Source organism: Flavobacterium micromati (genome assembly GCF_900129585.1).
Classification (GTDB): domain Bacteria; phylum Bacteroidota; class Bacteroidia; order Flavobacteriales; family Flavobacteriaceae; genus Flavobacterium; species Flavobacterium micromati.
The window spans coordinates 1-57,671 of sequence record NZ_FQWF01000014.1; the positions used below are offsets into that span (position 1 = coordinate 1).

At 33.5% G+C, this 57,671-nt stretch carries 53 protein-coding genes, 1 tRNA gene and 2 pseudogenes (1 of these 56 running past the window's edge); 25 read left to right on the forward strand and 31 right to left on the reverse strand.

What is annotated here, in order from left to right; genetic code table 11:
- Positions 1–213: pseudogene (locus BUB42_RS16600) on the forward strand (hypothetical protein); the annotation flags it as partial.
- Positions 214–415: 202 nt separating this feature from the next.
- Here BUB42_RS16600 and BUB42_RS14260 read toward each other — a convergent pair.
- The 4 genes from BUB42_RS14260 to BUB42_RS14275 all read right to left on the reverse strand — a co-directional run bounded on the left by BUB42_RS14260 (position 416) and on the right by BUB42_RS14275 (position 5,342).
- Positions 416–817 carry a hypothetical protein gene (locus tag BUB42_RS14260; protein ID WP_073021572.1) on the reverse strand — a complete coding sequence of 134 codons (402 nt, stop codon included), beginning with the start codon at positions 815–817 and terminating at the stop codon, positions 416–418.
- 29 nt (positions 818–846) lie between these two features.
- Complete coding sequence (locus BUB42_RS14265; RefSeq protein WP_073021574.1) at positions 847–2,718, reverse strand: M1 family metallopeptidase; 1,872 nt, start codon at positions 2,716–2,718, stop codon at positions 847–849.
- 63 nt (positions 2,719–2,781) lie between these two features.
- A complete protein-coding gene (locus BUB42_RS14270; RefSeq protein ID WP_073021576.1) occupies positions 2,782–4,407 on the reverse strand; it encodes a S8 family peptidase in 1,626 nt (541 codons plus the stop codon).
- A 74-nt stretch (positions 4,408–4,481) separates the two neighbouring features.
- The gene (locus BUB42_RS14275; protein WP_073021690.1) at positions 4,482–5,342 is read right to left on the reverse strand and encodes an MBL fold metallo-hydrolase; all 861 of its coding nucleotides are present in this window, start codon (positions 5,340–5,342) and stop codon (positions 4,482–4,484) included.
- Between the two features lie 169 nt (positions 5,343–5,511).
- On the opposite strand from BUB42_RS14275, the gene BUB42_RS14280 reads away from it, so the two are divergent.
- The 6 genes from BUB42_RS14280 to sufD are packed head-to-tail and all read left to right on the forward strand — an operon-like array spanning position 5,512 to position 9,929.
- A complete protein-coding gene (locus tag BUB42_RS14280) occupies positions 5,512–5,841 on the forward strand; it encodes a HesB/IscA family protein (RefSeq protein ID WP_072989305.1) in 330 nt (109 codons plus the stop codon).
- Positions 5,842–5,896: 55 nt separating this feature from the next.
- Positions 5,897–7,345, forward strand: coding sequence for a Fe-S cluster assembly protein SufB (gene sufB, locus BUB42_RS14285; protein WP_073021578.1), 1,449 nt, complete (start codon positions 5,897–5,899; stop codon positions 7,343–7,345).
- 32 nt (positions 7,346–7,377) lie between these two features.
- A complete protein-coding gene (locus BUB42_RS14290) occupies positions 7,378–7,584 on the forward strand; it encodes a DUF2683 family protein (protein WP_073021580.1) in 207 nt (68 codons plus the stop codon).
- The gene (locus tag BUB42_RS14295; RefSeq protein WP_073021582.1) at positions 7,575–7,847 is read left to right on the forward strand and encodes a Txe/YoeB family addiction module toxin; all 273 of its coding nucleotides are present in this window, start codon (positions 7,575–7,577) and stop codon (positions 7,845–7,847) included. Before BUB42_RS14290 ends, BUB42_RS14295 begins: the two co-directional genes overlap by 10 nt.
- Before the next feature lie 11 nt (positions 7,848–7,858).
- Complete coding sequence (gene sufC / locus BUB42_RS14300) at positions 7,859–8,611, forward strand: Fe-S cluster assembly ATPase SufC (RefSeq protein ID WP_073021584.1); 753 nt, start codon at positions 7,859–7,861, stop codon at positions 8,609–8,611.
- Between the two features lies 1 nt (position 8,612).
- Positions 8,613–9,929: a Fe-S cluster assembly protein SufD gene (gene sufD / locus BUB42_RS14305; RefSeq protein WP_073021585.1), complete on the forward strand. Its 1,317-nt coding sequence runs from the start codon at positions 8,613–8,615 to the stop codon at positions 9,927–9,929.
- Positions 9,930–10,015: 86 nt separating this feature from the next.
- Here sufD and BUB42_RS14310 read toward each other — a convergent pair whose 3' ends face one another.
- Positions 10,016–11,362, reverse strand: a complete 1,347-nt coding sequence (locus BUB42_RS14310; protein ID WP_073021587.1) for a serine hydrolase domain-containing protein — start codon at positions 11,360–11,362, stop codon at positions 10,016–10,018.
- Positions 11,363–11,594: 232 nt separating this feature from the next.
- On the opposite strand from BUB42_RS14310, the gene BUB42_RS14315 reads away from it, so the two are divergent.
- The 7 genes from BUB42_RS14315 (at position 11,595) to BUB42_RS14345 (ending at position 16,676) form a co-directional block, all read left to right on the forward strand.
- Positions 11,595–12,809, forward strand: a complete 1,215-nt coding sequence (locus tag BUB42_RS14315) for an aminotransferase class V-fold PLP-dependent enzyme (RefSeq protein ID WP_073021589.1) — start codon at positions 11,595–11,597, stop codon at positions 12,807–12,809.
- A gap of 9 nt (positions 12,810–12,818) precedes the next feature.
- Positions 12,819–13,250, forward strand: a complete 432-nt coding sequence (locus tag BUB42_RS14320) for a hypothetical protein (RefSeq protein WP_073021591.1) — start codon at positions 12,819–12,821, stop codon at positions 13,248–13,250.
- 26 nt (positions 13,251–13,276) lie between these two features.
- Complete coding sequence (locus tag BUB42_RS14325) at positions 13,277–13,696, forward strand: SufE family protein (protein ID WP_073021592.1); 420 nt, start codon at positions 13,277–13,279, stop codon at positions 13,694–13,696.
- A gap of 182 nt (positions 13,697–13,878) precedes the next feature.
- The gene (locus BUB42_RS14330) at positions 13,879–14,202 is read left to right on the forward strand and encodes an SUF system Fe-S cluster assembly protein (RefSeq protein ID WP_073021594.1); all 324 of its coding nucleotides are present in this window, start codon (positions 13,879–13,881) and stop codon (positions 14,200–14,202) included.
- Between the two features lie 85 nt (positions 14,203–14,287).
- Positions 14,288–14,794 carry a DUF2480 family protein gene (locus tag BUB42_RS14335; protein ID WP_073021596.1) on the forward strand — a complete coding sequence of 169 codons (507 nt, stop codon included), beginning with the start codon at positions 14,288–14,290 and terminating at the stop codon, positions 14,792–14,794.
- A 263-nt stretch (positions 14,795–15,057) separates the two neighbouring features.
- Entirely contained in the window at positions 15,058–15,240 is a 183-nt protein-coding gene (locus BUB42_RS14340) for a DUF3078 domain-containing protein (protein ID WP_073021598.1), read from the forward strand.
- A 326-nt stretch (positions 15,241–15,566) separates the two neighbouring features.
- Positions 15,567–16,676: an NAD(P)-dependent alcohol dehydrogenase gene (locus BUB42_RS14345; protein WP_073021600.1), complete on the forward strand. Its 1,110-nt coding sequence runs from the start codon at positions 15,567–15,569 to the stop codon at positions 16,674–16,676.
- Positions 16,677–17,133: 457 nt separating this feature from the next.
- Here the strand turns inward: BUB42_RS14345 and BUB42_RS14350 are convergent, their stop codons facing one another.
- From BUB42_RS14350 to BUB42_RS14375, 6 genes are all read right to left on the reverse strand, one after another.
- Positions 17,134–17,625 carry a DoxX family protein gene (locus tag BUB42_RS14350; protein WP_073021602.1) on the reverse strand — a complete coding sequence of 164 codons (492 nt, stop codon included), beginning with the start codon at positions 17,623–17,625 and terminating at the stop codon, positions 17,134–17,136.
- 969 nt (positions 17,626–18,594) lie between these two features.
- Positions 18,595–19,497 carry an alpha/beta hydrolase family protein gene (locus BUB42_RS14355; RefSeq protein ID WP_073021604.1) on the reverse strand — a complete coding sequence of 301 codons (903 nt, stop codon included), beginning with the start codon at positions 19,495–19,497 and terminating at the stop codon, positions 18,595–18,597.
- A 342-nt stretch (positions 19,498–19,839) separates the two neighbouring features.
- Complete coding sequence (locus BUB42_RS14360) at positions 19,840–20,151, reverse strand: helix-turn-helix domain-containing protein (protein ID WP_073021606.1); 312 nt, start codon at positions 20,149–20,151, stop codon at positions 19,840–19,842.
- A gap of 4 nt (positions 20,152–20,155) precedes the next feature.
- A complete protein-coding gene (locus tag BUB42_RS14365) occupies positions 20,156–20,494 on the reverse strand; it encodes a type II toxin-antitoxin system RelE/ParE family toxin (RefSeq protein WP_073021607.1) in 339 nt (112 codons plus the stop codon).
- 421 nt (positions 20,495–20,915) lie between these two features.
- Positions 20,916–21,215 (reverse strand): type II toxin-antitoxin system RelE/ParE family toxin, encoded by a 300-nt coding sequence (locus tag BUB42_RS14370; RefSeq protein ID WP_073021608.1) that lies wholly within the window; start codon positions 21,213–21,215, stop codon positions 20,916–20,918.
- On the reverse strand, positions 21,215–21,460 hold the full coding sequence (locus BUB42_RS14375) for a type II toxin-antitoxin system ParD family antitoxin (RefSeq protein WP_073021610.1): 246 nt from the start codon (positions 21,458–21,460) through the stop codon (positions 21,215–21,217). The genes BUB42_RS14370 and BUB42_RS14375 overlap by 1 nt, the downstream gene beginning before the upstream one ends.
- Before the next feature lie 651 nt (positions 21,461–22,111).
- Here BUB42_RS14375 and BUB42_RS17015 point away from each other — a divergent pair.
- Positions 22,112–22,309, forward strand: a pseudogene (locus tag BUB42_RS17015) (IS91 family transposase); the annotation flags it as partial.
- Between the two features lie 272 nt (positions 22,310–22,581).
- Here the strand turns inward: BUB42_RS17015 and BUB42_RS14385 are convergent.
- From BUB42_RS14385 to BUB42_RS14440, 12 genes are all read right to left on the reverse strand, one after another.
- On the reverse strand, positions 22,582–23,322 hold the full coding sequence (locus BUB42_RS14385; protein WP_073021612.1) for a DUF3667 domain-containing protein: 741 nt from the start codon (positions 23,320–23,322) through the stop codon (positions 22,582–22,584).
- A gap of 2 nt (positions 23,323–23,324) precedes the next feature.
- Complete coding sequence (locus tag BUB42_RS14390) at positions 23,325–23,576, reverse strand: hypothetical protein (RefSeq protein WP_073021614.1); 252 nt, start codon at positions 23,574–23,576, stop codon at positions 23,325–23,327.
- A 491-nt stretch (positions 23,577–24,067) separates the two neighbouring features.
- A complete protein-coding gene (locus tag BUB42_RS14395) occupies positions 24,068–24,379 on the reverse strand; it encodes a helix-turn-helix domain-containing protein (protein WP_073021616.1) in 312 nt (103 codons plus the stop codon).
- A gap of 4 nt (positions 24,380–24,383) precedes the next feature.
- Positions 24,384–24,722: a type II toxin-antitoxin system RelE/ParE family toxin gene (locus BUB42_RS14400; RefSeq protein ID WP_073021618.1), complete on the reverse strand. Its 339-nt coding sequence runs from the start codon at positions 24,720–24,722 to the stop codon at positions 24,384–24,386.
- A gap of 303 nt (positions 24,723–25,025) precedes the next feature.
- Positions 25,026–25,226, reverse strand: coding sequence for a DUF3761 domain-containing protein (locus BUB42_RS14405; protein WP_073021620.1), 201 nt, complete (start codon positions 25,224–25,226; stop codon positions 25,026–25,028).
- 5 nt (positions 25,227–25,231) lie between these two features.
- The gene (locus BUB42_RS14410) at positions 25,232–26,311 is read right to left on the reverse strand and encodes a S1 family peptidase (protein WP_073021622.1); all 1,080 of its coding nucleotides are present in this window, start codon (positions 26,309–26,311) and stop codon (positions 25,232–25,234) included.
- Between the two features lie 45 nt (positions 26,312–26,356).
- Positions 26,357–26,770 (reverse strand): hypothetical protein, encoded by a 414-nt coding sequence (locus BUB42_RS14415; RefSeq protein ID WP_073021623.1) that lies wholly within the window; start codon positions 26,768–26,770, stop codon positions 26,357–26,359.
- Between the two features lie 419 nt (positions 26,771–27,189).
- Positions 27,190–27,927, reverse strand: a complete 738-nt coding sequence (locus BUB42_RS14420; protein ID WP_073021625.1) for a toll/interleukin-1 receptor domain-containing protein — start codon at positions 27,925–27,927, stop codon at positions 27,190–27,192.
- Between the two features lie 388 nt (positions 27,928–28,315).
- Positions 28,316–29,566 (reverse strand): GTPase HflX, encoded by a 1,251-nt coding sequence (gene hflX / locus BUB42_RS14425; protein ID WP_073021627.1) that lies wholly within the window; start codon positions 29,564–29,566, stop codon positions 28,316–28,318.
- A gap of 493 nt (positions 29,567–30,059) precedes the next feature.
- Positions 30,060–31,175 (reverse strand): Gfo/Idh/MocA family protein, encoded by a 1,116-nt coding sequence (locus BUB42_RS14430; RefSeq protein ID WP_073021628.1) that lies wholly within the window; start codon positions 31,173–31,175, stop codon positions 30,060–30,062.
- 90 nt (positions 31,176–31,265) lie between these two features.
- Positions 31,266–31,742: a hypothetical protein gene (locus BUB42_RS14435; RefSeq protein ID WP_211517690.1), complete on the reverse strand. Its 477-nt coding sequence runs from the start codon at positions 31,740–31,742 to the stop codon at positions 31,266–31,268.
- A gap of 86 nt (positions 31,743–31,828) precedes the next feature.
- On the reverse strand, positions 31,829–32,878 hold the full coding sequence (locus tag BUB42_RS14440) for a glycoside hydrolase family 130 protein (RefSeq protein ID WP_073021630.1): 1,050 nt from the start codon (positions 32,876–32,878) through the stop codon (positions 31,829–31,831).
- A 481-nt stretch (positions 32,879–33,359) separates the two neighbouring features.
- On the opposite strand from BUB42_RS14440, the gene BUB42_RS14445 reads away from it, so the two are divergent.
- The gene (locus tag BUB42_RS14445) at positions 33,360–35,474 is read left to right on the forward strand and encodes a glycoside hydrolase family 97 protein (RefSeq protein ID WP_073021692.1); all 2,115 of its coding nucleotides are present in this window, start codon (positions 33,360–33,362) and stop codon (positions 35,472–35,474) included.
- 436 nt (positions 35,475–35,910) lie between these two features.
- Here BUB42_RS14445 and BUB42_RS14450 read toward each other — a convergent pair whose 3' ends face one another.
- From BUB42_RS14450 to BUB42_RS14485, 8 genes are all read right to left on the reverse strand, one after another.
- Positions 35,911–36,777, reverse strand: a complete 867-nt coding sequence (locus BUB42_RS14450) for a hypothetical protein (RefSeq protein ID WP_073021631.1) — start codon at positions 36,775–36,777, stop codon at positions 35,911–35,913.
- Between the two features lie 197 nt (positions 36,778–36,974).
- Positions 36,975–37,430, reverse strand: a complete 456-nt coding sequence (locus BUB42_RS14455) for an FKBP-type peptidyl-prolyl cis-trans isomerase (protein WP_073021633.1) — start codon at positions 37,428–37,430, stop codon at positions 36,975–36,977.
- Between the two features lie 205 nt (positions 37,431–37,635).
- On the reverse strand, positions 37,636–38,808 hold the full coding sequence (locus tag BUB42_RS14460; protein ID WP_073021634.1) for an MFS transporter: 1,173 nt from the start codon (positions 38,806–38,808) through the stop codon (positions 37,636–37,638).
- A 255-nt stretch (positions 38,809–39,063) separates the two neighbouring features.
- On the reverse strand, positions 39,064–40,419 hold the full coding sequence (locus tag BUB42_RS14465; RefSeq protein WP_073021694.1) for a DUF5689 domain-containing protein: 1,356 nt from the start codon (positions 40,417–40,419) through the stop codon (positions 39,064–39,066).
- A gap of 10 nt (positions 40,420–40,429) precedes the next feature.
- Positions 40,430–43,267 (reverse strand): carboxypeptidase-like regulatory domain-containing protein, encoded by a 2,838-nt coding sequence (locus BUB42_RS14470; RefSeq protein WP_073021636.1) that lies wholly within the window; start codon positions 43,265–43,267, stop codon positions 40,430–40,432.
- 486 nt (positions 43,268–43,753) lie between these two features.
- Positions 43,754–44,965, reverse strand: a complete 1,212-nt coding sequence (locus BUB42_RS14475) for an MFS transporter (protein WP_073021638.1) — start codon at positions 44,963–44,965, stop codon at positions 43,754–43,756.
- A 178-nt stretch (positions 44,966–45,143) separates the two neighbouring features.
- The gene (locus tag BUB42_RS14480; RefSeq protein WP_073021639.1) at positions 45,144–46,184 is read right to left on the reverse strand and encodes a Gfo/Idh/MocA family oxidoreductase; all 1,041 of its coding nucleotides are present in this window, start codon (positions 46,182–46,184) and stop codon (positions 45,144–45,146) included.
- Between the two features lie 266 nt (positions 46,185–46,450).
- Positions 46,451–47,518, reverse strand: a complete 1,068-nt coding sequence (locus BUB42_RS14485; protein ID WP_073021641.1) for an NADH:flavin oxidoreductase/NADH oxidase — start codon at positions 47,516–47,518, stop codon at positions 46,451–46,453.
- Between the two features lie 189 nt (positions 47,519–47,707).
- Here BUB42_RS14485 and rseP point away from each other — a divergent pair, with 189 nt between their 5' ends.
- From rseP to BUB42_RS14530, 9 genes are all read left to right on the forward strand, one after another.
- Positions 47,708–49,051: an RIP metalloprotease RseP gene (gene rseP, locus BUB42_RS14490; protein ID WP_073021643.1), complete on the forward strand. Its 1,344-nt coding sequence runs from the start codon at positions 47,708–47,710 to the stop codon at positions 49,049–49,051.
- A gap of 103 nt (positions 49,052–49,154) precedes the next feature.
- Positions 49,155–49,228: transfer RNA gene (locus BUB42_RS14495), tRNA-Asn, on the forward strand.
- A gap of 65 nt (positions 49,229–49,293) precedes the next feature.
- Positions 49,294–50,997, forward strand: coding sequence for a type I restriction-modification system subunit M (locus BUB42_RS14500; RefSeq protein WP_244533939.1), 1,704 nt, complete (start codon positions 49,294–49,296; stop codon positions 50,995–50,997).
- Entirely contained in the window at positions 50,990–52,147 is a 1,158-nt protein-coding gene (locus tag BUB42_RS14505; RefSeq protein WP_073021645.1) for a restriction endonuclease subunit S, read from the forward strand. The genes BUB42_RS14500 and BUB42_RS14505 overlap by 8 nt, the downstream gene beginning before the upstream one ends.
- A gap of 86 nt (positions 52,148–52,233) precedes the next feature.
- Complete coding sequence (locus BUB42_RS14510) at positions 52,234–52,689, forward strand: excisionase family DNA-binding protein (RefSeq protein WP_073021646.1); 456 nt, start codon at positions 52,234–52,236, stop codon at positions 52,687–52,689.
- On the forward strand, positions 52,679–53,035 hold the full coding sequence (locus tag BUB42_RS16605) for a PIN domain-containing protein (RefSeq protein ID WP_211517691.1): 357 nt from the start codon (positions 52,679–52,681) through the stop codon (positions 53,033–53,035). Before BUB42_RS14510 ends, BUB42_RS16605 begins: the two co-directional genes overlap by 11 nt.
- Positions 53,036–53,255: 220 nt before the next feature.
- Complete coding sequence (locus BUB42_RS14520; RefSeq protein ID WP_073021648.1) at positions 53,256–56,693, forward strand: DEAD/DEAH box helicase family protein; 3,438 nt, start codon at positions 53,256–53,258, stop codon at positions 56,691–56,693.
- Positions 56,694–56,932: 239 nt separating this feature from the next.
- Entirely contained in the window at positions 56,933–57,361 is a 429-nt protein-coding gene (locus BUB42_RS14525) for a hypothetical protein (protein ID WP_073021650.1), read from the forward strand.
- A 2-nt stretch (positions 57,362–57,363) separates the two neighbouring features.
- Positions 57,364–57,671, forward strand: partial view of a helix-turn-helix domain-containing protein gene (locus BUB42_RS14530; RefSeq protein WP_073021652.1) — the 5' portion only. The gene runs 106 nt beyond the window's last position; only the first 308 of its 414 coding nucleotides appear in the window; the start codon lies at positions 57,364–57,366; the stop codon falls past the right edge of the window.

Sequence of the window (57,671 nt, forward strand, 5' to 3'; positions counted from 1 at the left end):
TACTTTTTTGGTTTAAATGAGTATGGGTATGTGTTTGAAGACTTTTATATTTCACAGCCTATGTATTATCAAAACAAGGAATATCTCATTTTTACCTTTTTTCATGGAAGCGTATTTCCACCTTTAGAATATGCCACGAGGATTATTATTTATAAAAAGAAAAATGGCAAATGGGTTCAAACTCATATAGCTGTGCCTAAATGGATTAGTTGAAATTAAGTTTTACGATCACTGACAATATGCGGTTGGGAAACCATGTAAAAAATCAGTAAATATGAAACACATAAATAAAATAGTATTGTCACTGCCTTTTTTCATCTTGTCTTGTACTAGCGATGATTAAATAAATGATTAAAATAGATATTCTATTACCATAAAAAAAGGGCGCAAAATAATTTTTTGCGCCCTTTTTATTTTAAAGCTGAATACCTGCTTTGCTTAATAATTTCTTTAATTTCTTAAAATCAGCATCTGTTTTGACCTCGATCAAATCCCGCGTCTTTCCATTGCTCAATTCTAAAAAGTATTTTTTACGTCCTAAAAAAATGCGTTCGTTCAATCCTTTTATTTGATCAATTGGTATATTTTCCAAGGTTGACTTTTTAACTATAAATTTATAAAGTACAATCATAGAAACAGCCCCTAAAAACATCCAAATTACTTTTACAAATCCAAAATTCACAGTACTTAAATCATATAAATTTAAAATGGAGTTCCCTAAGTTTAAAAACATTAAAAACTTGATCAGAAAAACATAACTTTTAAGTCCATCTCTTATTTCGATAGATCTATCAGACTCATTATAGGTAATATTCATAATTGGGCATTTGAAATTTACGAAGGGATTTATTGTTTATAAACATTATTCTCCGGTTTTACATCCGCCATCAATCCGCTTGGATCGATGGTGATTTTCTTGATAGCATTTTTAGGCTTTGCAATTGAAAATTCTGTTGTTGGAAATGCCCAAGCCCAGTCAGACAAAACTGTTCTTTTTACCGCTGGATTAGTATTTTCTTTTTTAAAACTCATCATTCGCAACGGAATATAAAAACTTTCCATTGTTCCATCAGTATATTCTACTAATAAATCTATTGGCATTGGCATTCTACCTAATCTTTCTAAAGTTATTGTTGTTTGATTTGCATTTTCTTTAACTTCTTTAATTCCGTAATCAATTGTATTTGTGGTTTGCGTCCAATCCATTAAATACCAATCTAAATTTGCGCCTGAAACTCTTTCTGCTGATCTTTTAATATCATTTGGAGTAGGATGCTTGAACTGAAAGTCTTTGTAATATTTCTTTAACGTTTTTAATAGATTTTCTTTTCCTATCAAATAAATCAGCTGCGTCAAGAAAAGCTCGCCTTTGCTATAGGAAGTTATACTGTAAACTCTATTTTCATCAAAACGATCCGCATGCGTGGCCTGAGGCAATTCTTTACCTGAATTTACCATAGAGAAATATCCTCTGTAAGCATTTAGGAAAGGATTTTCCACTTTTGAATCTGAAATTTCATTCGTCCCGTAATCATCTAAAAAAGAGGTAAACCCTTCGTCCATCCAGCCATGTTTTGATTCATTTGAAGCTAACACATGTTGGAACCATGAGTGTGCCAGTTCATGAGCCGTAACTCCCACCAATCCCTCAAAACTTCCCTGACCCAAAATCAAAGTACACATTGCGTATTCCATTCCACCATCGCCTCCTTGAATTACCGAATATTGCTTGTATGGATAATTACCAACTGTTTCATTAAAAATTTTCATCAACTCCACCGTTTTCGGCTGTAAATTTTTCCAGTTTTCTATAAATTTTGGATTATTCTTATATAGAAAATGCAAGTCAACACCGTTAGGTCCTTTTACAACATCGTGAATATAATCCTTATCAGCTGCCCAAGTAAAATCATGTACCATAGGTGCGTTAAAATGCCAAGTCAACGTTTTAGTTTTCTTTGGAGTAGTAACAACAACTCCTGAATCCTGATAGCCGTGTCCTATTTCATTTTTATTTTGCAAATAACCAGTACCTCCTAAAACAAAATCTTTGTCAATGGTAATTTTCACATCAAAGTTAGACCAAACTCCGTGAAATTCTCTGGCAATGTAAGGATCGGCATGCCAACCTTCAAAATCAAATTCGGCTATTTTAGGATACCATTGCGCCATTGATAAAGCAACACCTTCAGCATTGTTTCGGCCAGATCGACGAATTTGAACTGGAACTTGTCCGTCAAAATCTAAAGTAAAAGTAGTTTTTGAATTGGGCAAAATTGGCTTAGCCAAAGTTACTTCTAAAATAGTTCCAACCGTTTTTGTCACAGCAGCAACGCCATCTTGCATAAAATTAGAAATTCGTAAATAACCAATTTCGTTAGGTGCCAAATTTTTAATTCGGCTTTCTTTGATTTCTTTGTCTCCAACTTTTACCTTAGTTACCATTCTAGCATCTGGATCTTTTATACTTTGAATTCTAGCATCCATTTCGCTTCCAGGCTGAAACGCATTATTGAATAAATGGTAGTATACTTTGTTGAGTGTGTCTTGCGAATTATTGGTGTAAACCAATTCTTGCTTGCCTTTATATTGGTAATTTTTAACATCCATAGCCACTTCCATTTTGTAATCAGCGTGTTGTTGCCAGTAAGTAGTGCTTTGTGCTATCAAGCTTCCAAAACTTAAAGTAAGAAAAGAGAGTAAAAGTATTTTTTTCATGTTTGAGTTAAAATAAAAATGGAAGGACAAAATTATCCCTCCATTTAGTGTATTTATAAATTTTTATTTTTTAGACATTTTTTCAGCCATTATCAGCGCATTGTAAGCGTTAACGATTTTTCCTGATTTAGATAAAGTTGAAAAAGATCGAACATCACTTTCTTTACCGCCAACAATAACATCCGTTGTAATTGCCACACCAGATTCCATCAAGATGCTCTTAACTTGTTTAGCAGACAATTTTGGATAATACGACCGAATTAATGCCGCAACTCCAGCAACATTTGGCGCAGCCATTGATGTTCCTGCAAGAAATTGATAAGTGTTCTCAGGAGTGGTTGCATAAATTTGAACACCAGGAGCAAAAACATCGACATTGATTTGTCCAATATTTGAAAAACGAGCAACCACTTTATCACCATATTCAAAATTTAATGCTCCAATTGTAATTACATTTTCAGCAAATTCCATTTTTTTATCATCAGAATCTGTTGGGAAATTGTCAGCATAATCAATATCTTTTGCATCATTTCCAGCTGCATGAACAAACAAAACATCTTTCTTTTCTGCGTATTTAATGGCGTCATAAACCCATTGCTTATGTGGAGAAAAAGCTTTTCCAAAACTACCATTTATAACTTTTGCTCCATTATCAACTGCGTAGCGAATTCCTAGAGCAATATCTTTATCATATTCATCGCCATCTGGAACAGCTCGGACTGTAAGGATTTTAACATTATTAGCAACGCCATCACCCCCCAAATTATTATTTCTTGCTTGTGAAACAATTCCAGCAACGTGAGTTCCATGAAGCGCTTCTTTTTTATCAGGACCTATCACATTGTTGTTCCCGTATTTCGTATCGGTTATATCATTGGGGTTATCACCTAAGACTTTACGATAGTCTGTTTTTAGATTTTCTCCACTTGATAAAGCTACAAAACCCGTAAGATCCTTTTCAATTGCTTCTTTTAAACCATCAACTGGCAATCCATAAGAAAGCATTTGCTGCATTATCATTTTACTTTTTTGAATATCCGCATCTGCCGAGGTGATCGAATTTACATCTTCAGCGGTGTAAACTGGTTTTGCGAGGTGTTTTACTAATATCACATCAGCATCGTTTACTGCAACCAGCATTTGCTCTAATTGAGATTTTCCTGCAGTGGCTTCAGCTACTTTTTTATCATTTAAGCTTTTTGCTGCTTGATACGTTGCGTCATCAGTTAAACTTTTATCTTTAATAATTCTTTCGTATTCTAAATTTTCTTTAGTTACATCGCCTAAAAAATTCCATCCATGAATGTCATCAATATAGCCGTTTTTATCATCATCAATTCCGTTTCTAGCTATTTCTTTAATATTTGTCCAAAGAACATTTTTCAAATCTTCATGTTCAATATCCACTCCTGAATCGACAATTCCTACTATAACTGGAACGCCTATTTTATCTTTTAGTAATTCAGTATATGCTCGATCGACGCTCATTCCGGGAATAGTATCATTAACGATGTCAAGATGACTCCAGCGTTTTAATTCATTTTCACTTAAAACTGCCTTCTTTTTAACATTTAGGGGAGCAGTAATGTCTATTAATCCTTTAGTATTTATAACTTGTTTTGTAGTGCCACATCCTGCTAAAACTAATAAAGCAAAAGCAGATATGTAAATGGGTTTGATGGTATTCATTTAATTGTGTTTACGTTTTTTGAAATATTTGTCGAAAATAAAATTTTTTGTTACTAATACAATCCTACTTAACACTATGTTAGGATTTCAGAACAAGAAAACGTTTCCTTTAATCGTACTCCTTTTTCAGTGTTTTCTACAGTGATAATTTCGTTATGCGCATCGTGTTCTAGAAACAAATAGTAATTATTATTGGCGGCCGCGGTCATGAATTTTTGTTTTTCGGGCATTGTCAACAAAGGTCTTGTATCATAACCCATGACGTAAGGAATGGGAATGTGTCCGGCTGTTGCCAATAAATCAGCACAGAAAACAATTGTTTTGTCTTTGTACTGAATGTGCGGAATCATTTGTTTTTCAGTGTGACCATCAGCAAAAAAGATTCCAAAACCCAACTCGGACTGCTTCAAGAAATCGCCATCAGGTCTTTTTATAAAGTTTAATTGACCGCTTTCTTGCATCGGCAAAATATTTTCCGATAAAAAAGAAGCTTTTTCTCGAGGGTTAGGTTTAGTTGCCCATTCCCAATGGTTTTCATTACTCCAATATTTAGCATTTTTAAAAGCAAGTTCGTAGCCCGATCTATCTTTGTTCCAAATTACGCTGCCACCGCAGTGATCAAAATGCAAATGAGTCATAAAAACGTCGGTGATGTCGTCCCGATGAAATCCGTGTTTCGCTAATGATTTATCCATAGAATGCGAACCCCAAACTGAATAGTAACCAAAGAATTTTTCCGATTGTTTGTTACCCATTCCAGTATCTATCAAAATCAGTTTATTGCCATCTTCAATTAGTAAACAACGCGCTGCAATATCAATTAAATTGTTTGCATCGGCTGGGTTGGTTTTATTCCAAATTGTTTTTGGCACCACGCCAAACATTGCTCCACCATCTAATTTAAAATTTCCGGTTTCTATAGGATATAATTTCATATTTACGTATTTCATTTGACAAAAATCAAAGTTATGAAATTCAAATTCTTTTCAAAGTTATAAATAGCTTTTTTCTATTTTCACATTAGTTATAAAAATGTTATCCATTATGGAAAAAGCTTTTTATATAGTATCTTTGCCTTTAATTTAGACAAAATCAATATAAGCTATGATTAAAGTTTCTGACACTGCAAGAAAGAAAATCATCGATCTAATGAAAGATGACGGATTTGACGCTGCAAAAGACTATGTAAGAGTTGGTGTAAAAAGCGGCGGATGTTCTGGATTATCTTACGATTTAAAATTTGATAAGGCCAAGAATGAAGAGGATAAAATATTTATTGATAACGATATAACTATTGCTGTAGAAAAAAAATCTTTTCTATACTTAGCTGGAACAATACTAGAATTTTCGGGAGGAATAAACGGAAAAGGATTCGTTTTTAATAATCCAAATGCCAATAGAACTTGTGGTTGCGGGGAGAGCTTTTCGCTCTAATTTCTAACACTCTTTAGGAACTACAAAATCTGATAGAGTTAACTAAAAAAACAATATGTCAAAATATACAGAAGACGACTTAAAAATCGAACTCGAAACTAAAGAATATGAGTATGGATTTTACACTGAATTGGAATCGGAAACTTTTCCTGTTGGTTTAAATGAAGATATAGTACGAGCGATATCGCACAAAAAAGGAGAGCCACAATGGATGACCGACTGGCGTCTTGAAGCATATCGTGCTTGGGAGCAAATGGTTGAGCCAGAATGGGCAAATGTACATTATGTGAAACCTGATTTTCAAGCTATTTCTTATTATTCAGCGCCAAAAATAGTTGATCCTAACAAAACACTTGATGATGTAGATCCCGAACTTTTAGAGATGTACAAGAAATTAGGCATTTCGGTTGATGAACAAAAAATGATGAACAATGTTGCTATGGACATCGTTGTTGATTCAGTTTCAGTGGCTACTACATTCAAAAAAACATTAGGTGAAAAAGGAATAATATTTATGAGTATTTCTGAAGCTATTAAGGAGCATCCAGAATTAGTTCGTAAATATTTAGGAACAGTTATTCCACAAAAAGACAATTTCTATGCAGCACTAAATTCGGCTGTTTTCTCAGATGGTTCTTTTTGTTATATTCCAAAAGGAGTTCGTTGCCCAATGGAACTTTCGACTTACTTTAGAATAAATCAAGCAGGAACAGGACAGTTCGAAAGAACATTACTTATTGCTGATGCTGGAAGTTACGTTTCTTATTTAGAAGGATGTACAGCTCCAAGCAGGGATGAAAATCAATTGCATGCTGCATGTGTGGAATTAATTGCATTGGATGATGCTGAAATTAAATATTCCACAGTCCAAAACTGGTATCCAGGAAATAAAGAAGGAAAAGGCGGCGTTTACAACTTTGTGACTAAGAGAGGAATTTGCGAGAAAAACGCAAAAATATCTTGGACACAAGTAGAAACAGGATCCGCAATTACTTGGAAATATCCTTCTGTGATTTTAAAAGGAGATCATTCAACAGGCGAATTTTATTCGATTGCAGTTACTAATAATTTCCAACAGGCTGATACGGGAACAAAAATGATCCATTTAGGTAAAAACACTAAATCGACAATTATCTCTAAAGGTATTTCTGCGGGAAAATCTCAAAATAGTTACCGTGGTTTAGTGAAAATTGGACCAAATGCCGATAATGCTAGAAATTTTTCTCAGTGTGATTCTTTATTAATGGGGAATAATTGTGGTGCACATACTTTTCCATATATCGAAACTAAAAATCCAACTGCTAAAATAGAGCATGAAGCCACAACGTCAAAAATTGGCGAAGACCAAGTTTTTTATTGTAACCAACGTGGGATTCCAACTGAAAAAGCAATTGCTTTGATTGTAAATGGTTTTAGTAAAGATGTTTTAAATAAATTACCAATGGAATTTGCTGTAGAAGCTCAGAAGTTATTGGAGATTAGTTTAGAGGGTTCAGTGGGATAAAACCCCCAAAGGGGGAATTAAAAAACTATGAAATGGATATAATTCTAAAAAATGTAAAGAAGAAAGATTTTCCAGTGTTAAAATCATTGGCAAAGTCGCTTGGATTTGAAATTATTGAAAAAATTGAAAAGCCATATAATCCTGAGTTCGTAAAAGAAATTTTAGAGGCAGAGCAAAGTATTAAAGACGGCAAAGGGATTAAAATGACTCTTAAGGAAATTCAGGATTTATGCAAATAATATTTACTGTAAAAGCCAGAAAGGATTTAGATTTTTGGATTAAATCCGGAAATAAAAATATTTTAAATAAAATCGCAAATTTAATAGAAGATATACAATTGCATCCTTTTGAAGGTATCGGAAAACCAGAACAATTAAAACATCAACTTTCTGGTAAATGGTCCCGCAGAATAAACCAAGAACATCGCATCATATATAAAGTTACTGAAGAAAACACAATAGAAATTTTAGACATTTTATCACTAAAAGGTCATTACGAGTAAACAAATACAATATGTTATCAATAAAGAATTTACATGCCACAATTGGCGATAAAGAAATATTAAAAGGTATAAACCTTGAAGTAAAAGCAGGAGAAGTTCATGCGATAATGGGACCAAACGGTGCTGGTAAAAGTACACTAGCTTCCATAATTGCAGGAAATGAAAATTACGAAGTGACAGATGGGGCAATATTCCTAGATGGAGAAGATCTATCTGATTTAGCGCCTGAAGAACGAGCTCACAAAGGAGTTTTTCTTTCGTTTCAATATCCTGTGGAAATTCCAGGAGTTTCAGTGACAAACTTTATGAGAACTGCAATAAACGAAACTCGCAAAGCGCAAGGTCTGGAAGAAATGCCAGCCAACCAAATGTTAAAAGTGATTCGTGAAAAATCAGAATTATTAGAAATTGACAGAAAATTTTTGTCACGTTCTCTTAACGAAGGTTTCTCAGGTGGAGAGAAAAAACGAAATGAAATTTTCCAAATGGCAATGTTAGAGCCAAAATTAGCTATCCTTGATGAAACTGATTCTGGACTTGATATTGATGCACTTCGTATAGTTGCTAATGGCGTAAATAAATTAAAAAGTGATAAAAATGCAGTTGTCGTAATCACACACTATCAAAGATTATTAGATTACATAGTTCCTGATTTTGTTCACGTTTTATTGGATGGAAAAATTGTAAAATCTGGTAATGCCAGTTTAGCACTGGAATTAGAAGAAAAAGGATACGACTGGATCAAACAAGAACAAGAAGCATAAAATGGAATTAAAAGAAAAATTATTAGCTTCATTTATGGCTTTTGAAGAACAGGTTGATGTTCACTCAGAACTTCACGATGTGAGAACGGCTGCCATAGAAAACTTTGAAAATAAAGGGTTCCCATCTAAAAAAGAGGAAGCATGGAAATATACATCATTAAATGCAATCTTAAAAAATGATTTTACTGTATTTCCAAAACACGAAAATTCGATTGAATTTAATCAAGTTCGAAGGTACTTTTTGCATGAGGTTGATACTTATAAATTGGTTTTTATTGATGGTGTTTTTAGCTCGCATTTGTCCGCTACAACTCACGAAGGCATTGATGTTTGCTTAATGTCATCGGCGTTAAATAAACCAAAATACAAAATGGTTATTGATAAATACTTCAACCAAATTGCCAGTAAGGACGAGAGTTTAACATCTCTCAATACAGCTTTCGCCAATGAAGGAGCGTACATCAACATTCCAAAAAGCAAAGTGTCAGAAAAACCGATTGAGATCATGTATTTCTCTACCGGAAATGAAGCAGCGCTTTTGGTTCAACCAAGAAACTTAATTGTGGTTGGCGAAAACGCTCATGTTCAAATTATAGAACGCCACCAAAGTTTGACTGAAAATCCAGTTCTTACGAATTCTGTTACTGAAATTTTTGCTCAAAAAAGTGCAATTATTGATTATTATAAAATACAAAACGACACGCTTGAAGCTAATTTAATTGACAATACTTACGTTTCTCAACAACAAGAAAGCCATGTCTCTGTGCATACTTTCTCTTTTGGAGGAAATCTTACGCGTAACAATTTAAATTTTTATCACTTTGGTGAAAGATTGACAAGTACGCTGAACGGAATCACAATTATTGGCGAAAAGCAACATGTAGACCACTACACTTTAGTAAAACATACAACTCCAAATTGTGAAAGTTTCCAAGATTATAAAGGAATTTATTCCGATCGTTCAACGGGCGTTTTCAACGGAAAAGTTTATGTTGAGAAAGAAGCTCAAAAAACAAATGCTTTCCAAAAAAGCAATAACATATTGCTGAGCGACAAAGCAACTATAAATGCCAAACCACAATTGGAAATTTTTGCAGATGATGTAAAATGTTCTCACGGTTGTACAGTAGGGCAATTAGATGAAACTGCTCTGTTCTACATGCAGCAGCGCGGTATTCCCAAGAAAGAAGCTAAAGCATTATTGATGTATGCGTTCTCGAATGCCGTGATTGAAAACATCAAAATACCAGAATTAAAACAACGGATTACCAAAATTATCGCTACTAAATTAGGCGTTAAAATGGGATTTGATTTGTAATGTAAATAAAGAAGTTACAATAGCAACCCTGTCAGAGTTCAAAACTCTGACAGGGTTTGTTTTTTAGGTATTATCCTAATTTGATTTTACTTCTTCAAACTCCCAATAATCCCTTTAAACATTTCGTTAAAATCAAATTCAGGATTTTCTACTAATCCCATTCTAACAATTACTAAATCTAGTGATGGAATAATCACAACCATTTGCCCTTGAAAACCGCCGCAATAATACATATCTCTTGGAACATCAGGAAATTTTCCACCACTATTTAACCAAAAATGTCCGCCATAATCACCATTTGAAGTATTGGTAGGAGTTGCAGTATATTTAGCCCAACTTTCGTTAAAGATTTGTTCGCCATTCCAGTTTCCTTTGTGCAAATACAACAAACCAAACTTCGACCAATCTCTCGTTGTAGCCCAACCGTAAGACGAACCAACATAATTCCCTGTCATGTCCGTTTCGAGAATCATTGAATTCATTCCTATTTTATCTATTAAAGAAGCGTACCAAAAATCAAGATATTCTTGATGCGTTTTGAATTGCTTGCGCAAAATTCCAGAAAGCAAGTTTGTAGTCCCTGATGAATAATTCCAATGTGTATTAGGTTTGTAAACAGCTTGTTTTACGAGTTGGGAACGAGTCATATCTTCGGCCTGAAAAAGCATTTCGGTGGCATCACAAATTTTATCGTACTTCTCCTCCCATTCTAGGCCAGAATTCATGTGTAGCAAATCATTTGTGGTGATACTTTTACGTTTGTCATTTGCCCATTCCGGAATTGGAGCTGGAGCATAAATATTGATTTTTCCTTGCTTTTCTAAAATTCCAAACATTGCGCTGGTAATACTCTTTGTCATTGACCAACCCAGAATTTTACTTTCTTTATTAAAACCGACATCGTATTTTTCGGCAATAATTTTATCTTTATAAATTACCAATAACGACCGAGTTCGTTTATCAATTTTTCCCTTTTTATCAAAAGCATTGGCAATAGCCACATTCAATTTAACATAATCAATAGTGCTAAAAACAGTGTCTTTAGATTCTAAATTTCCGTAAGGAAAAGGTAAATTATTGTTTAATAGGGTTCGTTTAGGAACTAAATATGGTTTTGCTTCATCAAACTCATCATTGATTAATGTTGCTCCTAATCCTTTGCGATAAATTGCCTTTCGCTCTTTTAAACCGTAAACTGAGGCGGTAGCAAAATGTGTAGATTCATTAATCGTATTTTTAGCCAAATCAATAAGATCAATATCATTGTCTCCTTTCTCAATCATTTCCTGAGAGCGATTATCTATAAAATGACCCGAAGCTATACTTTTAGCTGAAAAACCAGAAATTAAATCAAGTTTAGGATAATTTGTAAAACTTAAATAAACCAACGCCACAATTACTGCAAAACCAACTACCTTCAAGAATTTTTTCATACTGAATTAATTTGAAGCAATTTAATAAAAAAGAATTAGAATTACTTAGCAGAAGCAAGTATAGAAAATGAGGTTTTATTAACAAGTGTTTGCCAAAAATTGACTGCATTTTTATTACTTTTGTATTTAGATAAATTCTAAATAATGAAAAACATTATAAAGTTGTTTATCAAAAATACCATTATTTATTGGCATCATGAAATACCAGTAAAGCTAAAAAACAATTAGGTACATGTTAGACATTAATAAAATTAGAGCCGACTTCCCTATTCTTTCTCAGAAAGTAAATGGAAAACCATTAGTTTATTTCGATAACGGCGCCACATCACAAAAGCCGCAGGTAGTAATCGACGCAATTTCAAAATATTATCAGGAAATCAACGCTAATATTCATCGTGGTGTGCATACTTTGAGCCAACTGGCAACTGACGCATACGAGATTTCACGAGGAAAAATTCAAAATCATATCAACGCTAAGTTTTCACATGAAGTACTTTTTACTTCGGGAACAACACACGGAATTAATTTGGTAACCAACGGATTTGCCTCTATTTTAAAAGAAGGCGATGAAGTGCTAGTTTCAGCATTGGAACACCATAGCAATATTGTGCCGTGGCAGATGCTATGCGAAAAAACAGGAGCGGTTTTACGGGTCATTCCTATGAATCACGAAGGTGAATTGATTATGGAAGAATTTGATAAATTACTTTCAAGCAAAACCAAAATAGTTACAGTAAATCATATTTCAAATGCCCTTGGAACTGTAAATCCTATTAAATACATGATTGATAAGGCGCACGAAGTTGGAGCAGCAATCTTAATTGATGGCGCACAAGCAGTTCCGCACCTTAAACCCGATGTACAAGAATTGGACTGTGATTTCTACGTTTTTTCGGGACATAAAATATGTGGGCCTACAGGAACTGGTATTTTATATGGAAAAGAAGCTTGGTTAAATAAATTACCGCCGTATCAAGGTGGTGGCGAAATGATCAAAGAAGTGAGTTTTGAAAAAACAACTTACGCCGAATTACCTCATAAATTTGAGGCTGGAACACCAAATGTTGCTGGTGGTATTGTGCTAGGAACCGCAATTGATTACATGAACGAAGTTGGTTTTGACAACATTCAACAGCAAGAAAAAGAATTATTAGAATACGGGACGAAACGATTACTAGAAATTGAGGGGTTGAAAATTTTTGGCACCGCCAAAGAAAAAACATCCGTGATTTCGTTTAATATTGAAGGAATTCATCCGTATGATATAGGTACTATCGTGGACAAATTAGGAATAGCAGTTCGTACAGGTCATCATTGTGCGCAACCTATCATGACTTTCTTTGATATTCCTGGTACGATTAGAGCTTCATTTGCATTTTACAATACCAAAGAGGAAATTGATATAATGGTTGCCGCAATTAAAAGGGCTCAAATGATGTTATCTTAAAAAATAAATATGAAAATTCTAACTGCATTTTTCTTATTACTTTTTTTAGGCAAAGGATGCGATGGTGTCACTGCTCAAGATATGAAAACTGTAGTAATTGAATATACAGCTTCTAGTCGTGGTTTTTATCAAAAGATAACGGTGAAAAATCAAACGATTATGGTTTCAAAAGATAGAAATGGTGATGATAAATCGATTCTCCTAAAAATAAATGCTTCAGATTGGGATGAGTTGGTTTCCTATTTTAAAGAAGTACAATTAGATCACTTGGTTAAATTAAAAGCCCCTACAGAAAAACGTTTATATGATGGTGCGGCTGTAGCCAATTTAAAAATTACCTTTGACGAGAAAAATTATGAAACGGCTAATTTTGATCATGGCTTTCCGCCAAAAGAAATTAAGCAATTAGTAGATAAAGTCAACTCATTAATTAAAAAATAATAAAACCGACACAAATTCAGCTTACTATGAAAATTAAAGAAATACAGAACGAAATTGTTGACGAGTTTTCGATGTTTGACGACTGGATGGAACGATACGAATACATAATTGAATTAGGCAAAAAACTGCCTTTGATTAAAGAAGAGTATAAAACAGAAAGCAATATTATTAAAGGATGCCAATCTAAAGTGTGGTTGCAAGGCGAACAAACTGATGATACAATTGTTTTTACTGCTGATAGCGACGCTATATTGACAAAAGGAATTATTGCAATATTAATTCGTACATTCTCCAATCAAAAAGCATCTGATATATTACAAGCAGATATGGATTTTATAGATGAAATAGGATTGAAAGAACATTTATCTGCTACTCGCGCTAATGGATTAGTATCGATGATTAAAAATATTAAAATGTATGCTTTGGCTTTTGAACATAGAAACTAATTAGAGCGAAAGTTCCTTTTTTTGTAAACTGTGTATGCCATTTTAAACTAATTTAAAAACATAATCTTTAAAGAAGATATATTAGGTAGTTTACAAGGCCACATTATTGATTAAACTAAACCTTTAAAAAGCTATAAAACTGGAACGGTTTTTATGGCTTAAAAAACAAAATATTAACAAAAATGGAACAAGAAATAGACACAACAGAATTAGGCGAATCAATCGTAAAAACGTTAAAAACAATTTACGATCCAGAGATTCCTGTAGATATTTATGAATTAGGATTAATTTACGATGTAATGGTCAATACTGATTATGAAGTAAAAATCTTGATGACACTTACTTCGCCAAACTGCCCAGTTGCCGAAAGTTTGCCACGAGAAGTGGAAGACAAAGTAAAATCAATCGAAAATGTAAAAGATGCAGAAGTAGAAATTACTTTTGATCCGCCATGGAGCAAAGATTTAATGAGCGAGGAAGCTAAATTAGAATTAGGAATGCTTTAAAAATAGTTTATAGTTATCAGTCTTTTTGTAATCAGCAAGTAGCTCTAAACGAAAAGACTGATACTAGCTATTGAACTAAAATAAAATGGAAGAAATAATAAATAAGGTAGCAAATAGCGTTCTGGAAGTTTTCGATCTTGAAGATTTTTTCCCAAAACAATCATTACAATCCATCGATATTGCCGAGTGGTTAACCGAAGGAATAGTTTTGATTGAAAAAGACTTTCGAGAATCCTTAAAAAATTACGACTGGTTGCAATATAAAGATTCCTATGTGTCGATATTTTGTTCTACAGATGCAATTTTGCCCGCTTGGACTTTTGCATTAGTTGCGGTAAATCTAAAATTTATTGCGATAAAAGTTGTAGCTGGAAGTAAGCATGATCTACTTTTAAACCTATATCAAGAAAAACTTGAACAAATTGACTTTTCTATTTACGATAAGAAACCTGTAATTTTAAAAGGTTGTGCAACTAAGCCAGTTCCAAATGAAGCGTATGTTTTAGCCGTTCAAAAACTAGTTCCCTTTGCAAAAAGTATTATGTTTGGTGAAGCCTGCTCCGCTGTACCATTGTTCAAAATTTCCAAATAAGGTTTTATTTCGTCAACTGTTACAGGTTCTCGTTATTGGTTGACTTTTTGATTACATATTTTATCTTCATGGCTTAATTTATTACATGATTAGAAAAATAGTATTTAGTTTTAAATTCTTTGCTACATTGAGTTTTTCTCGGGAAAAGAAAATTTAAAAAAAACAGTTGTGGCCACATCAAAAACTAAAGAAGAAAAACCAAATGGACAGTTAAAAGTGGACAATTTTTCAGTTATTGGTAATTAATCCACTTTTAAAATTGGTTGGCAGCAGGCCAAAATAATATTGCTTCTAATTTTCTAATAAATTACGATTTCACTTATAAAAAAGGCGATATTAACTGGGGAAATAAAGTTATTACAAGACGCGATTTAGCAAAGACCCAAATGCTGACGCTCTTCCACGCAAATAGATGTTGGTCTAAATCCAGCAACGCAAACGAATAGAACAACGTATTTCTTTTTTTTAGCTTATTTCCAAATTAGTTTCGACATGCTTCAAGAACAACCTCGTAAAAATGTTGGCTTCGCTGTCAATTACGGCTTCTAAAATTATGATAAATTTTGAAAAAAGACTTTTATAAAACTTGTAAAAGATCTTTTTGTTTTTTTATGTTCCCAAAGGCAAATCACTAAAAAATATTTATTTCAAATTCTAATTTAATTATTTTTTAAAACCGTTAATTTCGCAATAATGCAAATAAATAATATAACATACTGATTTACTATATTCTATACTTTTATTAAAAAACAATTAATTAAAAGTTTTAGATATGGAAAGCGAAATTTGGACTGACGAAACAAAAAAAATTACATCAAAGGCTTATGGCGCTTCTGGTAATTTTATAGGAGGTAAAAAACTTGAATTGATGGAAATTGAAAGAAGCCAACCCAACTCCGACGAAGTTTTAATAGAAATATTATTTTGTGGTATCTGTCATTCAGACATACATCAGGTGAATAACGATTGGCATAATACCATTTATCCATGTGTTCCAGGTCATGAAATTATTGGAAAAATCATTAAAAAAGGATCATCAGTTCAAAAATTTGAGATCGATAATATTGTAGGCATAGGCTGTATGATTGATTCTTGTCAAAATTGTAAATCTTGCAAGGCAGGAGAAGAACAATATTGTTTGGGAGTTGTGGGTCCAACTATGACTTACAACGGTTATTTTAAACCAGACGGCACCGATTACAATACTTTTGGAGGATTTTCAAGTCATATTGTGGTAAAAGAAAATTTTTTGTTATCGATTCCCTCTGAAATTGAGATTGAGAGAGCCGCACCAATAGTTTGTGCTGGCGTCACTACCTACTCACCCTTAAAACATTGGGGAGTGAAAGCGGGCGATACTGTCGGAATTATTGGGATTGGAGGCTTGGGTCACATGGGCGTGATGATTGCAAAAGCGATGGGAGCAAAAGTTACTGCTATTACTACAAGCGAAGATAAAAGAGATGCCGCGCGCTTACTTGGTGCTGATCATGTGTTACTTTCTACTAATGAGGAGGATATGAAAGCAAATGAAACTACTTTCGACTTTTTACTTTGCACAATACCTTCTAGCTTTGACATTAATCCTTATGTAAACCTTTTATCACCTCGTGGCACAATTATCACCGTAGGCCTTCTTGGACCATATGAGACTGCTACAAACAATATGGACGTAGCTAAATACGGTAGATCTATTGCGGGATCTTTTATAGGTGGCATCGCGGAGACACAGGAAGTTTTAGATTTTTGTGCAACTCACAATATTGCACCTCATGTAGAGATAATAAATATTCAAGATGTAAATGAAGCATTTGACCACATCAAAAATGAAGATGTTCGATTTAGATATGTAATTGATATGAAATCATTACAACATAATTAGGTATAATAGTTAACCTAACTCTTGTTGCTTACCCAGAAGAGTTAGATTTTTATGCGCTTCACTTTACGTATGGATTTAAATTTATCTTGTTTATTCAAGACTGTGATTCCATAAATAGATTACAACACAAGTTCATTCACAAACACTTTTTTGCCATTTCACTACTTTTACAAAACATTATTTTAATTAATCGCATTAATCGCTACATTGTATCTTAAAGGAAGTGGTTATTTGTTGAGAGCGCGCAAACAAGAACGTTGACCAATAAGTGAAAGACCGAAAAACAAATTATCTTACACCGCAAAATAAAAGAGTTGCTCTTGTTTCTTAAAATTACTGTATCTCCATTGCGATACCTTCACAGGTAAATCAGTACCTAATTCCAGACTGTCCGCCGTGACGGCTTAGACATCTTTTTTGTTTGTTAGTTAGTACGGACACAAATAATCTTACGAGGTTAGCTGTGATTTCTGTTCTGATTTTTTGATCTGTTAACTTCTCCACCAAGCACTAAGGCAGCTGAAATAATAATAAGATTTTTAATTATATATTGGCCCTCTAATGTTGGCAACAAAAAATTACCCGATTGAAAAGTCACCTCAGGAAGAAAAACTAAAGGCATAAATGTTCCTACCATCTGCGTAAGTAAAAGTATAATTGCTATTCTCGTTGTTTTTTCAAAGAGAAAGAAAATCCCAATAACAACTTCCCACCAACCAATAATTATTAACCAATTATCTGGTGAGCCGAAGGGCAACCACGTTACAGTTGCTTTTAATAAACCTTCTGCTGGTGAAAGATGTAATGGTTTTAGTATACCAAACCAAATAAATATAATACCAAATGATAAGCGAATAGCAGGTCTGCTTGTGCTTCTCATAACTTTTATTGTAATTTTATCGAATTTGTCTATAATCCTTTTGTCTAATTTTTTAAAAATTTCTTTCATAATTAAGTTTAGAATTTTAAGTTCGTTGGTTGTTTAAGGTAGCTGTTTTTTGTAATTCTCGCAAACATGTGGCAGTAGTATGACGCACAAAAACCTGTACTTTTTGTGTTTTCTGTAAAATCAAAATGCCTTTTGAAACAGTAATTTAAAGTAGCCTTGAGTTTGGTTTGACTGTTACAGAACTATAAATTCTGTAATCTATTACATAAAAAACGCTGTTGTAAAATTAATTAAAAATCATTTATAATTAGAATAAAAAAGAGCGTAAAGTAGTAAAATACCGAAAAATTTATCAGCAATCGTTTGCTGAATTGATGGTCCCTTTTTGATGTCAGATCAGTATAATGTAGCGATAGAATTATTTTTCAAATGTCGCAGAGCAATGCGTGTAATTTTTGTAATCCTTAATAAAAAGGTTGAGTAAATACTTTAATTGATAAGCGGGATTAGAGTTTTTGTTAAATTAAAATCTAATCAAAATCTGCTATTCTGAGTTTGACAGTATATAAACAAAAACTTTTACAGAAAAATTTAAGGTAAAAGTTTTAGAAAAAGCGAAGCCTTTTTAACCCAAATATCCTTCTAATAAAACTAACAATTTGCATAAAATAGCGGTTTTTAACTAACGCTGTCCACCTATTTGGTATATTGACAATTGCCAAAGCCCGAGCTGATGTAAAAGCTAGATTTTTAGGTTAGGAAAATTGAGCATATAATTAAATGAAAACAATATAAAAACATCTTATTTTTTACCTCAATAAAAAGAGGCGGTACTGTCTCTTCATACAAACCATTGCGGACTTGTAATAATTTTACGATAACTCTATTGTGTTAGCGGCTTGTAATCGGTTCCATCATTTTCGCCGCGAAGGATTCAACCGCGGATTCATTAATTCGTTTGTCCGCTATCGCTCGGGTGTTCGTTCGCCACGATGAACGCAACGAACTCTTACCTTTTTAGGCACCGCTTTATTTTAATGGTTTAGACTTTTTAATATCAGAAGTTTTCTGCTTTATCCATTGAATCGAAATATCAAAGGGAACTGTATAATTGTCATTGACAGTATTATGCCCTATTTTAGAAAACAGGGTGTATTCGAAAGGCTTGCCTTCAGCTTTCAATGTATTTAATTGTTCGATACACAACTTTACAGGAATCTGTATGTCTTTTTCACCAAAAAGCCAAAGTCCTGGGATTGAGATGCTATTTAGAAAAATTTTTGGATCAGTTGCTGTAAATTGATAACGATCAACATCATTTTTGATATGCTCACGAGCATCTGCTTCTGTATGATTTTCCCAAAAATTATCGTTTCCATTAGTATAAAACTGAAATCGAAGCTGTTCTAATGTTGTAATGGTAGGACAACTAAATAAAACCATGAATTTCACTAACGTGTTTTTGTTTGCAGCAATAGGAATTATCCATCCTGCTTGACTGAAGCCTATTAACCCGATCGGTATTTTTTTATCTTTCAAATATGTTTGAAATGTATTTACCGCTGAACTTGCATCCTGAGCTAATAAATTAAGATTAGTATTGTCAATATTATTTGTACCAACAGATGGTCCTGCATATAAACCGCCAGATTCTCCAACTCCTCGTTTATCATACGTCAATACAGCAAAACCTTCTTTAGCAAGACGTTTTGCGAACTCCATTTCTCTTTTTACTGGATCAGACCCGTGAACAATTACAACTGCTGCAACTATTTTTTTTCTAGGCGTTAAAATTGAACCTGCAAGAGTAACGCCCTCACTTTTAAACTTTACATCTTTTATTGTAAAGTCTGTCGATTGAGAAAACGCCATTTCTGGTAAAATTGTAATTAATAGCCAAAGAAATAAGCTAGAAAAAAATTTAATGTTCATCTTAGTTTTATAAAATATTACTTTATTTCTCTATAGAGTATTGTTAACAACGTTAGTCCGTCTTAAAACCTTCAACGTTCTCAAAACTTTTTAACGTCTTGGTAAATATAATCGATTTCTCTTACACATAGGCAAATGAGTTCACGATATAAATTAGTCTTATTCTATTAAAAAAAGAGGCTTGATAGCCTCCTAAAATCCTAATAATAACTTAAAGATAACTCCATAATTGTTGACGGCATGTAACCGGTTCCAGCTTGTCTGCCGCGGAAGATTCAACCGCGTCTTTTTTTGTTGGCTTTTCAAGCCCAACAAAGCCTTAACAGTTGTACAACGGCAATTTTAATGGATCGCTACATTCTGATTCAATAACTCTACATTAAAGTTAATTTTAGCATTTAAAGCATGAAACACTTTGATAATCGTGTCGAATCTAGCGTCAGTTAAACTATTCTCAATTTTTGAGATTTGAGCCTTTTTTACACCAACCAATTGTCCTAATTGTTCTTGTGTTAAGTTTCTCTCTTTTCGAATTTGTTTGATTGTTTGACCTATTAAATCGATTTTTAATTCATTTTCAAAATTATCTCTATTTGCGGTTCCTTTTTCTCCAACGAATTTATCTGTCACTTCATCTAAACTGTATGTTTTCATAATCTTATTTTTTTTCGTTAAAATATTTTATTCTTAATGATTCTGCTTTTTCAATTTCTACTTTTGGAGTTTTATCTGTTTTTTTTATAATACCATGAGTAGAAATGACAATCGTATCTTGTTTATCTGATCTATCCCAAAAAGCAAATAACCTTAAATATTGCTTATTGTATAGAGTTCTAAATTCCCAAATTTCTCTATCAAGTTTTTTAAATAATTCCTTGTCATTTACAGTTCTGGATTTCCAAATATTGTAGAGTATCTTTTCTTTGGATTTTTGGTCTAAGCTTTCCAAAAACTCTATAACAGGTTCAAGAAATTCAACTTTAAATTTATAATCCATTTTATACCCGTCTTAATTTTTAATAAAGATAAAAGTTTCCTTTTTAAGAAACAAATTTTGTTGGAATTTTGGTTCGCTTGTTGCTGTCTTACAACATCAATCCGTCTAAAAACCTCCAAAGTTTTCAAAACACTCTAACTATTTGATAAATATAGTTGATTTGTCGTACAATAAAAAGTAAAAGAAATAAAGATAAAAACCATTCTCATTTTACTGCAAAAAAAAAGAGGCGTTGTTGCCTCTTGTAATCCTTCAAATATTTTTCACGATAACTCCATAGTGTAATGGATATACTCGGATCAAGCCTGTCCGCCGCGGCGGATTCAACTGCGGATTTATTACTTCGTCCTTTCGCTGTCGCTCGGGCGTTCGTTCGCCGCGGCGAACGCAACGGAGCCTTCACTGTCAAGCGTAACTTTTTTTATTCTGCTAATCTGTTTTCAATATCCATCCTTTCATGCAAAACTCTGACGACTTCAATTTCGTTCATTTTATCTTTTTTGAAGAAAATTAAATGTGATTTTACTTTTGAATATTTATACGATTTCCTAATTTTCCCAAAGTCACGTGCCATCTCAAAATCTTTAACAATATACTCAATCTCGTCATAAATTAAGTTATAATATCTATCTGCTTGCTCAACAGACCAATTTTCTGCGGTATAAATCCAAATGTTATTAATATCTTCTATCGCTTTTTCACTAATTACGTACTCTGACATTATTTTTGAAAATTAGCCTTCAAAATTTCAAGATTTTTTTTACGATCAAAATCTTTCATTTTATTACTCTGTTCTCCAATTTTTAGTTCATGCATTAAAGATTTTGTTTTAGCTTCTTCCTGCTCGAAAATTCTTAAAGCAGTTCTAACAACTTCACTTACGGAACTATACTTTCCTGTAGCAATTTGTTCTTTGATGAAAATTTCAAAATAGTCTCCCAGTAATATTGATGTATTTCGTGCCATAATTTTTTTTATCAAAGATACCAACAATTGGTATAAAACTCAAATTTTTTATGTCTTTTACACAAAAGTTATCGTTGACCTCAGTTCGTACATAAGCCTCTTTAGTTTTCTAAATGTGTTAGCTATATTTTGAATATAGCTGATTTGTCGTTCAAATGAAGATTTTATTCGCTCTCTTTTAATTGTAGTTAAAAATTTTAAGGTTAAAAAAGGCCTAAGATGAGCCATTACAATCTGAAAAAGTGAGGCTAATACTTTTAAGCACTATTTTAGTAAGTTGCGGTCAAGCAAATTAAAAAATCCAGCGTAACACTAAAAATCTATTCGATTTATTCCAATCCTATTTTTTCCCGTCGGGCGCAGGCAAGATGCCAAAGTGTTCTCGACTGCGCTCGAACTGACAAACTGAAATATTTATAAAGTAGCAGATATAAGTTGTAAGTTGTCAAAATCAAATGAAAAATTCAGCGTAACATTAAAAATTCAGTAATATTTACCACTCCTATTTCGTCTTATCGAGCGTAATCAAGATGTGTAATGGTTCTCGACTGCGCTCGAACTGAAAAACTAAAATATGTATAAGGTAGCGGATGTAAATTGTAAACTTTCTAAATCAAATCAAAGTCCGGTATTCCAAATTTAATCGCACCTAAACTAAAACTTTTACAAGAAAAGCTAAAAACTAAACTACTAGAAAAAGCAGAGAAAAAGCCTTTTCTACCCAAATGTCCTCGTAGTAAAACAGGCAATTTACATCGGATAGCGGTTTTTGACCAGCGTGGTCCGCCTCCCGAAGTGTCGGGATGGTATCTTGGCGGTAGCCAAAGCTCAAGTCCTTGTATAATTTAACTTTATGGGTATGGGAAGTCATGACTAGTCCCGAAACTTCGGGAAAGGAAAACAAGAGAAAAACCGGCCTTTTTGCAGTCCAAAATAAAAGAGGATACTAAATCCTCTTCAATTATCAAAACCTCAATAACGACATCCCAGTACGATCGAACTCTCAGCCGGCTCTAGCCTGTTTGCCGCGCAGGATTCAACCGCGGGTTCATTACTTCGTGCGTTCGCTGTCGCTCGGGTGCCCGTTCGCCGCGAAGCCTTAGTTGTTAGCAGAAGTTTATTTATTTACCAAATTTCATCTTTGCCACAATTACTCCAACAAGTATTGACAAAAATATATATGAAAATACAACACCGATACTTCTAATAAACAAAGATTTTTTTGAATAGCCATAAGCTAAAAAGTATTGTCTATAAAACCAAAAAGCATAAGCTAATGTAATGATACTAATTAAACTGTAAATTATTGTCAACACTTTAACATTGGTACAAAATATTGTTATTATCAAAAATGAAAGTGCAATTAATGATTCTCCAATCGTTTTATATGAATTCAAAACAAAATGCTCAGTTAAATTAAGTTTTGATTTTCTAAACCAAAGAAAACTGAAAATTGAGTAAAATGGAATTGTGATAAGCAACATTGATTTGGGATATTTCTTTGTAAATTCTTGAAGTTCATTTACAGCACCTTTACTGTTTTCAGGCATTAAATCAGAAAGTTTTACTTTGGCATATTCACCTAAAAAATGTGAAATTGCAAGAATAAGTATCAATAATGTAACAAAACTAAAATAACCAACTCTTTTTCCATTGATGAATTCTCTAACGCTATGTCCTGGTCTAGTAAATAATTCTTTTATTGTAAAAAGAATTCCATTGTCAACGTGCCAAATTCCGTGAATTAAGTCATGTTCTATGAAGTGTTTAAAGGAATATCGATGAACAGATGTTTTCTGTCCGCAATTAGCACAGAAAACATCTGTTACTGGTTTATCACAGTTAAGACAAGTTTCAGTCATTTTTATTCTTTTTTTCTCAATTTAATTTCCTTTTCAATTTGTCCCAAGTAAGCTATACTTGGCATTAAGGTAATGGTACAACCAATTGCAATTGCAATGAGTGCGTTGTTTTTATTTTTGACAGCAATAATAATCAATATTCCAATAGCGATAAGCATTATAATTCCAAGTCCTGTTACAATTCCTTTACGTTTCTTTTTTTCAATGTACAACTCGATTAATGTTAGTTCTGATAGTTGTTTTTTCTTTGTCATGTTACTTTTACGTTTAATTTGTTTAAAATTTATGCTAACGTCAGTTTGTGAAAAAACTTTCGTTTTATTTGAATCAAATATAGTATTTTAATTTAGATTTAAGCGAGAAAATTTGTACATCTAAAGGTGCAACATATATCCTGAACATCGCGTCAACAGTTACAAATAAGTAGTTTAGAAGATAAAATCGCCTCAGATAATCCTCGCGAAGCTTCGGGACGTTTTATTGAAGTTTTTGTAGAGCAAATTTCCCTCGAAGAACTTGGTTTTACGGTACAAACTATAAAATTCGAAGGTTGTGCAAGTTTACTACCTTGCAAAAAAAAGAGGCTTGATTGCCTCCTCAAAATCCTTGTAGTAACTTAAAGAAAACTCAATAATGTTGACGGCACTTAATAGGTTCCAGCTTGTCTGCCGCGGAAGATTCAACCGCGTCTTTTTTGTTGGCTTTTCAAGCCCAACAAAGCCTTAACAGTTGTACAACGGCAATTTTAATGGATCGCTACATTCTGATTCAATAACTCTACATTAAAGTTAATTTTAGCATTTAAAGCATGAAACACTTTGATAATCGTGTCGAATCTAGCGTCAGTTAAACTATTCTCAATTTTGGAGATTTGAGCCTTTTTTACACCAACCAATTGTCCTAATTGTTCTTGTGTTAAGTTTCTCTCTTTTCGAATTTGTTTGATTGTTTGACCTATTAAATCGATTTTTAACTCGTTTTCAAAATTATCTCTATTTGTGGTTCCTTTTTCTCCAACGAATTTATCTGTCACTTCATCTAAACTGTATGTTTTCATAATCTTATTCTTTTTCGTTAAAATATTTTATTCTTAATGACTCCGCCTTTTCAATTTCTACTTTTGGAGTTTTATCTGTTTTTTTTATAATACCATGAGTAGAAATGACAATCGTATCTTGTTTATCTGATCTATCCCAAAAAGCAAATAACCTTAAATATTGCTTATTGTATAGAGTTCTAAATTCCCAAATTTCTCCATCAAGTTTTTTAAATAATTCCTTGTCATTTACAGTTCTGGATTTCCAAATATTGTAGAGTATCTTTTCTTTGGATTTTTGGTCTAAGCTTTCCAAAAACTCTATAACAGGTTCAAGAAATTCAACTTTAAATTTATAGTCCATTTTATACCCGTCTTAATTTTTAATAAAGATAAAAGTTTCCTATTTAAGAAACAAATTTTGTTGGAATTTTGGGTCGGCGCATTAATAAGTAAAAGAAATCAAGATAAAAACCATTCTCATTTTACTGCAAAAAAAAGAGGCGTTCTTGCCTCTTGTAATCGTTCGGATAATTTTACGATAACTCTATAAGTGTTGACGGCATGTAACTTCTTCCAGCTTGTCAGCCGCGGAGGATTCAACCGCGGGTTCATTGTTCGTTCGCCTTGGCGAACGCAACGAAATCATAGCTGTTGTTGGCAGTTTTTATTCCCACCAATATTCGTATTTCCAATTTCTAACGCCATTATGATGTGAACAAGTTCCACTTCCTGTCGAATAAGAAGTAGTGCCATCTCTGCAATTTGCACCTATTCTTTTACGAGAACCACAAGTATATAATGAAAGTAAAATAACAGCGATTAAAATAAAACATCCAAAATTCGATTTGCTTTCCTTTTCTTTCATAGAAGCTATTCTTCATAAAACTTTTTCACTTCGTTTACGGGAACGCCAAAGCTAAAACTTTGACTATCTGTAATTTTCGCAAAATTAACTCCAACTAAATTTCCCCATTTGTCAACAATTGGACTGCCACTTGAACCTTCTAATGTTGGAATTGTATATAAAATTCTTTCGCCATCATTTTCTTGACTGATTTTTCCACTTGTAAATTGAGATTTAATTCCTTGTTTTGTATTTGCTAAAGAAAAACCACGATTAAAACCAATCATAAAAACGTCTTCGTTTATTTTAATTGGATTTTTTATGTTACGTTCTTTATTTTTCTCTGGATTTTCTAATATGTTTGGATTATTGTCTTTAAAATTAAAGATAAATTTAGGTTTGGTATTAAATGATTTATTTTTTGTTTGTATTAGAGCTAAATCAATTTTTTCATTTTCTGAAGTTTTTACAACTACACATTCTTGCAAATCATCTAATTCAGTTACGTGAGTGTCATTATAAGCAATACCTAATTTGTGAATTATTAATTTAGAAGTAGCACTTGATAAATCAATATTTTCAATACTTTGGTATAATTCTGCCAAAATGTTTTTTTCATTTATTACAAAGTCATAACGTTTTTCAAAATTCTGCTTCTCGTAATAATCCATCTGGTCAGAATATTGATAATACGTTGACTTTATTTGGTCGATTGTATCGTTATACATTCTAACGTCATAAAAAATAGTCGATTTTGCTTTTTCATAAAAATTAACTAATTCTATTTTGTAATTCTCGTCTTTATGATTTACAACGTGATTATTTGTAATAATTTCGCCACTTTCGGAAACAACAAAGCCTGTTCCTGTAGAAAAGGATAAATTATTAAGAATTTCTTCTTTTGAAAAAAAGAGTTTTTTTTCAGTTCCAGGAGAATAATAATAAATTGAATTACCTGAATAAACTTCGTAATAATATTGGCTTGCAATTAACACTACGCTACTTTTATATTTGTCAAATATTTTTTCAGGAGTTTCTGGTTCAATAACTTTATTGCAATTAATCAAATTTAGAATTACAATAAATAAAAATAGCTTTTTAATCATAAATTAAATAATTAAGGTTAATGAACATTTTTTAAAGAAAAATCATTAGTAATACCAAATGATTTTATTTTTAAATTCAATTATTAAACTAGATTTGTCAAAAGAAAGGTAAATGTTAACACCCGTATTAAATCCAGTAGAGAAAAAATGGCTACCTTCATAAAGCTTTCCATTCATTTTTATATTATTTAAAGTTGAAACGAATACATAATAACCTTTTTGGTTACTATCTCCGTATATTTCAATAATCGGACTATTTTTAACCTCTGTGGCTTTTATTATTTCTACTTGATAATTGCCTTTTTTATTTGAGATTTCTTCATACTTTTTATTTCCGCTTTGGTCGATGTAACTTGCAGATTCATCTCTAGTATGAAATGTAAGATTTTGAGGATAAGAAATTTGACAAAAACATTGGATTGAAATTAAAAAGAAAGCGAGGAAGAAATAAATTTTCATAATTTTTTATTTAAATGATTTAATAAAGAATGTTATTTTTTGTCTTTAAATTGGTTTTGATACTTGATTCTGCGGTAAAATTGCCTACAAAGGCAGTAGGTCTAAAAACCTCCAAAGTTATCAAAACACTCTAACTATTTGGTAAATATAGTTGATTTGTCGTACAATAAAAAGTAAAAAGAAATCAAGATAAAAACCATTCTCATTTTACTGCAAAAAAAAGAGGCGCTCTTGCCTCTTATAATCGTTCGGATAATTTTACGATATCTTCATAAAATTGGTGGCTTATAATCGGTTCCAGCTTGTCCATTATAGAGGATTTAACCGCAGGTTGATTACTGCGCGCGTTCACTGTCGCTCAAATGTTGGCTTTTCAAGCCCAACAAATCCTTAGCTGTTATTTGTAGATCTTATAAAATTTAAATCACGATCAATTTATCACTTACAAGTTCTGCAAGTTTTGAGGCAATGTTTTCCATTGAATCTTCTAGTGTACTTAATCCGCTTCGAGAACCTAACAATGGACTTTCATCTCGTAATTCTTCAAAGGTAGTTTCATGAACTATTGGAACTAATAAATCCCGCGCAAGTAAAGCGGATAATTCTTTGTCTGCTATACCTTCATTTTTGATTCTTTCTAAAAATTTAGGAGTTACCAACACAATACCAACTTTTGACCTTGCTAAACCTTTATCAATTTCGCGCAGTAATGAAGAACCTATGATTACATCTTTTTCGCTGAACCAAACGGAAACTCCTTTCAATTCAAGTAAGTCATGTAAATCTTTTGCTGAGCCTTTTCTGTCGTCCCAAGCGTGACAAAGAAATACATCTCTAAGATCTTCTTTTACGACTCGCTTTTCTACATTTTCTCTAACAGGAGTAAGGGTTTTTACTTCTGCCGGAGTATAATATATTGGTGAAGTTGACCTAGACCAACTTGGTTTAATGGTTCTTCCTTTACTAACATTATAATTACCTCTCGAAGTTGAACTACTACCGTTACTGCCGCTACTACTAGAAAATCTTGAAGAATTGTATGAGTCATAATTCGATGAATATGAACTGTAACCTCTTGATTTATATCGACAAACTGGGCAATTTTCTGCTGCGCTGGCAGAATTATGACCTCTAATTGGTGCTGTACATCTTGACATAGTAAAATTTTATTCAAATTTATAAAAATTTTATCAAAAAATTCTTATTTTTTTCGGGTTTTTAATACAATTACTCTTAACTTGCATATCGGCTCCACTGATTAGCAATCTCTTCCCAAATATAGAAATAATAATTTTATTACAAAACATCAAGATGCTTTTTTGCTGTTCTCACGTCAAGTAGGGTAGATCATACTCGTTTCGCATGAGGGATGGAAGTGGAAATCCTTTTATGTAGCCCCGAATTTTCGGGACTACATAAAAGATTGCAGCGCACAGCCCGACCTAGCTGTAACTCCCGACCATTCGGGAGTGACAGCTGGGTCATGCCCAAAAAAAATCCCTCTTGAAACTCAAAAGGGATTTTCTAAATTATAAAACAATTTAATTATTCGGCGTCGTTATCTTCTTTGTCTTCTTTCTCGATCGCATCTTTGTAATCAGGATACAAAAATTTATTGTAAGGAAAACGGGTGATGTGAATTTGCCTCACCGCTTCATAAATCCGTTCTCTAAATTCCTCGAAATTCTCTTTATTAGTGGCTGAAATGAACAACGCATTTTCTTGTCCCACTCTATTCATCCAAGTCGATTTCCACTCTTCTAGTGTATAATGTCTTGGTGTTTTTTCGGTCATTAAATCATCTTCGTCTATGGTCAAATGTTTGTAAGCATCAATTTTATTGAAAACCATAATCACTGGTTTATCATTAGCTTTAATGTCCAGTAATGTTTGATTTACCGATGCAATATGATCTTCAAATTCAGGATGCGAAATATCAACAACGTGCAATAGTAAGTCGGCTTCGCGAACCTCATCCAATGTACTTTTAAACGAATCTACTAATTGTGTTGGCAGTTTTCTGATAAATCCTACTGTATCCGAAAGCAAGAAAGGTAAGTTTTTAATCACCACTTTTCGAACTGTTGTGTCCAAAGTAGCAAAAAGCTTGTTCTCTACAAAAACGTCACTTTTACCCACTGCATTCATCAAAGTCGATTTCCCAACATTAGTATAACCCACTAAAGCCACACGAACCATAGCACCGCGATTGCTGCGTTGTACGCCCATTTGCTTGTCAATGGATTTTATTTTGTCTTTCAATAACGCAATTCTATCGCGTACAATACGTCTATCGGTTTCAATTTCCGTTTCTCCAGGTCCACGCATTCCAATTCCTCCTTTTTGACGTTCTAAGTGCGTCCACATTCCGGAAAGTCTTGGCAATAAATATTGACATTGCGCCAGCTCTACTTGCGTTCTCGCATAAGACGTTTCAGCACGCTGCGCAAAAATATCAAGTATAAGGTGCGTTCTATCTAGAATTTTACATTCGGTAAGTATTTTGGAAATATTTTTTTGCTGTGATGGCGATAATTCATCATCAAATACTAAAGTCGAAATATCGTTTTCTTTAACAAACTGATGAATTTCTTCAATTTTTCCTGTTCCTACAAAAGTCTTAGGATTTGGACGTTCCATTTTTTGCGAAAAGCGTTTTACCACTTGGCCTCCAGCGGTAAAAGTCAAAAACTCCAATTCGTCTAGGTATTCATTGAGTTTCTCTTCACTTTGATTTTGAGTTACAATACCTACTATGGCCGTTCTTTCGAAATTTATTACTTCTTTTTCTAACATATTTTTGAATAAGTCGCAAATTTAAGGATTTGTAAGTGACTTTTCTATTTAAAGCAACAGTTATAACAGTAATTTATGTAGTATCGTTACATTTAAAATAGAGTCAAAGTAAATGACGAATAATTTAAAAAAACGTAGAGCCAATCCGTTCGATTTTAGATTTATACAGTAATAGCCGTTTTTGAGTAGGCGAAACAATGCTGTAGAAACCATTTGCTTTTAAAACTCCACCCTCGCAACGAAGAAAACTTCATTTACCTAACTATTCCTTTTTATAACCAAAAATAAGTGGTTATTTGCAATTTTTTTTTATAGTATTCTCATACCATTTATGTTTCGAATTTACTGTTAAAAAGAATTGAAATTTGTCAGGTAGAGCACGTCTTAATGATTGTAATCAATCACGAAACGTTGTTTGTAAGTCGTTTGTAATCTCGACTGCGCTCGATTCAATAAAAACAGGATAGTAATTTCAAAGATTTTCTGGTATTAGTTAAATAAAAGTGGCCGCTTTGGTTGCGGCTTCGGCTAATCGCAACGAATTTACAGCGTTATCTTCAGTGATTATTCTACTGTGCGATTTGTCTTTAATCCATTGCCATTGATCTGTAATCATTGCAATAACAATTTCTTCATAACGGTTCGCCTTTTCAGCAGTAGTTCCATAATCAATCGTTACAAATTCATCAAAAGAAATAGCTTTAAAGTTCCCCATTGATTCTTGCTTTTCTTGCTCAGTTAAGTTGTGCTGCTTTACACTACAATCTCCGAGTTTACTTTCTAAATCTATCCGTTGTTGATGAGATAATAAAGCATTAATTCTCATTTTTACAGGAACCCATTCAAAAAGCGTGATATCTCCTTTTTCAAATTGTAAGCGCAATTCTTGACGGTCTAAAATTTTTGGTTGGTTAAAGCCATGATAAAAATTCACAAAACTGTCTCTGTAACTCACGGTTGCCTGAACGCGATCTACTATTTTTTGTGAAACATTTGGCCGCTGCGATTGTATTGCGTTTACTAGCTTACCAGCACCCAACCAACCTTCGAACATATCAAAAAAGTGGACTCCATGTTCTATAAAAATACCTCCGCTTTTAGTTTCGTCCCAAAACCAATGTTCCTTTGATAATTTTTCGTCACTAGCATAATTTTCAAAAAAACCATGTAGAAATTCTCCCAAAACGTTCTCTTTTATTATTTCATCGACCATCTTGTAAAGTGGATTGTATCGTTGCATCAAATTGACTACATATAATAGTTCTTTTGATTTTGAATACGCTGCTAATTCTTCTGCTTCCTCCGATTTTATGGCGGCAGGTTTCTCGCAAATCACATGTTTCCCTGCTTCAAGGGCTAATTTTGACTGCGAATAATGTAAAAATGGAGGCGTTGCAATGTAGATAAGATTTATTGTATCGTCTTGCAGCATGTCCTGATAATTTAGATACACTTTTGCATTTAAATCACTTGCTGTTGATTTCGCAGCCACTTCATCAATATCTGAAACGGCAATTATTTTTATTCCTTCTACTTTTAAAAATGATTTTGCAGCAAAATTAGCAAAACCACCAGCGCCAAGAATTCCTATGTTTAATTTACTGTTCATATTATTTATTTATAAAATTCCATTATTTTGTAAATTTGAAATCAGATTAACGTTGGTTTTACCGCGAAATATTTTCTTTAATTTACAACGTTACAAGTAAGATATTACCGTTTCGTTGACATAATATTTTCCGTTTTTAAATACTATTTTAGAACCGGCTGGAAGTTCAACAATTAAGCGGGATGATTCCCTTGGGATTATCATTTTACTTGATTTATAAACGTTTTTTATTATAACTTCGTGTGTTATAGCATCGTATAAATCTATTTTTTCCGTATTTTTAGTTTCATAGGTTACTGTTTTCTCCTCTTCGTTTGGATTGTACAAAAGAAAAGTAGGATAAGCCTGTCCGCGATAAAAATCAGTAGCTAAGCAGTCTAATTTTAGAATTTCGGGAACATCTGTTTTTGCGATAATTGCGCCTGCAATTCCTACGTGTCCGCTCCCATAAACACTAAATTGAGAAACATCAGGATTACCTGCTATCCAGTTTGGGCCATCGCCTATTGCAATCGGAGCTTTTAAATTTTCGTGTTTTTTAGCCACGATGTAAGCATAAAAAGGCATTAAAATTTTATAATATTATTTGTCGTTTTACTTTCTTAATAATTCTAATGAAAAATCTTTGAACCTAATTCTTGCCAAATTTTCTATCATTTTTCTAAAGTTTTTAATATTGCTGCAATAGAAAAAGTTGCAAGACCTACGAATTCATCAGCTGCACCGTAATACATTTGAATTTGATCACCATCAATAATATGACCATTAGTAAAAATGACTTCTCCAAAAAATCCAGTTCTTTCATAGCTTTCTGTAGGAATCATAATTGGTTCTTCAGAGCGTGCAATGACAATCGATGGGTCGTTTAAATCTAGCAATAAAGCACCTAAACAATACCTATTTTCTTGTGTGGCTCCATGATAAATTTCTAACCACCCTCTAGCTGTTTTTATAGGAGCGGCGCCAGCACCTAATCGTTTACTATCAAATTTACCTTCGCGAGTTTTAGCAATACATTTGTGATTCCCCCAATGACATCCGTCAGGTGATTCAGCTAACCAAATGTAGTTTCCACCTAATTCTGGACTACTAGGTCGATGCAATGCATAATATTTTCCATTGATTTTTTCTTCGAAAATGGCGCAATCTTTATTGTGTGGACTAAAAATCATTCCTTTTTTCTCAAAAACTTTCCAATCTTGAGTAGTTCTAAGACCTACGCCTACGCCATTTGCAGAAACCATAGTATAAGTTAAGAAATAGTTGTCTGCAATTTTAGCTACTCGACAATCTTCTATACCATAAGATTCATATTGCCCTTCTCCAAAAAGAGAAGGATACTCAGCATCCTCTTTGAAGTTAACTCCATCTTCACTATAAACTAATCTCAAATGGGATATTGTAGTCAAATAATCTACTCCATCATACCGGATCACTCGAGAATCGGACGCGTTTAATTTAGGATCACTTAGATCAAAATCTAAAATTTCGACTTTACCTAAACTGTTGTAAATGGGCACAGATAATAGTCCTTCTTTTTGAATTGTTCTCTCTGCCACACGCACAAGCAACCATTTTTTTTCTTTAAATTCAAAAACACCGGGATTAAGTAAACACTCAATAATCATATTCTCCTCACTAGGGTTTAGATCCATAGGTGATAAAATAGGATTGTTTTTATATCGATTTGCAATATCTGTCATTTGTGAATTTTTAATTCGATTATGTATCGTGATGAAACAATTGACTCTCAAAACATTTTATTTACAGCGAATAAGCAAAACAAAATTATCCCATTAAAGGTTTTGATTTTGTGTACATTAAGATGAGGTGCTGCGATAAACCCCTTCTTATCAATATTGAGAGAAATCAAAGCAATTCGGATTTATACTGAAAAGGTTTAACTGATAAATGTAATGAAAAAAATTTGTAGCACAACTGATTGATTTGATAAGTAAATAACTTATTAAATCAACTTAACAATTTAAAAGCTATTTTATATTTTTTTTTTGAATTCGAATGTTTAATTTCGTCATGTTTGATAAGTAAAAAATGGTTGTTAAAAACAAGGCTTTTTATCAAAAATTTTTCTAATTGATATTTGTGTTTACCTTTAAAGAAAAATACTTCTTTTAAGATTTGAATCAAATATTTCGTAAATTTTCTCTTTTAAATATATTAAAAATGAAGCATTTTCTTTTTTCGGCACTGCTGAGTATTGCTATTTTCAATTTTGCAAAAGCGCAACAATTAAAATCTCCAAACGGAAATTTTGCAATGGATTTTACGTTGTTAAGTGATGGCAGTCCGTCGTACAGCTTAAATTATAAAAATAAAGCAATTGTAAAACCTAGTAAATTGGGACTAGAGTTAAAAAATGACAAAAAATCATTGCTGAATGACTTTACTATTGTTGACACAAAAACAGCAACATTTGATGAAAATTGGAAACCTGTTTGGGGAGAAGTTGCGGCAATCCGCAATCACTATAACGAACTAGCCGTAACATTAAACCAGAAAGAAACAGATCGAAAAGTAATTATTCGCTTTCGTATGTTTAATGATGGTCTAGGATTTCGTTATGAATTTCCTTCGCAAAAAAATCTAACTTATTTTGTAATTAAGGAAGAAAGAACACAGTTTGCAATGACGGGCGATCACACCGCATTCTGGATTCCTGGCGATTACGATACTCAAGAATACGATTACACCAAGTCAAAATTATCTGAAATTAGAGGATTGTCAGAAAAGGCAACGACTGATAATGTTTCTCAAAGATCATTTTCACCAACAGGAGTTCAAACTTCATTGATGTTAAAAACTGCCGATGGAATTTATATCAATTTGCACGAAGCAGCATTGATCAATTATTCTTGCATGCATTTGAATTTAGATGATAAAAACATGGTTTTCGAATCTTGGTTAACGCCAGATGCAAGAGGAGATAAAGGATACATGCAAGCGCCGCATCATTCGCCTTGGAGAACGATAATTGTGAGTGACAATGCAACAGAAATTTTAGCTTCAAAAATGACATTGAATTTAAATGATCCTAATAAAATTGAAGATACTTCATGGATCAAACCTGTAAAATACATAGGTGTTTGGTGGGAAATGATAACTGGAAAAAGCTCGTGGGCTTACACTGATGATTTTCCTACGGTACAACTTGGTGTGAGTGATTTTTCAAAAGCGAAACCAAACGGGAAACACGCCGCCAACAATGACAAAGTAAAAACATATATTGATTTTGCCGCTAAACATGGTTTTGATGCTGTTTTAGTTGAAGGTTGGAATGAAGGTTGGGAAGACTGGTTTGGTCATTCTAAAGATTATGTATTTGATTTTGTAACGCCTTATCCAGATTTTGATGTAAAAGGAATTGAAGCTTACGCAAAGTCTAAAGGAGTGAAAATGATGATGCACCACGAAACTTCGGGTTCGGTTCGAAATTATGAGCGACATATTGATAAGGCGTATCAGTTTATGAAAGACAACGGATATGATGCTGTAAAAAGTGGATACGTGGGCGATATTATGCCAAGAGGCGAAAACCATTACAGCCAATGGATTGTAAATCACTATCAATATGCTATAGAAAAAGCTGCTGAATATAAAATTATGGTCAATGCACACGAGGCAGTTCGTCCCACAGGAATTGCAAGAACGTATCCAAACTTGATAGGAAATGAATCCGCAAGAGGAACAGAATATCAGGCTTTTGGCGGTAATAAACCAAATCACGTTACCGTTTTGCCTTTTACACGTTTAGTGGGCGGACCAATGGATTATACACCAGGAATTTTCGAAATGGATATGAGCAAGTTGAATCCTGATAACAAATCTCATGTAAATAGTACAATTGCAAATCAGTTAGCGTTATACGTTACAATGTACAGTCCGCTACAAATGGCTGCCGATTTGCCCGAAAATTATGATCGTTTTCTCGACGCTTTTCAATTTATCAAAGACGTTGCAATAGATTGGAGCGATAGTAAATACCTAGAAGCAGAACCGGGAGAATATGTAACGGTTGCGCGTAAAGCCAAGGGAACTAATAATTGGTTTTTGGGTAATGTAAATGGAGAAACGCCACGAACTTCAACTTTAAAATTTGATTTCTTAGAAAAAGGAAAAAAATATGTAGCTACAATTTACGCGGATGCTAAGGACGCGCATTACAAAACTAATTCACAAGCTTATACAATCAAAAAAATGAATGTAACAAGCAAATCAAAACTAGAGCAACTCTCGGCTGCTGGCGGTGGTTTCGCTATTAGCATTATTGAAGTTAAGTAAAAAACAGTTGCCTAAAAATAAATTACCCCCAAATAGTTCATCGCTATTTGGGGGTTTTTTTATCACAAGAAAAGTCAAGTTAGATTTAGAAAGCAGATAAAAAAGTGACGGATTAAATACACTTTTTTAGATCGATTTTTGCAATTTGTAATTCAATACGCTCCGAAAAAATATCGACAAACTCAGACAATTTTTAGATTTTATTTAAGTAGTACGAACTATTATCAGTCGTATTTAATATTTTTAAACATTTAATTTTACCGCTCAAGGGATGTAAAGTTGTTTGAGAAAAGATCTTAGAAAGTACTTATTCGTTCTTAAATTTCTTAAGTGGGTTTAAAAAGACATTATTTTGTTTTCATTACTTTTTTATGATTTTGTATGAAAAATTATTGCTGCTAGTCAATTTTGCAAATGAAACCAAACAAGTCAATAATCATTCGTATAAATAAGTAGTTTCTGTTTTTACAATGCCATTTTCTTCTACAAGGGAACTGGAAACTGGGAAATTTAAAGTATTGTATTTAAACTTTCTGCTCGTACCAATTGCTGTGGTTGAAGTAGAGTTAAAATTAAGTTTATTATTATTCGAAATTGACTCTAGATCAAACTCTTCTTCATGAAATGAAATTATTGGAACAATGACTTTGTAATGTTGACCAAACGTGTTTTGAGCTATTAATAGTTCGACCGAATTTTTATCATCAAAACTATAATTCTTAAGCGCTTTATCGCCAATTAATCCTTTGTGACGAACGATATTATCTTTATAATAACCATATTCTATTTTGTTCACTATTTGCTGGTTCCTATCTCTGCTCGCGCGCCTTACAACCATACCATTCTCTACAACGTATTCAATATCGTCAATAAAAGTTTGCTGAATATTGCTTTTTTTAGTTATTGCTCTAACTCTTGATCCTTCGTAAGTTATAATTACCGTTTTAACTACCATTTCTCCACCTTCTTCGTATTTTTTAGTGAACTTTACTAATTGCCCATCCTTATTATACAAGTAATTAATAACCTCTTTCCAGTTACTTCCTTGTTTTTCTTTGACGGTCATATCCAGTAATTCTTTCGGATTGTAAAAAAAACTTTGAATTACATCAGATGTTTGAATAGAAAGCAACTTGCCATCCTTGAACAGTAGAGTTTTGTTTGTGATTTCACCACTTTTTAAGTTGCGAAAATTAGTTTTAGCACTAATAATTTGCTTTAATTTAACTGAATTTCCTGAGTCTTGACTGTACGTCAAAAAGGAGAAGGCCATTATGAAAATGGCAATAGAGTAGGTTTTCATTTTGGTTTATGTATTGATTTGGGACTGCCAAAGTACAAAAACTATTTACAGCATCTAATTTTTGAAATATAATTTGAATTAAATTTTTCCCGTTGTAGATTAGTTTAAATCCAAAAAAAAGAGTTCATCTTAAAACACAGATGACTCTTTTCTTTTTTAATTTCTTTGGCTTTTCTCTAATTCTAAAGCAAAACTTATTAATTCACCGAAATAAGATTTATTTCAAATATCAAAACTGATCCGCCTGGAATTCCATTGCGATTGCTATTTCCATAGCCCAAGTGAGCAGGTACCAGTAAAATACCATTCCCTCCAGTTCTAAAATAAGTAATTCCTTCTGTCCAACCCTTGATTACTTGTTGCAAGTTGAACGTTATTCCAGCGGCTGGACTTTGATCAAATACTTGACCATTAGTGTAATATCCTTTGTAAGCAACTCTCACATTGGAATTTGCGTTAGGCTGCGTGCCTGTACCTTGTTGATTGATCACATAATACAAACCTGTATCACTTTTTTGAGCGTTCAAGTTGTTCTTAGCAATATAATCTGTAATTTCTGTTTCGTTTCTGGCAACAAAGTTTTCTTCTTCTTGTTTGTCCTTTGAGCAAGAGATAAAAACCGTAAATAGTATTGCAATTAAGGTGTATTTCATGATTGTTTTTTTAATTTTTTGTTGGACAAATATAATAAAATTTATAGTTTAATTTTCCAGAATATAACTGACTCATTATTCCTGTAAAGTCTTACATCTCAAGTTCTAAGTTAAACATAAACGGGGAGAACCTAAATAAACTAATTAATAATTTTGGAATAATACTTTTGATACATATTCTTGTTATCAGTTTGAATTTTTTAGTTTATTTATTGTTGACATTCACTTTGATAAAAAAATAAAAGATTACACCGATAGTCCCAACGCCAGTAATAATAAATGTTGCATTCGCACTAAAATTATACCATATTAAACCTGCCATTGAACTAGCTAGCATCGTGCAAATACTTTGAAATGCGGTAAAAGTGCCAATGGCTGTTGCAGTATCTTTCTTGTCACTTATATTACTTATCCAAGCTTTTGAGATGCCTTCGGTTGCTGATGCGTATACTCCATAAAGAAAGAACAGTCCAAAATATAAGTATAGGTTAGTATTAAATGCCATACCAAAATAAACGATTGAAAAAATGACTAACCCGATTAAGAACATTTTTTTCATTCCAATTTTGTCAGCAATTCGTCCAAGAGGATACGCAAATAGTGCATAAATAAGGTTGTAAAAAATATAAACTCCAATAATCATTGTGTCGCTAATTCCGGATTGTTTCAATTTTAATAATAAAAAAACATCCGAACTATTAAATAGCGTAAAAAGTAATAATCCAATAACTAATTTTCGATATAAAATCGGGCTTTCTTTCCAGTAGTTCAAAAATGAAAAAAAAGATGTTTTTGGTTTGTCGGTGCTTACTTCTCTTTGTTTTTCTTTAATTAATAACGTAGCTATTACTGCAAGAACACCAGGGATAAATGCGATTAAAAATAATGTTTTATAATCTGTTGGATAATAATAGAGATAAATCAGCGCCATTGCTGGGCCAATCACTGCTCCTAATGTATCCATCGAACGGTGAAAACCAAATATTTCCCCTTTGGTTTTGGCAGTTGCTTCGTCGGAAAGCATGGCATCTCTCGCGCCTGTTCTAACTCCTTTACCGATTCTATCAATTGTTCGCGCAAAGAATATCCAAAGTGGAAAAACAAATAGCGCCATCATAGGTTTTGAAATGGCACTCAAGCCGTAACCGATTTGAACAAAAGGAAGGCGTTTTCCTAAATTATCTGATTTTTTTCCAAAGTATCCTTTGCTTAAACCAGCTATAGCTTCGGCAAATCCCTCTAAAACTCCAATCAGCACAATTGAAAATCCAATACTTTTTAGATAAATGGGCATTATGGGATAGAGCATTTCACTTGCTGTATCTGTTAATAAACTCACTAATGATAATATCCAAACGGTTCGGGTTATGTATTTCATAATCACAGTTTGATTTTCAGTCCCAAATTAACAATAACCCCATCTGTGGGTGCATAAATATTTCTGAAGGTTGAATTGGTGATTGTTCCTGTATAAATAGTATCCCAGTGTCTTTGCAAAGTACAATCAATAATAAAGTAAATTTAGATAACTATTTTTTAGAAATGATTCTCCATTATTTTAATTTAGCGCGCTGACTAAAAATTCCCATATCAGATATTAAAGCATGAATTAAATTTTTGAGAATTATAACAATTACTTATCTCCAAAAATCTGAACGTCATCTATTTGAAATCCTCCGTCCAAAGCTCTATTTCGTCCTGAACCTATATATTTAAAAGCGATATTGATTGTGCCGATATACGAGGACAAATCTACTGCGCCACTTCCTATAAATTGGTTATCAGGCGTAGCTTGATTTGGTAAGTTTACCGCTAAACGGGTCCACGTTGCGGCCGTTATATTCAGACCGTTAAAATTAGTAGAAACGTAAACTTCCAGCGCATTTAATGGGGAATCAACATCTAAACCATTTTGTGCCGCTCTAAAAGTTAGAATTTCTTTAGTATGAACGTCCATATTAATTTTTGGTGAAATCAGCCATGCCACGTTTGTGAGTACTCTAGTGCCTGAAATATAAAATTCAGCATAACTGTTCCCAGCGTACGCACCACCTCGCCAAGCAATTGATCCACTTTGAATAATATTAGCCCAACCTGCTAAACTCACATTCGACCTATCTACAACGGTTTTAAAATCTTGGGAAAAGAAAGGTATTGCTCTTTTTCCTGTCATCGCAACATCTTTTTCTGATCGAGGCAACAGCTGATAATCATCTCCAAATTTGGTCAAAACACCCCGTACTTTTCCGCTTCCATCAGGAACGATCTTAGTGGCGAAATCAGAAAAACTGCTGGTTCTAAAATAGATTTGATTGCCCGACTTGTCAATTAAACCCCAGTTTGTAGCACCACCTGTATTATTAACTTCTTCAAAATAACGCCGGCCAATTGCCTCTTCTGAAAATTGAACATCAGACAATTCTACTAACGTATTTAAATTAGAGTCGTTTAACAAATCAGACATTGTCAAAGACCGAACTAAATCTTCCTCTTTTAAAGTGGTGCAAGAAGCGTTCAAAATCTTTTTATAATCATTTTGCGAAAGTCGGCCCACTCCTCCTTGATTGTTGGAATTTACAAATATATTACCTATTCGCATTCCGCCAAACGAGAGATCGGTATATTGATTTTTTAACTTTATATACACTTTATTACCTATTCTAAAATCAATATAAAGGTTTGTCGCATCCACAGGAACACTAAATCCAATGGCAGGAGTTGTGGCTGTCGCCAAGGTTTGAAAAGAAATTGACTTAAAAAAGTTTCCTCCCTCATCGCTAGAAACAACATAAGCTTCAATAATATCGTCGAATTTATATTGGGTAACAACATCATTTGTAATAGCGCGAATCTCACTAACCTTTTTATTTGTTAGCAAATCAGGTTGTGTGCAAACTAGTTTTGGAGCAGCAACGTCATCGCTCACACAACTGTAACAAACAAATATAATTACTATCAATAAGCAGACTTTATAAAGTGTTGATTTCATAAGCGTTAATTTAAAAATTGACATAAAGATTTACAAAATAGGTTCTTCCATATCCATAAAAATATTTATTCCCAAAAGAAGGCGTACCGCTGGAAACATCTTGATCCCGTTCTCTGAAATTAGCGTTTCTAGCTTGTTCATAACCTCCTGTTTTATAAGATAGATTGAGCACATTATTGATGCTGGCAAAAATCCCAACGTTTTTCCCGTAAATGATCCACGATTTCCCACCTACAAAATTCAGTAATAAAGCGGGATCAAATTTTTCTTGTTTTAACAATTCAGTTGCCCGTTCAACTGTCGCTTCTGGAAAATTGAAACCGCTCGCTGGATTTCTAAAAAATATATCAGTTCGTGCCACTGGAGAAACATCAATATAACTGTTTGTGAGATAATTTATATTAGCGCTAATCCACCAATATTTAGGATCTCTATATTCTAATCCAACCGAATAAGCGCGCTGTGGTATGCCTGCTTGCTTGTAATTGCGGAGTGCTGCGGTTCCAAAATCAAAAATTGGACTTGTATTTTCTACAGATGCACGTGCATCATTTGTCAATTTTACATTTGGATTACTAGCGTAAGTGTAATGCCCTAAAGCAGCTGAAAAAGTTGTTTTAAGTGTTGCGGTCAATTGATATTCTGCACTTATTTCGGCGCCTATATTTTTCTTGTCCAATTGGGTCATTGTTTGACTTACAAAAGCATCGGTATTTAAAAATCCGGCACCATCATCAAAAATGCCTTCTGCGTAAAAAAAAGATATTTGAGAGGCATTTTTTATTAACGAATAGTAGGTTGTGAATCGGGCTTTAATTTTTGGAGATCGATAAATATAACTTGCATCTAGACTGCTAATGGTCTCGCTTTGTAAATCGTCAACAACCGTATTGTTTAAACGAGAATTGGGGAAAGTATTTCGCAGTGAAGGTGCTTTACTCAAGCGAGCCGCATTAAATGTTACCAATTGCTTTCCAGAAATTTTTAAATTTAACCCACCTTTGAATCCAAAATTTTCGAATTGCACTTTTTTGCTTTTTCCAAAGGAGCTAGTTTCATAAATTCCATTTTTGTAAAGTCCTTCTCTTTGATATAAGCTACTTGAAAATTGTTGAGCGAGATAGAAATCCACTTTTTTATAGGTGAATTTAAACTGGGTGAACGCATTCATCGTGGTGGCTAAAAAATTATAATTGTATCCATAATTATCTCCCACAACTACTTGACGATCTGGATTATTTAAATCAGATTGTGATTGTCGTCCACTGTAAAACGGATCAATATCATCAAAATAAGAACCGCCAAGTAAATCCAGTAAATGTTGAGAATTATGCGATCTTAATTTTTTAAACGAAGCGGCGGCGTTCAAAGTAATATTTTCTGATAAATGTGACATTAAAGTAGTTGTCAATATTGCCGTTTGATCTTTAACTATATCTTCGTATAAAACATATTTACTTTTTGAAGGTTCGTAACCTGTTATGATTCCGTTTGAATTTAAAATAGGACTTTGATTGGCTCGATAAATAGCGGTCCAATCTATTTGTGAATTACTTAAAAAGGAATCCCTGCTTTTAGCTGCATTCTCAAAATCAGGAGTAAACGCTCCCGAAAATTCGCCGTTATCTCTGGCATACAAAGAGGTATAAAAACTAGGCAGTGATCGGTAATAGGTCGGATCTGGACTATTAGCGTTTTGAAAATCGATATTGCTATTGGCTATTTTTCCAAATTGATAAGTCGCACTTGTATTCAAGTTTGTTTTTTCATTGATTTTGAAGAAATGATTGAGCATAATTGTGGGCATTTCTATCGTTTTTACACGCGCATTTCTTTTTTTACCATCCTGAAAACCCCAGTAGGAATTGTATTTTACATTGGTCAATTGGGTAACTTCATCTGTATTTGGCGAGTTTTTAGCTCTGGAATTTGGTGTGTATAGCGCTGTAAGATTTAAGGAATGATGGTCATTTAATTTTTTTTCGAGGCTAATAAAAAAAGAGGTCGCATCATAGTTAGTTCCTTCAAAATAGCCTTCTTGAGCCCAGCGTTTCCCACCTGATACTACAAAAGCCCAGCCACTTGCATTCATTCCTGAGGCGTGAGTAGCCATAGTACGCCAATCGTAATTAGTATTTGTTCCTGAAAATGTGATACGGGAACCAGGTCTATAAATTGAGGCTCGCGTGTTTATTTCTTGCGTTCCTAAAATACCGCCAAAATTGTAATCAGAAGGAGCGGTTCCTAACGTAAATTCTTGATTGCGAAGCGCATCATTGAGTCCGCCCCATTCGCCCCATTGCGGTCTGCCGTCATAAATTTTGTTCATGGTTACGCCATTAATCATCATGGTAGAATATTCACTATCTAAACCTCGAACTCTAAAACGGGCTTGCCCCCAGTTGAAAGCAGCGGCTTGTAAAAAAGCATCACGCGTGGCTTGCAAAAGTCCCGAAGTGCTCTCGGAACTACTATTTTGATCGCTAAAATCACTTTCAATTAGGGTTACAATACTGCTTTGCAATTCAAATGATTGATCTTCCTCGAGTAATATTATGCCCAAATCTAGTTTTTGCCCCGCAATTATTGCTATGGGATATAATGCATCTTTATAACCTTGACTGCGAACTTGAAGTAATAAATCACCAGATGGAACAGGATCAAAATTAAATTCGCCATTTGGTTTTGTGAGTTGCATTGCCGTTGAATTCTGGATACTAATAATTACAAAACCTAATGGATTTTGTGTCTTTGAATCTATTACTTTGCCGTAAAAACCGCCATTGTTTTGTGCAAATGCGCTTCCTATTTTAATGACAAAAAAAACTGCAACGTAATATTTAATCATACATTTTTGCTGCTATTAATTGATAAAACTACTGAGTTATGAGTGAGATGTTTTTTTTTTAATTACCAATGCGCAGTTCAACGTATACAATTTCTTGATAAGTTGAACTGATAACATGGCAAGCGTATCCTTAAATAGAATAACAGCTTTAAAATGATTAAAAAATGAATTTTGGAAAAGTGGTATATACTTTCGGGATTTTGTGCTAATAAATGTGGTATTTACTATTTAGCACAAAAATCTAAACGCCTTGTCATATATATTTGAGGATAAAAGTAAGACAAAAAATTGTTAAATAGCTGATTTTCAGATAAAAAAAATAAAGAAGTATTTTTAATTGAATTTTTAGTAATCGATCTTGAAAAAAACATACGTTTAACTTAGCCCCGGTAGAAGCAAGTATCCCGCGCTTTTTATGCGTGGATACTGCGGATGACGGGACAAAAAGTGTTTTGAAAACGAATTCTCTGCTGCTAATAATAAAAATTATGCAATTGCTTTTATCCTGCTGACCATGATAGTAATTAGGATTCCAAAAACACCAATGAATGCAAAAGAAAATCGAAGACTTGAGAACTCTGCTATGTATCCAATTACCGGCGGACCCAGTAAAAATCCTAAAAAACTAACGCTTGAAACTGTAGTAAGAGCTACGCTAGGCGAAACAGTTTTATTTTTTCCTGCAATGCTGTAAACGGTGGGTACAACGGTTGAAACGCCAAGACCTACAAACATAAATGCGATCGTGGCTGGAATAATATAAGGGAAGATCACAGCTGTAAAAAGGCCAAGAGAGATCATAATTCCGCTAATTTGTAAAACTGTTTTTCTCCCAAATTTTAGGATCAGGCTGTCGCCAATGAACCTACCGCTGGCCATTGTAATCATAAATGAAGTGTATCCTAAAATTACTAATGGTCCAGGTGCTTTTATGACATCTTTGAAATAAATTCCGCTCCAGTCAAACATTACACCTTCACTGGCCATGCAGCAAAATGCAATAACTCCGAGCCAGATAAGTGCGCTATCAGGTTTAGTAAACATTTTTTTCTTCTCTATTTCGATCTTTTCTTTGGCAACAATTAAAAATTTATAGTTGAAAGCGATAAGCAATAATACGATTGCACCAATAATTAAGAAATGAATGTATGGCGTGAGTTTAAAAGCCAACATCGCTAATCCTACGAGCGCTCCGGTGAATCCCGCAAAACTCCACATTCCATGAAACGAGGACATGATTGTTTTCTTGAATAAGACTTCTGTGTAAACTCCTTGAGTGTTTACGGCGATATTAGCTAAATTTCCAAATATTCCAAAAACAAATAGTCCCAAAGATAATTGCCAAGATTGAGCCGCTAAGCCAATATTTGTTAAGCTAAAAACATAAAAAAATAATGAAAAAACCAACATGCGGTGGCTACCAAAACGGCTAACTAACTTTCCTGAAAACGGCATAATTACCAGTTGTCCTAATGGCAAGGCAAATAATATGGTTCCTAAATCGCCTTCACTAAGTTGTAAAGTTGTCTTGATATCAGGAATTCTACTGGCCCAAGTTGCAAAACACAAACCCATTGCAAAATAAAACGCGGAGACTGCCCAACGTATTCGCCGTAAATACGAGATTTTTGCGGTAGTAAAGGATTTCTTGATTTTACCTTTGTTTCGTAACCTTCCTAAAAAATTTAAATCTATCAAAATGATTTATTTTAGCTTATAATGGGACAAAACTACGAAAAGGAATTGTTTACTGATTCATTGTAACAATGGTGGAGATAAATACATCGTTATTGTTTATAAAAATATTTAATTATAGCTGGAAAATCGCTCCACAAATTTTATTTTTTTCTAAAAATTTACAGCTCGACTGTTCACTTTATAAATCAATTGCCTTTTTTTGAGCACTACTTTGTATTGCTGCTTCAATAATTTGCATTACACGCACGCCATCTAAGGCAGTAACAGGTTCCACAGTGTTATTAATGATTGAATGATAAACGCCGTCAAAAAAATCATAATAATTCCCTTGTAGTGTTGGAATCAATTTTTTTATGATCTCGCCCTTAATTTCCGTGTGTAATAACCCTTGATTTTCGATCGATTCAGTTCCCCAAGTATCGAAATTTGGTTTTTTACCTAATTTCAATTCGTCTTCTTGAACATCGCCATGTGGTTTTAAGAATGATCCTTTTTTACCGTGAATCACGTAAGATGGATTTGCTTCTCGAACAAAAAATCCTGCTTTTAATCGAACGCGAAAATCCGGATAATACAATAGAATATCAAAATAATCATCTACCAAGGAATGTTCTCGAGTGATGCGAATATCTGCAAAAACTGATTTTGGCATACCAAATAAACAAAGGGCCTGATCAATAATGTGTGGGCCCAAATCCTTTAAAATCCCCGCTCCAGAATTAGCAGTTTCCTTATGTAGCTTAGGACTCAAAACAGGATTATATCTATCAAAATGAATTTCGGCTTCTACGATTTCGCCCAGCAATTCTTGAGACAGAATTTTTTGAACGGTTTTAAAATCGCTATCCCATCGTCGGTTTTGAAACACCGCAAGTTTTACCCCTTTTTCATTGGCAATAGCCGCTAATTCCTGCGCTTGGGCAACGGTTGTTGTAAAGGCTTTTTCAACAATGGCATTTTTGCCTGCAAGTAAAACTTTCTTGGCATACTCATAGTGCGTTTCAACTGGTGTATTTACAATCACTAAATCGACATCATCTTCGAGTAATTCCTCTATGGTGGAATAGCTTTTCACTGCTGGAAAATCATTCTGAATTAATTTCTTTGTTCGTTCCCAAGCGCCAACCATTTCAAAACCGGGATGGAAATGGAGAAAAGGCGCATGAAAGACTTTGCCTGACATTCCATAAGAGAGTAGAGCTGTTTTTATTTTTTGCATGACAACTTACTTATAATTGATAGTTTCACTGAGTTACACTGTATCATAAACAGCTGTTTTTCTATTCCACTAAGTTACTCTCTGTATTACACTAAGTAGCTCGCTTAAATTATTAATTTCACTGTGTTACACTGTGTATTACACTGAGTCTCTCTGTGTGGCTTGCTTACATGTATAATTTTAAATGAGTTACTCTGTAAATTACACTGAGTTACTCTGTGTAGCTTTTATTATTATTTATTAATTCCACTGAGTTTCAACGTGTGCTAAATTTTTGCTCTTAAATATTGTTTTGGCCATTCTACATCTGTTTGTAATTCATCTGCAAAGGTTAATCCTAGATATGGGTCTCGCAATGATTCTCTACCAAACAAGATTAAATCTGCTTTTCCTGACGTGATTATTTCTTCAGCTTGAGCTGCATCAGTAATTAAACCGACCGCTCCAGTCATAATTCCAGTTTCTTTTTTTATGCTTTCGGCAAAAGGAACTTGATAATTAGGTTCTACCGGAATTTGCTGATGTGAAACCGCTCCGCCTGAAGAAACATCAACTAAGTCCACCCCTTTTTCTTTCAATATTTTTGAAAGTTGGATCGATTCTTCATTATTCCACCCACCGTCTGCCCAATCAGTAGCTGATATTCTGATGAATAACGGTAAATTATTTGGCCATTCTGATTGGACAGCTGCAACAACTTCAAGCGTTAATCGAATTCGGTTGTCAAAACTTCCGCCATACTCATCGGTTCGGAAATTAGATAAAGGGGAAAGAAATTGATGGAGTAAATAACCGTGTGCCGCATGGATTTCCAGCACTTGAAACCCTGCTTGAACCGCTCTTTTAGTAGCTGCTTTAAAATCGGAAATCACTTTTTGAATTCCGCTTTTATCTAACGCAATTGGCGTATTTTCACTTTGATGATATGCTATTGCACTTGGTGCAACAGTTTCCCATCCACCTTCATTTAATGGAATTTTTCTACCACCATTCCAAGGCGAAGCTGCACTGGCTTTTCTTCCAGCATGCGCCAACTGAATTCCGGGAACCGAATTCTGACTCACGATAAACGCATTGATTTGTTTCAGTTTTTCGATTTGTTCGTCTTTCCAAAGGCCGAGATCTTCGGGAGAAATCCGCCCTTCAGCAGAAACCGAAGTCGCTTCCTGAATTACTAATCCTGCACCACCACTAGCGCGACTGCCAAGGTGTACCAGATGCCAATCATTAGCAAAGCCATCAACGGCTGAATATTGACACATAGGTGAAATAGCGATTCTGTTTTTGAGCGTGATACTTTTTATTGAAAGAGGAGAAAATAATTGTGATGACATTTAAAAAAAATTTAAGGTGTAATTTTGAGAAATACTCGTTTAAAAAAGTAAAGTTAACAGACTCATTGGAAACGAAGGATTGAATTTCCAATAATTAACAAACATTTAAAACGCTGCGGAACAATTATTGCAAAATAAACAAATAGAAAACCTTACTTTTGCGAGTTATAAAAGAACTAATATTAAAAAATGGACATATTTATAAAGCTTTCTCAATTTTTATTGAGTTTATCACTACTTATTATACTTCACGAATTAGGACATTTTATTCCTGCTAAGTTATTTAAAACCAGAGTCGAAAAATTTTACTTATTTTTTGACGTTAAATATTCCCTTCTAAAAAAGAAAATTGGTGAAACCGAATACGGAATTGGGTGGCTGCCTCTTGGTGGTTACGTAAAAATATCCGGTATGATAGATGAAAGTATGGACAAGGAACAAATGGCTTTGCCACCACAACCTTGGGAATTTCGATCTAAGCCAGCTTATCAACGTTTAATTATTATGTTGGGCGGAGTTACTGTCAATTTTATTTTGGCATTCATTATATATATCGGAATGGCTTATGTGTATGGCGACATTTACATTGCAAATGATGATTTGAAGGATGGTTTATTGATCGAAAATAAAGCGCTGGAGAACGTAGGTTTTAAAACAGGAGATAAAATCATTTCGGTTGACGACCAAAAAATTGTAAAGTTTGATAACGACATTAATATGAAAGTTGTCATGGCAAAAGAGGTTTTGATCGAAAGAAATGGTGCAGAGCAAACTATAAAAATGCCCATTGATTTTGTAGACCAATTATCAAAATTCGAGAAAGGACAGTTGTTAGGGATTAGAATGCCGTTTGTAGTTGGATCTGTCCTTGAAGGATCTAAAAACACCGCATTGCAACCTAAAGATATTGTTATTTCACTAAACGGACAGCCTGCCAAATATTTTGATCAAGCACAAACGATTTTGGAAAATAACAAAAACAAAACAATTGACGCTACTGTTATAAGAGATCAAAAAGAAATTCAAGTTCCAGTAATTGTTTCCAATGATGGAAAATTAGGAATTGCTCGAGGCGGATTGGGTATGGACTCGCTTGAAAAACTAGGATATTATAAAATTAGTAAGCAGGAATTTAGTTTGCTGGAATCTATACCGGTGGGAATTACAAAAGGTAAAGATCAGTTAGTAGGTTACGGAAAACAATTGAAAATGATTTTTAGTCCAAGTACTGGAGCTTACAAGCAAGTAGGTGGTTTCAAGGCTATTTTTGACATCTTTCCCAATACATGGAGCTGGGAAACTTTCTGGCGAATTACTGCTTTATTATCCATTATGCTTGGTGTTATGAACTTATTACCTATTCCAGCACTTGATGGTGGACATGTAACGTTTTTATTATACGAAATTGTCAGCGGTAGAAAACCAAGCGACAAATTTCTAGAGAATGCGCAATTAGTTGGTTTTGTTTTACTTATCACACTATTACTATTTGCGAATGGAAACGACATTTACAAGGCAATCGTAGGCCGATAAAAAAAATTAAAAAAAGTTTGGTTTTTATTTGCACAAATCAAATGATAGCCTATCTTTGCACCGCTTTAAAGATGTAACGAAAGTTACTTTTTATTGCTCAGTTTCCTTCTTAGCTCAGTTGGTTAGAGCATCTGACTGTTAATCAGAGGGTCCTTGGTTCGAGCCCAAGAGAGGGAGCTTTTACAAAAAGACTTTACAGTGATGTAAGGTCTTTTTTTTTGGTTTAAACTGAACAGAAATTATTGCAAATTTTAAATCAGCATCTGTGGCATCCAGAACAACTGGAATTTCTAAAACTTGCATTACTCGATGTTGTCGTGGAGAAAGAGAAAGTTCAGGAGGGTTTATTTGGAAATATTTATAAAAATAAAGACAGCTTACAAGGCTGTCTTTGTTGTTTTTATTGTAAATATTCTATTATAAACACTACTTTTAACGCTAGCATAATAAACACACAATACAAAAACATGATTACAGGAGAATTAAAAGGGCAGGTAGACAAAATATGGGAGAGTTTCTGGACAGGAGGAGTATCCAATCCATTGACTGTAATAGAGCAGTTTACCTACCTACTATTTATACGCAGATTAGATGAAACACAGTTGCTGGAGGAGAAGAAAGCAGCCATGATAAAAAAGCCAATCTCTAATGTTATCTTCACTGAAGAGCAAACAGAATTAAGATGGAATTCCTTTAAGAATAAAGAACCACAAGCTATGTTTGATTTGTTTACCAAATTGGTAGTGAATGAACTTTCTGTGTTTGAACACATGAAGCAAGTGGGTGATAAAGTGGGTGTTTTTGCTCACTACATGAAAGGAGCCACCTTTATGATTCCAACTCCTAGACTATTGGATCAAGTAGTACAGATGATTGACAAAATCAAGATGGAGGACAGAGATACCAAAGGTGATGTTTATGAATATCTACTCTCTAAAATTGCTACAGCAGGAACCAATGGGCAGTTTAGAACTCCAAGGCACATTATCAAGATGATGGTGTACATCTTACAGCCTAAAAAGGAAGATACCATGTGTGATCCCTCATCAGGAACTGCAGGATTTTTAGTAGGAGCAGGAGAATATATTCATCAAGAACACCCAGATTGGTTTCATGATAAAACCTTTAGAGAACACTTCAACAGTGCTATGTTTACAGGAATAGAGTTTGATAACACCATGTTGCGTATTGGTGCTATGAACTTACAATTGCATGGAATAGAAAACCCAAATCTTATAGGCAAAGATGCCCTGAGTGAAGGAAATGGAGACATTAGAGAGCAGTTTTCTTTAATATTTGCTAATCCTCCTTTTAAAGGCAGTTTAGATTATGATGGGGTGGAAAGTTCTATCCTGAAAGTAGTAAACACCAAGAAAACAGAATTACTCTTTTTAGGCTTGATGCTTAGAATGCTCAAAACAGGGGGAAGATGTGGCGTTATTGTACCTGATGGAGTATTGTTTGGAAGCTCTAATGCACACAAACAAATTAGAAAAGAAATTATAGAAAACCACAAGCTAGATGCTGTTATCTCTATGCCAAGTGGTGTTTTTAAACCTTATGCAGGAGTAAGTACAGCAGTTTTGTTTTTTACCAAAACAGGAACAGGTGGTACAGATAAAGTTTGGTTTTATGATATGCAAGCAGATGGCTTTAGCTTAGACGATAAAAGAGCAGAAACCAAAGACAATGATATTCCAGATATACTAGAAAGATACCATAACCTAGAAGCAGAAACCAACAGACAAAGAACAGATAAAAGTTTCCTAGTACCAGTAACTGATATTGTAGCCAATGATTGGGATTTGTCTATAAACAGATACAAAGAGGTGGTGTATGAAGAAGTAACTTATACTGCTCCAACTACCATTATTGCAGAGATCAAGGAACTGAATGCAGAAAGAGATGCAGCTTTACAAACTTTAGAAGGATTGCTTTATGAATAAAGTTGAATTACATAAAGTGTGTAAAATAAATAATGGCTACGCATTTAGAAGTGAAGACTATTTGAATAACGGAGTTCCGTTATTGCGTATTTCAAACTTTGATGATGGAGAAGTGGTTGTTAATGAAAAATCAATATACTTAAAAGAAGAATTTTTAGATACAAAATCTGATTTTATTGTTGAAAAAGGTGATATACTGATTGCATTGTCAGGTGCAACAACAGGTAAATATGGTATTTATAACTATAATTTTCCAAGTTTACTAAATCAACGAATAGGTTTAATTAAAAGTAGTTCATCAGACAAACTTAATTCAAAGTATTTTTATCATTACTTAACAATTCTAAAAGGTGAAATATTAAGAAATGCAGGTGGTGCAGCACAACCAAATATAAGTACTAAAACCATTGGAGGTCTGCAAATCCCACTACCACCCTTACCGCAACAGCAAAAAATAGCCAACATACTGGATGCAGCAGATGCACTAAGACAAAAAGACAAAGCACTACTGGCAAAGTATGATGAACTCACACAAGCTCTTTTCTTGGATATGTTTGGGGATCCAGTGAGTAATCCTAAGGGATGGGAAAAAGTTGAATTGAAGAAGATATGCTCAATTAAAAAGAAAAACATTAAACCCGAAGATATTACAGCGGGAGAAAACTATGTTGCATTAGATAGTGTTGAAAAGGTAACTGGTAATATTACAACAATATACAATGTTGAAAAAGGGGAATTAAAAAGCAATAAATTTTGGTTTGATAATTCATATATTTTATACGGTAAATTGAGACCTTATCTTAATAAGGTTGCGCTTCCAGAGTTTGAGGGTGTTTGTAGTACAGATATTATTCCTATTCAACCAATTAAAAACAGGTCTAACAGATTGTTTATTACTTCAATATTGAGACATAAAAGTTTTGTTTCATTTGCTGATGAAAGAAGTAGTGGAGCTAATTTACCAAGAATAAGCCCAACACAAGTTGAAAAATATTTAACTATTAATCCTCCACTCATTATCCAAAACCAATTTGCAGCAAGAGTTCAAGTAATAGAACACCAAAAAGCCGTAGCACAAAAGAGTTTAGAAAAATCAGAAGAGTTGTTTAATAGTCTTTTACAAAAGGCATTTAAAGGGGAATTGTTATGATAGTACATCTACCTCCAAAGAGTTTGTTTCGTTTATTTTGTTTGTTTCGTTTATTTCGTATATTTGTATTCTAAAACAAAACGATTATGAAAACAGTAAATCAAATGATCAGACCTTCAAAAATGGAGCAAAAAGCAGCTATTAAGTCCTATTCTACCTTGGTTGCTGCATTGAAACACATAAAGAAGGAAGAAACCGAAATAGAAATAGAGGAAACACAAGATAAAATTGTTATTCCATCTCGTGCATTGCAACTTTTAGGAGATATTCTAAAAGCAATGAGTGAAGGTAAATACATTTCAATTGTGCCTGTTGCAACAGAGGTTACCACCCAAAAAGCAGCAGAAATTTTGAGTTGTTCTCGTCCTCATCTAGTAAAATTGTTAGAAGATGGAGAAATAGATTTTGTAAAAGTGGGTAAACATCGCAGAATTATGTTTGAAGATGTTTTGAGATACAAACAAAAAATGAAAGAGGAACAGAAAAAGCATATCATCGATATGATGAATCAAGATGAAGAATTAGGATTGTATGATTCATAGCGTAAAATTCAAAGCCGTTTTAGATACGAATGTCATTTATCCAATTGTCATTCGTGACTTATTGTTTTGGTTTGCCTTTTATGAATTATATACACCAAAATGGAGCACCGACATTTTTAGAGAATGGAAGGATGTAATGATTAGAAAAGGGATAACAAATGAAGAAGCAGAAAAAAGAGTGCAAAGAGCTAACAATGCTTTTCCAGATGCATTAGTTCCTAATTACGAAGGTTTAATAGGAAATCTTACTTTACCAGATGAAAATGATAGACACGTTTTAGCAGCTGCTATAAAATCTAATGCCGATGTAATTGTAACTAACAATTTAAAAGATTTTCCGAAGTAATATCTAAATTCATTTAACGTAAGTGCAAAAAGTGCTGACGATTTTTTAACAGACATTATTGATTTAAATCCTGAAATTGCAATCAAAGCATTTAAAGAAATGGTTTTGAATAGAAAAAACCCAAATATGGATGAATTTCAAGTCTTAGAAAGTTTAAGAAAAGTCGAATTGATAGATACTGCAAATTATATTCATGCCCTTTTATAAAAAATAGTTAGCTATGAGCAACTTTAAGTTTCTTCAGTCAGAGTGGCAATCACTCTACAGTAAATTAAAAACAGCAGAAGAAAGGGTTTTTACAGAACCAGTTTCAACTGCCAGTTATTGTAGGTTGGTATTGGAGGAAAGCATGTACCTTATCTATGATTTGGAACATCTTGAAAAGCCTTTCAATACAGAACTTATCAATTTAATGAATGATGAAGGAGTTAAAAGCATCATCCCTTTTCAGCTGCATGAAGGATTGCACATTGTTAGAAAAACAGGAAATAATGCAGCACATTATGGGCAAAGGATTACTAATAAAGAAGCACTCATAAGTATTAGATACTGTTATGATTTTGCCAAATGGTTTGCACAAAACTATAACAAAACCATACCTGACTTACCTGCTTTTTTTGATGAAACTGTTATTCCTAAACTTGGAGAAAAGCAAAGACAATTAAAGGAATTACAACAGGAACAAGAGAATGCACATAAACTCTTATTAGAGAAAATAGCTATACTGCAACTGGAGAAGGAAACTATTATTGCTAAAGCAGAGGAAAGTGAATCTGCTTTAGAACAATATAAACAGCTAACCAAACAAGCTGTTGTAAAGCTTAAAAAACAAAAACAAGAAAGATTAATTCCTCTTACATCTGAGTTCACAGAGGCTGAAACCAGACAACATTTAATTGATGTTGATTTGAGAGAAGCAGGTTGGAATGTGTTGAATGTTGGCAGAGAGATAGAATTTCCAGTTACAGGAATGCCCATAACAGCAGATAATCCAAGAGGAAATGGCTTTGTAGATTATGTGTTTTGGGATGATAATGGAAAACCATTAGCACTCATAGAAGCAAAAAGAACTACTAAAGATGTTGAAATAGGAAAGCATCAAGCCAGTTTATATGCTAATTGTTTAGAGAAAATGACTGGTCAAAGACCTGTGATATTCTACACCACTGGCTATGAAACTAAACTGTGGGATGATACCTTTTACAGTTCACCCAGAAGAGTCTATGGTTTCTATACCAAAGAAGAGTTACAATGGTTAATCCAAAAGAGGTTAACCATAAAGGATTTAAGGAAGGCAACCATAAACACTAATATTGTAAATAGAGCCTATCAGTTTGAAGCAATAAACAGGGTTGCAGAAACCTTTGTAACTGATGGTGCCAAAGGTATTTGTGGCAACAAAAGAAGAGCCTTACTAGTTATGGCAACAGGTAGTGGCAAGACCAGAACTGCGGCTGCACTTGTAGATGTACTCTTCAAAAATAATTGGGTAAAAAGAGTATTATTTCTTGCTGATAGAAATGCACTGGTAAGACAAGCCAAGAATAATTTTAATGAGTACCTGCCTGATTTATCTTCTATAGATTTAACAGCAGAGAAAGAGAATGATACCACAAGATTAGTGTTCAGTACCTATCCAAGTATGATGAACAAGATTGACAACATTAGAACTGCAGAGGAACGATTTTATGGTGTAGGGCACTTTGATTTAATCATTGTTGATGAAGCACACAGATCCATATACAACAGGTACAAAGCAATCTTTGACTATTTTGATGCCAGTATTGTAGGATTGACAGCTACTCCAAAAGATGGAATAGATCATAATACTTTTGAGCTTTTTGGTTGTAGCAATGAAGACCCTACTTTCTTATATGAACTCCATCAAGCAGTCCCCTTATTCTTGAACCCTTATAAAAACATTGATATTACTACTAACTTTTTGAGAGAAGGAATCAAGTATAAAGACCTATCAGAAAAGGAAAAAGAGAAGTATGAAGAAACCTTTGAGGATAAAACAACAGGGTTATTCCCAGAAGAGATAAGAGCTAATGCCATGAACAAGTGGTTGTTTAATAAAGACACCGCTTTTAAAGTATTGGATGCTCTAATGCAAAATGGATTGAAGATTGAAGGAGGAGATAAACTAGGCAGAACCATTATTTTTGCAGTCAATCAAAATCATGCCAAGTTCATTGTAGAATGTTTTACGGAAAGGTACCCACAACTCCCATCAGGATTTATAGCAATGATCCATAATGAGGTATCTCATGCACAGAGTTTGATAGATTTATTTTGTGATAAATACAAAGAGAACAATCCTCAAATTGTAGTGTCTGTAGACATGATGGACACAGGTATAGATGCTGTTAGAATTCTGAATTTGGTATTCTTTAAAGTAGTTAGGTCTTATTCCAAGTTTTGGCAAATGATTGGTAGAGGAACTAGATTATGTCCTGATGTTTTTGGACCCAATCAACCTAAAGAGGAATTTTTGATATTTGATGTCTGTGGTAACTTTGACTTTTTTGAAGTTCAGAAAAAAGGTAAAGAAACATTGGTTGGCAAACCTATTACTCAGCAGATATTTGAATCTAGATTACACCTAAGCCGATTACTTGTTGAAGAAGGAGATGCAGAAGATATTGAATTGTCCAGTTCTCTCAGGGACATATTACATAAGACAATACAGCAACTGGACAGGTCAAGATTCCAAGTGTCAATGAACCTGAAACAAGTTGATGAGTTTAATGACAGATCAAGATGGAATACTCTTGACAGTAATGATGTCCATATTATAGAAGAAAATCTTTCTGACTTGCCTATTCCAGAAACTGTCAATGAAATGGCTAGGAGATTTGACCTAATGATGTTGAAATTGCAGATAGCAACTCTGATGATGTCAGGAACTCAGAAAAAATATGAAGAAACCTTAATTGATATTGCAGAAGGTTTAAGTCAAAAATATACTATTCCTGCAGTACTCAGAGCAAAACCACTGATTGAAAATATCAAGAAACAAGATTTCTATAAAGGCATTTCTCAGAAGAAATTAGACAGTGTTAGAGAAGAACTAAGAGAGCTTGTACAATACCTTGAAAGCAGTAGCAGAGCAATAATCTATACTAATCTAATAGATTCTGATATAACAGTGACATTTAATGAACCTGATATATCCTCTAATTATGGAAACTCCTACAGAAGAAGAGTAGAGAGTTTTATTAGAGAGAACAAGAACCAGTTGACCATTTCAAAGCTACTTACTAATGAGCCTATTACAGCAAAAGAATTGAAGTTGTTAGAGGAAATATTATTTAATGGAGAGGAAAGAGGCACAAGAGCAGACTTTGTAAAAGAGTTTGGGGAAGAGCCATTAGGTGTATTCATAAGAAGCATCATTGGGCTTGATGTAAAAGCAGCACAAGATGCCTTTTCAGACTTTTTACAAGCGGGAAGTTTGAGAGCAGACCAAATGACGTTTATACAAAACATCATTTCCTACTTAACTAAGAATGGAACCATAGAACCAAGTATGCTTTTTGAACCCCCATTTACAGACATGAATGACCAAGGACTTTTAGGTCTGTTTGAAGATGGAGATGCACATAAAGTTATAAGTATCATTGAGAGGATTAATGAGAATGCCTTGATAGGATAGTACATATAAAGAAGATCACAGCCTGCTATTTTTTAACCTCTTGGATGATATTAAAATTTAATTGAAGAAAAGACTTTATGTTGATAACTAAGTTTCTAAACTATGTAAAAATCGTATAATTTTGCTAAAAAATAAACCTATAAGTTGATTTAATGAAAATAATTAATACATTTGTACCCAAATTAACGGCATTCAAGTTTGGCTCTAAAGATGAGTTAGAGCGAATTCTTGCCGAGTGAATGGATACAAAACACTTATATGAGTTTTTTGAAAATCAGAAAGAGAACCTATCTTTCTTTAAAGTTAAAACTGTAAAAGAAGCGGTAAATATTACTTTAAGAGAAGTTAAACAAATACAAGAAAAACTAGTTGAAATTATTCAAAATGAAGATAAACAACTTGATGAGTTATTCCAAAATTTAAATGATAATGAATACCGCAAAACGTTATTGTCTAAACAAAAAACAAAACAGCGTTGGTTAAGACTATACGCTATCAAAATTGAACCCAATCATTATGTAATTACAGGTGGAGCAATAAAACTTGTACACAAAATGGGGCAGAGCGAATTCACAAAAAAAGAGAAAATTACAATTGAAAAATGTAGAAATTATTTGATAGAACAAGGAGTTTACGATGCAGATAGTTTTTATGAATTAATTCTTTAAAAATGAAAACCAAAAATTTAGAAAATTTCCAAAAGCTAGTTTCAAACGAACAGTCTGGTTGGTTAGATAAGTTTTTATATTATAAAGCTAATAAAAGCTGGTTAAATAAATCAGCAATGGTAGCAGTAAATGTTTTAGAGGCATTAAAAGCAAAGGGTTGGTCACAGAAGGACTTAGCTCAAAAAATGAAAGTGTCGGCACAACAAGTGAATAAAATTCTTAAAGGACAACAAAATTTAACTTTTGAAACGATCAGTAAACTTGAGACTGCGTTAGAAATTTCATTGATAGAAGTAATAGAATATAAACC

Excerpts from the sequence above, each read along its gene's own strand:
- BUB42_RS14445 (WP_073021692.1), top strand. The coding sequence starts at position 33,360 with ATGAAGCATTTTCTTTTTTCGGCACTGCTGAGTATTGCTATTTTCAAT.
- BUB42_RS14465 (WP_073021694.1), bottom strand. The coding sequence starts at position 40,419 with ATGAAATCAACACTTTATAAAGTCTGCTTATTGATAGTAATTATATTT.
- BUB42_RS14270 (WP_073021576.1), bottom strand. The coding sequence starts at position 4,407 with ATGAATACCATCAAACCCATTTACATATCTGCTTTTGCTTTATTAGTT.
- BUB42_RS14325 (WP_073021592.1), top strand. The coding sequence starts at position 13,277 with ATGAAAATTAAAGAAATACAGAACGAAATTGTTGACGAGTTTTCGATG.
- BUB42_RS14295 (WP_073021582.1), top strand. The coding sequence starts at position 7,575 with ATGCAAATAATATTTACTGTAAAAGCCAGAAAGGATTTAGATTTTTGG.
- BUB42_RS14265 (WP_073021574.1), bottom strand. The coding sequence starts at position 2,718 with ATGAAAAAAATACTTTTACTCTCTTTTCTTACTTTAAGTTTTGGAAGC.
- BUB42_RS14430 (WP_073021628.1), bottom strand. The coding sequence starts at position 31,175 with ATGAACAGTAAATTAAACATAGGAATTCTTGGCGCTGGTGGTTTTGCT.
- BUB42_RS14470 (WP_073021636.1), bottom strand. The coding sequence starts at position 43,267 with ATGATTAAATATTACGTTGCAGTTTTTTTTGTCATTAAAATAGGAAGC.
- BUB42_RS14345 (WP_073021600.1), top strand. The coding sequence starts at position 15,567 with ATGGAAAGCGAAATTTGGACTGACGAAACAAAAAAAATTACATCAAAG.
- BUB42_RS14370 (WP_073021608.1), bottom strand. The coding sequence starts at position 21,215 with ATGTCAGAGTACGTAATTAGTGAAAAAGCGATAGAAGATATTAATAAC.
- BUB42_RS14525 (WP_073021650.1), top strand. The coding sequence starts at position 56,933 with ATGGATACAAAACACTTATATGAGTTTTTTGAAAATCAGAAAGAGAAC.
- hflX (WP_073021627.1), bottom strand. The coding sequence starts at position 29,566 with ATGTTAGAAAAAGAAGTAATAAATTTCGAAAGAACGGCCATAGTAGGT.
- BUB42_RS14375 (WP_073021610.1), bottom strand. The coding sequence starts at position 21,460 with ATGGCACGAAATACATCAATATTACTGGGAGACTATTTTGAAATTTTC.
- BUB42_RS14435 (WP_211517690.1), bottom strand. The coding sequence starts at position 31,742 with ATGCCTTTTTATGCTTACATCGTGGCTAAAAAACACGAAAATTTAAAA.
- BUB42_RS14310 (WP_073021587.1), bottom strand. The coding sequence starts at position 11,362 with ATGAAAAAATTCTTGAAGGTAGTTGGTTTTGCAGTAATTGTGGCGTTG.
- BUB42_RS14350 (WP_073021602.1), bottom strand. The coding sequence starts at position 17,625 with ATGAAAGAAATTTTTAAAAAATTAGACAAAAGGATTATAGACAAATTC.
- sufB (WP_073021578.1), top strand. The coding sequence starts at position 5,897 with ATGTCAAAATATACAGAAGACGACTTAAAAATCGAACTCGAAACTAAA.
- BUB42_RS14330 (WP_073021594.1), top strand. The coding sequence starts at position 13,879 with ATGGAACAAGAAATAGACACAACAGAATTAGGCGAATCAATCGTAAAA.
- BUB42_RS14455 (WP_073021633.1), bottom strand. The coding sequence starts at position 37,430 with ATGAAATACACCTTAATTGCAATACTATTTACGGTTTTTATCTCTTGC.
- BUB42_RS14260 (WP_073021572.1), bottom strand. The coding sequence starts at position 817 with ATGAATATTACCTATAATGAGTCTGATAGATCTATCGAAATAAGAGAT.
- BUB42_RS14365 (WP_073021607.1), bottom strand. The coding sequence starts at position 20,494 with ATGGATTATAAATTTAAAGTTGAATTTCTTGAACCTGTTATAGAGTTT.
- BUB42_RS14505 (WP_073021645.1), top strand. The coding sequence starts at position 50,990 with ATGAATAAAGTTGAATTACATAAAGTGTGTAAAATAAATAATGGCTAC.
- BUB42_RS14335 (WP_073021596.1), top strand. The coding sequence starts at position 14,288 with ATGGAAGAAATAATAAATAAGGTAGCAAATAGCGTTCTGGAAGTTTTC.
- BUB42_RS14275 (WP_073021690.1), bottom strand. The coding sequence starts at position 5,342 with ATGAAATTATATCCTATAGAAACCGGAAATTTTAAATTAGATGGTGGA.
- BUB42_RS14320 (WP_073021591.1), top strand. The coding sequence starts at position 12,819 with ATGAAAATTCTAACTGCATTTTTCTTATTACTTTTTTTAGGCAAAGGA.
- BUB42_RS14315 (WP_073021589.1), top strand. The coding sequence starts at position 11,595 with ATGTTAGACATTAATAAAATTAGAGCCGACTTCCCTATTCTTTCTCAG.
- BUB42_RS14410 (WP_073021622.1), bottom strand. The coding sequence starts at position 26,311 with ATGATTAAAAAGCTATTTTTATTTATTGTAATTCTAAATTTGATTAAT.
- BUB42_RS14480 (WP_073021639.1), bottom strand. The coding sequence starts at position 46,184 with ATGCAAAAAATAAAAACAGCTCTACTCTCTTATGGAATGTCAGGCAAA.
- sufD (WP_073021585.1), top strand. The coding sequence starts at position 8,613 with ATGGAATTAAAAGAAAAATTATTAGCTTCATTTATGGCTTTTGAAGAA.
- BUB42_RS14450 (WP_073021631.1), bottom strand. The coding sequence starts at position 36,777 with ATGAAAACCTACTCTATTGCCATTTTCATAATGGCCTTCTCCTTTTTG.
- BUB42_RS16605 (WP_211517691.1), top strand. The coding sequence starts at position 52,679 with ATGATTCATAGCGTAAAATTCAAAGCCGTTTTAGATACGAATGTCATT.
- BUB42_RS14400 (WP_073021618.1), bottom strand. The coding sequence starts at position 24,722 with ATGGACTATAAATTTAAAGTTGAATTTCTTGAACCTGTTATAGAGTTT.
- sufC (WP_073021584.1), top strand. The coding sequence starts at position 7,859 with ATGTTATCAATAAAGAATTTACATGCCACAATTGGCGATAAAGAAATA.
- BUB42_RS14360 (WP_073021606.1), bottom strand. The coding sequence starts at position 20,151 with ATGAAAACATACAGTTTAGATGAAGTGACAGATAAATTCGTTGGAGAA.
- BUB42_RS14510 (WP_073021646.1), top strand. The coding sequence starts at position 52,234 with ATGAAAACAGTAAATCAAATGATCAGACCTTCAAAAATGGAGCAAAAA.
- BUB42_RS14385 (WP_073021612.1), bottom strand. The coding sequence starts at position 23,322 with ATGACTGAAACTTGTCTTAACTGTGATAAACCAGTAACAGATGTTTTC.
- BUB42_RS14390 (WP_073021614.1), bottom strand. The coding sequence starts at position 23,576 with ATGACAAAGAAAAAACAACTATCAGAACTAACATTAATCGAGTTGTAC.
- BUB42_RS14280 (WP_072989305.1), top strand. The coding sequence starts at position 5,512 with ATGATTAAAGTTTCTGACACTGCAAGAAAGAAAATCATCGATCTAATG.
- rseP (WP_073021643.1), top strand. The coding sequence starts at position 47,708 with ATGGACATATTTATAAAGCTTTCTCAATTTTTATTGAGTTTATCACTA.
- BUB42_RS14460 (WP_073021634.1), bottom strand. The coding sequence starts at position 38,808 with ATGAAATACATAACCCGAACCGTTTGGATATTATCATTAGTGAGTTTA.
- BUB42_RS14355 (WP_073021604.1), bottom strand. The coding sequence starts at position 19,497 with ATGAACATTAAATTTTTTTCTAGCTTATTTCTTTGGCTATTAATTACA.
- BUB42_RS14440 (WP_073021630.1), bottom strand. The coding sequence starts at position 32,878 with ATGACAGATATTGCAAATCGATATAAAAACAATCCTATTTTATCACCT.
- BUB42_RS14290 (WP_073021580.1), top strand. The coding sequence starts at position 7,378 with ATGGATATAATTCTAAAAAATGTAAAGAAGAAAGATTTTCCAGTGTTA.
- BUB42_RS14395 (WP_073021616.1), bottom strand. The coding sequence starts at position 24,379 with ATGAAAACATACAGTTTAGATGAAGTGACAGATAAATTCGTTGGAGAA.
- BUB42_RS14415 (WP_073021623.1), bottom strand. The coding sequence starts at position 26,770 with ATGAAAATTTATTTCTTCCTCGCTTTCTTTTTAATTTCAATCCAATGT.
- BUB42_RS14520 (WP_073021648.1), top strand. The coding sequence starts at position 53,256 with ATGAGCAACTTTAAGTTTCTTCAGTCAGAGTGGCAATCACTCTACAGT.
- BUB42_RS14420 (WP_073021625.1), bottom strand. The coding sequence starts at position 27,927 with ATGTCAAGATGTACAGCACCAATTAGAGGTCATAATTCTGCCAGCGCA.
- BUB42_RS14485 (WP_073021641.1), bottom strand. The coding sequence starts at position 47,518 with ATGTCATCACAATTATTTTCTCCTCTTTCAATAAAAAGTATCACGCTC.
- BUB42_RS14405 (WP_073021620.1), bottom strand. The coding sequence starts at position 25,226 with ATGAAAGAAAAGGAAAGCAAATCGAATTTTGGATGTTTTATTTTAATC.